We start from the raw sequence: 56,428 nt of genomic DNA on the forward strand, positions 1-56,428 counted from the left end.
CCCCGTAGACACCCAATTCGTCTACGGCATCTGACCACCACACCCACCACGGCGGGACCCGGACACCACCGGGTCCCGCCATCACGGCAGGTGCGGCCGGCGACCTCAGCCGCGCCGCAACCCCGCGACGGCCTCCCGCATGTCGTCCTGGCCGATCGGAGCCGGCGGCGCACCCTCCGCCGCCTCCCGGAGCGCCTTGGCGAGTTGCACCCGCCGCAGCGCCTCGCGTAGGTCCGCGCCGGTCAGCCCGGCCGTGTCGGCGGCGAGCGCGGCCGGGTCGAGGTCGTCGGCGAACATCGTGAAGCCCGGCCGCTCGTACCGCTCGATCAGCTCGCGGACCATCTTGGTGAGGATCTCGACGCGTCCGGCCTCGTCCGGCGCCGGAATGGCGATCTTCAGGTCGAAGCGGCCGGAGCGGATCAGCGAGGCGTCCACGCGCTGCGGGAAGTTGGTCGTGGCCACCACGATGACGTCGGGGTTCTCCTCGAACAGCGTGTTCATCTCCTGCTTGAAGATGCCCGCGACGGCGTTGACGGCCTGGCTGGCCGCGTCGCCGCCGGCACCGGCGTAGCTGATGATCGAGTCGAACTCGTCGAACAGCATCACGGTGGGCCGCCGGTAGCGGCGTGCCTCCCGGAAGATCCGCTTGATGTTGCGTTCCGAGCCGCCGAGGTACTTGTCCAGGATCTCCGGGGTGCGGATCTCCACGAAGTCCGCGCCGATCTCGTTCGCCAGCGCCCGGGCCAGCATGGTCTTGCCGGTACCGGGCGGCCCGTACATCAGGATGCCCTGCGGCCGGCGCGCGCCCCAGCGGGCCATCGCCGCCGGGTGCCGGAACGACACCGCGACCTCGCGGAACCGCGCGACCACGTCGGACAGTCCGCCGACCTGGTCGAGGGTCACCGCCGCGCTGCGCGGCCCGGCCGCGGTCACCGGCCGCCGCACCACGAGGTACGTCCGTCCGCGCAGCACCGTCGGCTCGTCGCTGTCGCCGGACAACTCGCGTACGGCCTGGAGCAGCAGGCCGAGCATCGCCCGCAGATGCGCCGGCGCCACCTCGGCGCTGGGCACGTCGGCGCGGATGCGTACGGTGCCGTTGTCCTGGTCGACGCGGGGCCGCAGCCCGGCTTCCCGGGCCGTGCGCAGCACCTCCCGGCCGGCCTCGTCGCCCGGCGGCGCGGCGAGCGTGGCGACCGGTCGCGGCCAGATCCGCCGCCCGGCCTCCGCCGCGATCCGGCCCACCGCGGCGGCCGGGCCGTCGCCGCCGCAGGCGGCCAGCCGCTCGGCGAGAAGCACGCCGACCGGCCCGGCCAGCCCGAGGGCGAGCAGGCCCGCCGGGGTGCTCTCCACCCGCAGGTACGCCTCGAAGCGGTGCACCGGCTGCCCAACTGCGACGTCGGCGCGCACGGAGCAGCGCATCTCCCGCACCGGGGCCGGGAAGTCGCCGTCGACCAGCAAATCCACCGGCCCGTCGACGGCGGCGGCGAGCAGCCCGGCCGCGTCGGCGATGCGCACCTCGGCGCCGAGCAGCGGCACCGTCTCCTCGTCCGGCCGTACCTCGGTCATCGGCTGCCCTCTCCTCGCGGCGGCGTCCGCTTCCCTCGCGTGGCGTCCGCCTCCGAGTCTGGCACCGGCCCGGCCGGGCGGCCACCGCTCAGCCGCCGCCGCTCACCCGGCCGCCGCTACCACGCCGCCGCTCAGCCGGCCTCGGCGAGCAGACCGTCGACCAGGTCACGGGGCAGCCCGTGGGTGTCGTGCAGCCAGTGGTAGTCGCGCTCGGTCAGCGGTCCACGCGCCCGTACCCGGTCGACGAGCGGCCGTCCGCGTCGCAGCAGCCCCCGGAAACGGCGTTCCTCGTCCACAAGTGTCGCCCGCAGCGAGCCGACGTCGACCGGCTGCCCGCCGGGCTGCGTGCCCGGTCCGAGCGTCTGGCGGAAGCGGTGCAGCGTGTCCGCGTACAGCTCGGGTGGCAGCTCGTCCAGGCTGCGCGCCGGGTCGTCGCGCCACAGCACGGTGAGCGCGCGGCGCAGCAGCCGCCGCAGCACGTACCCGCGGCCGGTGTTGCCGGGGCGTACCCCGTCACCGAGCACGACCACCGCGGACCGCAGGTGGTCGGAGACCACACGCAGGTCCGTGCCGTGCAGGTCCCAGTTGCCCACCTCGTCCACCCACCGGCGCAGCCCGTCGCCGGTGAACACGGACCGGTCGCCGCGCAGCACCATCTCCAGCCGTTCCAGGCCCATGCCGGTGTCGATGCTGGACAGCGGCAGCGGCGTGAGCCGGCCGTCGGGGTGCCGGTGGTAGCGCATCTGCACGTGGTTCCACACCTCCACCCACCGCGCGTCGGTGCTCGGCGTGCCGGTGGGCGGACCGTCGCCGGTCCACACGAAGATCTCCGAGTCCGGTCCGCAAGGGGCGGTCGGGCCGTTGGACCACCAGTTGTCCTCGCCCAGCGCCTCCACCGGCACGCCGAGCCCGGTCCAGGTGCCCCGCGCGGTGTCGTCCGGGCCCTCACCGTCGCCGCCGCCGAACACCGTGGCGTGCAGCCTCCCCACCGGGATGCCGAACCCGCCGGTGAGCAGGTCGAAGCCCCAGCGCAGGCTGGTCGCGATGTCGTAGTCGCCGAGCGACCAGGAGCCGAGCATCTGGAACACGGTCAGGTGGGTGTCGTCGCCGACCTCCTCCAGGTCCGTCGTGCGCAGGCACCGCTGCACGTTCGCCAGTCGCCGTCCGCCCGGGTGCGGGCGCCCCAGCAGGTACGGCGTGAGCGGGTGCATGCCCGACGTGGTGAACAGCACCGGGTCGCCGGGTGGCGGAACGAGTGAGCTCTCGGGCGCGAGCTGGTGGCCGTGCCGGTGGTAGTGGTCGAGGAACGTCTGGGTGATGTCGTCGGGTGTCATGGCGGGTGCCTTCCGGGTACGGGTGACCGGACGGCCCGCCGCGCGCGTTTCACGGCGTCGACACGACGACGCCGGCGGACCGTTTCCGGTCGCCGGCGTGGGTGTGGGGCAGGTTCAGGCGGCGGCAACCGGCGAGCGGGAAGCTCGCCCGGCCGCGGCGGTAAAGGTGCGCCTGCTCTGCATACCTTGGACGGTAGCCCGGCCCCCACCGTCCCGCCTACCCCTTTTCCGCGTGCCCCGCGCGCCCCGCACCCCGCACCCCGGCCCCGCGCAAGATCAACACCACTCCCCCGAAATGGCGGGGTCACGGGCACTCGGATGCCACCACCTCGCCGAGCTGGAGTTGACCATGGCCCTCCAAGGCGCGGGTGGAACGTCATGGGTGTCAAAACGGGTCCGAGACACCCATGGTGTTCCACCGGAGCGGGCGTCAGCGGGTGGGAGTGAGCAGGCGGCGGTAGAGGGCGTCCAGGTGTTCGGCCTGCGCCTCCCACGTCCACCCGGGCAGCGGCGAGTCCGGGCCCTCGTAGGCGGCGCGGTAACGGGCCGGGTCAGCGAGGACCGCCCGCACCGCGCGGGCCAGGTCGGCGGCGTCACGGGCGCGGAACACCTCACCCTGGCCGGTGGCGAGGACCGTCTCGGCCATGGTGCGTACGTCGCTGACCACGATCGGCAGCCGCGCGTGCGCGTACTCGAAGAACTTGGTGATCAACGCGATCTCGTGGTTGGGCCAGTGGTGCAGTGGGATCAGCCCGATGTCGGCGGTGGCGAGGAACGCGACGAGCTGGCGGTGCGGCACGTACGGCAGCACGTGCACCCGGTCGTCCACCCCGTGCCGGGCCGCGCGGGCGACGACCTGGCGGACGTCGGCGGCGTCCGGGTCGGCGACGACAAGCGCCAGGTGTACGCCGGGCAGCAGCGGCAACGCCTCGACCACCGTGTCCACGCCGCGCTGGACCGCCATCGCCCCGCTGTAGACGAGCAGCGGCGTGTCCGGGGGCAGACCGCACCGCTTCCGCAGGTCGGGGGCGTCCTCATCGAGGGCGGCGGTGACCGGGGCGTTGAGGACCACGGTCGGGCGTTCGGGCAGGGCGTGGTCGCGTACCAGCAGGTCGGCGAGGGTGTCGGAGACGGTGACCACCGCGTCGGCGTGGCCGACGTACTCGCGGACGTAGCCGAGGTGCGCGGGCAGCCAGCGGGCGTTGTCGTGACGCGGTCGCGCGCCGGGCAGCCACTCGTGCGCGTCCCAGACCAGCTTGACGTCGCGTCCGGCGGCACGGGCGCGGTCCACGGCACGGGCGGCCACGCCGAGCATCCGGAAGTCGTGCGCGTGGATCAGGTCGGGGCGCAGGTTGTCGACGACCGGCCCGGCGACCCGTTCGTAGTCCCAGAGCCCCGGCTCCAGTCGCCGCCAGGCCCCGTCGCGCAGCCGGGCGCGCCAGTAGCGGACCTCGGCGTGCTCGACGGGCCTGCGGGCGAGCCGCGCCGCGCGCAACGGCAGTCCGCCCCGGGCCAGCAGCCGAGCCCGCAGCCCGGACACGCAGCGCAGGCCGGAGCCGTCGCGCGAACCAGCGCCCCGGCCCGAAGCGGAGACGCCGCCGCCGAGACCGGAAACGCCGGCCGGTGCGGCGGCGAGCGGCAGGACGCGTACCTCGGCGTCGCCGAGCCGCCAGCGGCGTTCGGCGTCGACGTGGGCGCAGCCGATCAGCGTGACGTGCCAGCCGGCGTCGGCGGCCGAGCGGGCCGCCTTCTGCACCCGCGAGTCACAGTCGACCGCGTTGTCGACAAGCATGACCACCCGCCGGCCGAGCCGCATCGTCGAACACCCCTTCACCCGTACGCCCGGACGGGCGCGAGTGTACGGGGGCGCGGGGCTGTCACGACGGCCACGAAACCGGCTCTGAGCTGCGCGGATGCCGACTGTGCAGCGGATGGTCAGGTGCCGGCCGGTGGAAGTTCACCGGCCGTGCACCGAACGGGCGGGTCAGGCCGTGCCGGAGGAGGCGAGCTGGGCCGGGGCGACCGGCTGGCGGCTGTCGTTGCGGTTGGGCAGCGACAGGCGGATGACCTTCCACCAGGCGGAGGCGACCTGCTTGGGCAGCGGGCCCGTGGTGTAGTGCAGGCCGTACCTGTCGAACAGCGCCCGCACCTGCGGGGCGATCTCCTGGTAGCGGTTGCTGGGCAGGTCGGGGAAGAGGTGGTGCTCGATCTGGTACGACAGATTCCCGGTCATGATGTGCAGCAGCCGGCTGCCGCTGATGTTGGCCGAGCCGAGCATCTGCCGCAGGTACCACTCGCCGCGCGTCTCGCCCTCGATGGAGGTCTTCTCGAACGTCTCCACGCCGTTGGGGAAGTGTCCGCACATGATCACCGAGTGGCTCCACACGTTGCGCAGGAGGTTCGCGGTGAACGTGGCGGCGAGCGTGGTCAGGAACGACGGGCCGGACAGCAGCGGGTGCACCACGTAGTCCTTGAGCACCTGGCGGCGGATCTTGCGGCCGACCGCCTTGGCCTTGGCCCGGAACTTCGGGTCCTTGAGGTTGCGCTGCTTGAGGTGGTCGCCCAGCTCCATGTCGTACGCGGCGATGCCGTACTCGAAGAACGCGGCGTTGAGCAGGTTCCACAGCGGCTGCCCGAGGTGCATCGGGTGCCAGGGCTGGTCCTCGTCGACGCGCATGATGCCGTAGCCGAGGTCGTTGTCCTTGCCGACGACGTTTGTGTAGCGGTGGTGCAGCTCGTTGTGCGACTGCTTCCACTGGTCGGCCGGGGAGACGTGGTCCCACTCCCAGGTGGTGGAGTGGATCTTCGGGTCGCGCATCCAGTCCCACTGGCCGTGCAGGACGTTGTGCCCGATCTCCATGTTCTCCAGGATCTTGGCGACCGTGAGACCGGCCGTGCCGACGATCCAGGCCGGCGGGAACAGCGAGAACAGCAGCACCGCCCGACTGCTCATCTCCAGTGTCCGCTGGGTCTTGACCACCTTGCGGATGTAGCGGGCGTCCCGCTCCCCCCGGTCGGCGAGTACCCGGTCCCGGATCGCGTCCAGTTCCTTGCCGATGATCTCGATGTCCTCGGCGCTCAAGTGGGCGATCGGGTTGACGGCTTTCCTCTGGATGACGGTCACGTGGGTGGCTCCTGTCAGATATCGATGTCGCAGGTACCGGCGGCGGCGGACACGCACGTCTGCACGAGCACGCCGTCCCCCGGTACGGCAGTGGTGATGTCGCCGTTGCGCAGGTCGCGGACGGCGCCCTGGCGCAGCGGCACGACGCAGCCGAAGCAGATGCCCATCCGGCACCCGGAAGGCATCAGCACTCCGGCGTTCTCCCCCGCGTCGAGCAGGGTGGTGGACCCGTCGGACTCGACGGTCACGCCCGCTCCGGTGAAGGTCACGGTTCCTCCCTCGCCCGTCGTGATCACCGTCGGGCGGAACCGTTCGGTGTGCAACCGCTCGACGAGGCCGTTCGAGGACCAGTACCCCTCAACGGCGTCGAGCATGCCGATGGGTCCGCAGGCCCATGCCTCCCGGTCGAGGTGATCGGGCACCAGCCCGGTCAGTTCGGCGACGTCGAGCAGGCCGTCGGTGTCGGTGTGCCGCTCGATCAGCCGCAGCGCGCCGCGTTCGGCGAGCGCGCGCAGTTCCGCGCCGAAGATGACGTCGTCGCGGGTGGGCGCCGAGTGCACGAGCACCACGTCGGCCCGGTCGGCCAGCCCGGAGCGCAGCATCCCCATGACCGGGGTGATGCCGCTGCCGGCGGTCAGGAACAGGACGCGCTCGGGCGGCGCGGCGGGAAGGACGAACTCGCCCTGGGCCTGGTCGAGGTGCACGATGGTGCCGGGCCGGAGCCGGCGGACGAGATGGTTGCTGACCTTGCCGTCCGGGATGGCCTTCACGGTGACGGAGATCCGGCCGTCGGCGGCGTCCGGCGGCGAGGTGATCGAGTACGCGCGCCACTGGCGGACCCCGTCGACGTCCACGCCGAGGCGGATGTACTGGCCGGGCCGGTGGCCCTGCCAGGCACGACCGGGCTGGATCACCAGCGTGGCCGCGTCCCGGGTCTCCGGGCGGACGGCGACGATCCGGCCGCGCAGCGGGGCGCCGGCGCGAAGGGGGGCGATCAGGTCGAGGTAGTCCTCGGGCAGCACCGGCGTGGTGACCGTCTCGGCCAGCCGCAGCAGCCTGTCCCGGAAGGTGACCTTCTGAGCGCGGCGGGGGGCAGTTGTGGCCATATGACCAGCGTGACCGCCAGATCGCATAACATCTTGACCGACAAAGGTGAAAAAGTCGCGGGTTTTTGTTCGGAGGGAACAACATGACCTTGGAGGCCGGTGCGGGGCCGCGTGCCGCCCACCTCAATCTCGACGCCGGGATGGCCGAGACGCTACGCGCCCGGCTACCGACGGTCGCCGAGCGGACCGTCTCCGCGATCACCGCCGAGGTGCCGGACTACTCCGGCGCGCTCACCGGCGCCATGCGGGCGAAGATCGAAAACGCGGTACGCATCGCACTGGGAACGTTCCTCCAGCTCATCGAGGGTACCCAGGCGTTCGACCCGAGCACTCCCCTGGCCCCGGCACTGGAGGCCGCGTACGCGCTGGGCAGCGGCGAGGCCCGCTCGGGGCGCAGCATGGACGCGTTGCTGGCCGCGTACCGGGTGGGCGCCCGGGTGGCCTGGCGCGAGGTGTCCACCACGACGGTACGCAGCGGGCTGGCCGCCGCGACGGTGGCCGAGTTCGCCGAGTTGATGTTCGCCTACATCGACGAGTTGTCAGCCGCGAGCGTGGCCGGGCACACCGACGAGCTGGCCAGCGCGGGCCGGATGCGCCGCCGCAGCCTGGAACGGCTCACTCAGCAGTTGCTGGCCGGTGAGCCGGAGGAGTCGCTGCGGCGCAGCGCCGAACGCGCCGACTGGCCGCCACCGCAGACGCTCACAGTGGTGCTGCTGCCCCGCCGACACCTGCGCGCGGTGCTGGCGCTGCTCAGCCCGTACACGTTGGAGAGCGGCGAGGACCTGCCCGGCATGAACCCGGTCGAGGAGTTGGCCGTACTGCTGGTGCCGGACATGCACGGCGGCCGGCGCCGCCAGCTCACCCGGCTGCTGCGCGGGCACCGGGCGGTGCTCGGCCCGGCCCGGCCCTGGCACCGGGTCGCCGCGTCGTACCAGCGGGCCACCCGGGCGCTCGCGCTCGACCTCGGCGAGCCGGACGCCGGACCTGTCGACACCGAGCGCCACCTGGCTACGCTGCTGCTCAGCATGGATCCGGAGGCCCTGGCCGACCTGCGCGCGCAGGCCCTCGCGCCGCTGGCCGCGCTGCCGCCGGCCACCGCGCACCGGCTGGCGGAGACGCTGCGGTCGTGGCTGCTGCACCAGGGACGCCGCGAGGAGGTGGCCGCCGACCTGTTCGTGCACCCGCAGACCGTCCGGTACCGGATGGGCAAGCTCCGCGAGTTGTTCGGCGACCGGCTGCACGATCCCGCCACGGTCCTCGACCTCACCATCGCCCTGGCCGTACCCCCGGAGCCGGACGACGCCTGACGCGACGCCGGGGCGCACGGCCCGGCACGGCCGTGACCTCCGGCCCTGTCCGCCCGCGCCGGCGGCGGGCAGGGTCGGAAGGGGACGAGCAACCAGGAGGGCCGCCATGAACAGCTCATCGACCCGCATCGACCAGGACCCGAGGGTACGGGTGCTGGAGGCGGCCGCCCGGCAGTCCTTGCACGCCCCGTCGGTGTTCAACACCCAGCCCTGGTGCTGGCGGCTCACCGGTGACACGTTGGAGCTGCGCGTCGAGGCGGACCGGCAGCTCGCCCACACCGACCCGGACGGACGGCTGCTCATGCTGAGCTGCGGCGCCGCCCTGCACCACGCGCGTGTGTCGCTGACGGCGGTCGGCTGGGCGGCCACCGTCGAGCGGCTGCCCGATCCGGCCGACCCGTCGCTGCTGGCCCGGCTGCGTACCACCGGCCCGGCCGACCTGGACGTGCCGGCGGGTCGCCTGGTCGAGGCGATTCCGCGTCGCCGCACCGACCGCCGGGCGTACGGGGACCGGCCGGTGCCGGAGGCCGTGCTGGCCCGGCTCGGGGACGCCGTCGAGGCCGAGGGCGCGCACCTGCACGTGGTGCGGCCGGACCAGATGCCGATGCTGGCCGTGTCCACCGGACGCGCCGCCGACGCGGAGCTGGCCGACCCCGCGTACCGCCAGGAGCTGCACGACTGGACCCACCGCCCGGCGGGCAGCGGCGACGGGGTGCCCGCCGCCACCGCCGTGCGCCCGTCCCCGCGACGGGTGCCGCTGCGCGACTACGCCCCGGGCGGGGCGGCCGGGCTCAGCGCGGGCGCGGACTTCGACCGGGGCGCGGCGTACCTGATCCTGTTCGGCGACTCCGACGAGCCGTCCGCCTGGCTGCGGGGCGGCGAGGCGCTGTCGGCGCTGCTGCTCACCGCCACCGCCGAAGGGCTGGCGAGCGCGCCGCTCAGCGACGCCGTGGAGCTGGCGTGGCCGCGCCGGATGATGCGCGAGCTGCTGGCCGGCATCGGTGACCCGTACCTGGTGGTGCGTGTCGGATGGGGTCCGGACGCGGAGCTGCCGCCGGCGCCGCGCCGCGCGCCGGCCGACGTGATCGAGGTGGTGGACCAGCTGCGGTGACCCGGTGCGGCCGGTTGCGTCGTAGCCTCGACGGGTGTGGAAACCCGACCCGGCCGCGCGTGAGTCGCTGACCCGGGCGCTGGGCCTGCACGCCGTGGTCCGGCACCCCGCCGTGGTCCGGCCCGAGCTGGTACGCGAACGCCACCACCACCGGCGGCAGTGACCGGACCGGCCTGGCCCGCTTCCAGTTTCCTGGAGGAGCTGACCCGGGCGCTTCGATCGACGAGCGCACCACGGTCCATGCGCTGGGTCGTACGCTGCACCACTGTGGCCGATCTGGTCCGCGACTGGCGAGCCACGCACCGTCACGTCGCCCTCGATCCGGCAGTGAGTCACAGAGGGTGACTGCTGGCCGCCAGGCGGAATGGACCGATTTCGGAATCACACGCTCCCTACCAGCGGCGATGCTAGGCCGGGCGGCGGCCACACCCACACCCCTGCCCGCCCTTTGCTCTGCAGCCTCATACGCGGCGATGGCCGTGCGTCACCGCTGCGCCGACGGATGCAGAGCAAAGGGCGCGCGGTGCGCCATGCCGCGGGTAGCTTCGCCACTACAGGGGGTGACGGGTAGGGCCGGCAGAGGTCGGGGTGCCGGGCTTCGAGGGCGGCGACGGGGACGTCATGACGGCGTATCGAGTCCCACCGCTGAAGAGCCGGGCAGGTGAGTACGGCCGTCGGGCGGAAACGTGCTCCCGGCGCCCGTCCGGCACATAGCGTGGGACGAGGGGCGGCCTGCCCGGGGCGCCGGTGAGCGGAGGGAGAACGCGGTGACGGAGCCGGAGGAGGAGCAGGAGAAGACCAGCAAGACCGATCGGGTGCTGTTCTCACCCGACGGCGACCAGCAGTGAGCGCGCCGTCCCGCCCGGGCTCGTGAGGCCAAGTCAGACCGGCGGGATGCCGGAGCGGCCGATGTCCGACATGTCGTCGCCGATCTCGGTCCGGGTGCCGGCCACCGGGCCGGCGCCCGCCTCGGTGTGGTCCTCCACGCAGGCATCGCCCAGGCCGTGCATCAGCTCCCCGACGACGGCGAGCGCCGAGCCCTTGTCCGGGCTGGGCGTGCCGGTGGCGAGCACCTGCCCGTCGCCGCCGACCACGGTGAATCCCACGCTGCCGTCGGCCCCGCTCTCGATGACGAACTTCACAGTGCTCCTCCCGCCCCGCTCAGCTCACGCCGTGCGTCTGCAACCACAGCTCCAGCAGGCCCAACTGCCACAGCTTGTTGCTGCCGGCGGCGGCCTGGGCCCGGTCCGGCTCGGCCAGCAGTTCCTCGACGTACGCCCGGCGGAACAGCCCGCGCCGGCGCGCTTCGGGCGCACTCAGCGCCTCGACCACCAACTCTCGCACGGGCCCGTCGACGTTGCGCAGCGCCGGCACCGGGAAGTAGCCCTTCGGCCGGTCGATGACCTCGGCGGGGAGCACCTCCCGCGCCACCTCCTTGAGCACGCCCTTGCCGCCCTTGGCCAGCTTGTGCTCGGGCGGGCACGCGGCGGCGAGCGTGACGAGGTCCTGGTCGAGGAAGGGCGTGCGCACCTCCAGTCCCCACGCCATGCTCATGCTGTCCACCCGCTTGACCGGGTCGTCGGGCAGCATCAGGTGCGTGTCCAGGCGCAGCACCGCGTCCACGGCGGTCTGCGCGCCGGGCGCGGCCAGGTCGGCGGCGACCAGTTCGCCGCTGGCGTCGCCGTCGCAGGCGTACGCCGGTTCGACCACCTCGGTCAGCTCGGCGTGGTCACGGTCGAAGAACGCGGCGGTGAACTCGGCCGTCGCGTCCTCGCGCGCCGAGCCGGCCAGCCGGTGGTGGTAGCCGTATCCGGCGAACACCTCGTCGGCGCCCTGGCCGGACTGCGCCACCTTCACATGCTTGGCGACCTGCTCGGAGAGCAGGTGGAACGCCACCACGTCGTGGCTGCCCATCGGCTCGGTCATGGCCGTGACGGTGGCGCGTACGGCCGGGCCGAGGTCGCCGTCGGCGAGCCGGATGCGGTGGTGGTCGGTGCCGAACGTGCGGGCGACCAGGTCGGAGAAGTGGAACTCGTCGCCGGTCTCGTCGCCGCGGCTGTCGAAGCCGATGCTGAACGTCTGGAGGTGGTGCTGTCCGGCGTCGTCGAGCAGCGCCACGATCATGCTGGAGTCGAGGCCCCCGGAGAGCAGCACGCCGACCGGCACGTCGGCGACCAACCGGCGGCGTACGGCGGCGCGCAGCGCGTCCCCGACGGCGGCCCGCCAGTCGGCGGCGTCCATGCCAGCGTGGGCCGGGTCGCGCCGGTACTCGGGCCGCCAGTAGACGCGCTCGCGGCTGCGCCCGTCGGCCTCGATCACCCGGACCGTGGCCGGCGGCAGCTTGCGGATCCCGCGCAGGATCGTGCGCGGCGCCGGCACGATCGAGTGCCAGGACAGGTAGTGGTGCAGCGCGACAGGGTCGATGCCGGTGTCCACGTCGCCGCCGGCCAGCAGCGCCGGCAGCGTGGAGGCGAACCGGAGCCGGCCGGGCGACTCGGCGAGGTAGAGCGGTTTGATGCCCAGCCGGTCGCGGGCCAGCACGAGGCGGCGCCGCCGCCGGTCCACCAGCGCCACCGCGAACATGCCGACCAGGCGGTCGACGAACCGCTCCCCCCATTGCGCGTACGCGACCAGGATCACCTCGGTGTCGCTGGTGCTGTGGAACGTGTGCCCTGCCGCGCGCAGCTCGTCGCGCAGCTCCGGGTAGTTGTAGACGCAGCCGTTGAAGACCAGGGCCAGGGCGAGGTCGTCGCGGACCATCGGCTGGGCGCCGGCCTCGGAGAGGTCGATCACGGTGAGCCGGCGGTGCCCGAGGGTGATCCAGCCGTCGCTCCACGCACCCTCGCCGTCCGGGCCGCGTGAGCGCATGGCGGCGGTCATCCGGGCCACCGCGGCGGCGTCGGGGACGGCCCCGTCGAATCTCGCCTCACCGCTGATCCCGCACATCTCAGCGCCCGCCGGTCGGTCGAGGAGCACCCACCACGCCAACCTCCCGCCGCGTCGTCTCCCGGGCGGTCCGCCGGGTACGGCGACTACCCGGCCTGTGGCGTAGGAAACCCGGATGGGCGGTTGCCGAGCCGGGCCCGGCGAGGCGTCGTACGGTGGCGGTACGGGCCATGTCCCCGGGCGGTCCGGCCACGGGACGTGGCCAGGATCAACGACGCCTGCCAGGAGGACGTGTGTTCGCCAATTCCGAGGAACTCCTGCGATACCTCGCCAACGAGGACGTGAAGTTCGTCGACGTACGTTTCTGTGACCTGCCCGGCGTGATGCAGCACTTCAACCTGCCGGTCGAGTCGTTCGACGACAGCGTGTTCACCGACGGCCTCGCCTTCGACGGCTCGTCGATCCGCGGGTTCCAGTCGATTCACGAGTCGGACATGCTGCTGCTGCCGGACGTGGCCACCGCGTTCGTGGACCCGTTCCGGGCGCAGAAGACCCTCGCGCTGAACTTCTTCGTCCATGACCCGTTCACCCGGGAGGCCTACTCCCGGGACCCGCGCAACGTGGCGAAGAAGGCCGAGGCGTATCTGGCGGCGAGCGGCATCGCGGACACCGCGTACTTCGGCGCCGAGGCGGAGTTCTACATCTTCGACTCCATCCGCCACGAGACCTCCGCGCACCAGTCGTTCTACTACATCGACTCGATCGAGGGCGCCTGGAACACCGGCCGGATCGAAGAGGGCGGCAACCGCGGCTACAAGACCGCCTACAAGGGCGGCTACTTCCCCGTGCCGCCGGTCGACCACTACGCCGACCTGCGCGACAGCATGGTCCGCCGGATGGTGGACGCCGGTTTCACCGTCGAGCGTTCGCACCATGAGGTGGGCACAGGAGGGCAGTCGGAGATCAACTACAGGTTCTCGACGCTGCTGCACTCGGCCGACCAGCTCCAGCTCTTCAAGTATCTGATCAAGAACGAGGCGTGGGCGCACGGCAAGACCGCGACGTTCATGCCCAAGCCGCTGTTCGGCGACAACGGCTCCGGCATGCACACCCACCAGAGCCTCTGGCGCGGCGGCGAACCGCTGTTCTACGACGAGACCGGCTACGCCGGCCTGTCCGACACCGCCCGCTGGTACATCGGCGGCCTCCTGCACCACGCCCCGTCGCTGCTGGCCTTCACCAACCCCACCATCAACTCCTACCGCCGCCTCGTACCCGGCTTCGAGGCCCCGGTGAACCTGGTCTACTCGCAGCGCAACCGCTCCGCCTGCACCCGCATCCCGGTCACCGGCAGCAACCCCAAGGCCAAGCGCGTCGAGTTCCGCGTCCCCGACCCCTCGGCGAACGTCTACCTCGCCTTCTCCGCCATGCTCATGGCCGGCCTGGACGGCATCAAGAACAAGATCGAACCGCCGGCGCCGATCGACAAGGACCTCTACGACCTCCCGCCGGAGGAGTGGGGCGACGTCAAGCAGGTGCCCGGTTCCCTTACCGAGGCGCTGGCGGCGCTGGAGACCGACCACGACTACCTGCTCGACGGCGGGGTCTTCACCGACGACCTGATCTCCACCTGGATCGCGTGGAAGAACGCGAACGAGGTCGACCCGGTGCGCCTGCGGCCCACGCCGCACGAGTTCGCGCTCTACTTCGACTGCTGATCCGCACCGCCACCGCCCCCGCCACCCGTGGGGGCGGTGGTCGGCGGAAACGGCCTCGGGCCGGCCCCCGCCCTCGTACCGTCGAGACATGAGCCCGCCTCACGACGACCCGCCGACCGGTCCGTGCCGGTGGAGCCGTCGGTGAGGCCGCGGCCCACCGCCACCACCACCCCCGAGATCCCCGCCGTCCTGACCCTCGGGGTGGAGGAGGAGTTCCTGCTGCTGGACCCGGTCACCGGCGAGAGCATGCCGGTCGCCGACCGGGTACGCGGCGCGCTCTCCGGCACCGCCCGCGAGCAGAGCCGGCAGGAGTTCCGGCACAGCATGGTGGAGATGGTGACGCCGGTCAGCCCGGACCTCGAGGAGCTGCGGGAGCACCTGGTCACGCTGCGCCGGGCCGCCGCCCGGGCGGCCCACGCGGCCGGGGCGCGGCTGGTCGCCGTCGGCGCCACACCGGTCTGCGAGGCCCACCGCACGGTGCCCGACGAGCAGCGCTACCACGACATGTCCCGCCGGTTCGGCCCGGTCGCCCACGACCCGGCCGTCTGCGGCTGCCACATGCACGTCGGCGTGCCCGACCGGGAACTGGCCGTGCAGGTCTGCAACCACCTGCGCCCGTGGCTGCCGGTGGTGCAGGCGCTCACCACCAACTCGCCGCTGCACGACGGGCGGGACACCGGGCACGCGAGCTGGCGCTCGATGCAACTGGAACGGTGGCCGAGCATCGGACCCACGCCGCACTTCGACTCCGCCGCCGACTACGACGCCACGGTGGCGGACCTGATCACCGCCGGGATCATGCTCGACGCCGCGATGGTCTACTGGTACGCGCGTCCGTCCGCGTCGTACCCCACGGTGGAGGTCCGGGTCGGCGACGTGTGCCCCACGGTCGACGACACCGTGCTGGTCGCCGGGCTGGTCCGGGCGCTCGTGGCCACCCTGATCGACGACGTCCGCGCGGGCGTGCCCGCCCTCCGCATCCGGGACTGCCTGGTCGCCGCCGCGCACTGGCGGGCCGCCCACGACGGCGTCGACGGCCGGCTCGTCGACCTGCGCACCGGACGGCCCCGGCCCGCCTGGGACCTCGTCGACGACCTGTTCGTCACCGTCACACCCGCGCTCACCCGCCACGGCGACCTGGACCTGGTCCGGAGCGAGCTGGAGCGGGTACGCCGGGACGGCAGCGGCGCCACCCGGCAACGACGGATCATGGCCGAGACCGGCGGGGACGTGGGCGCCGTGCTGGCGCAGCTGGCCGCCCAGACCCTCTCGACGTGAGCCGATGACCGCCCCGGACCGGGCCGACGACCGGTCAGCGCAGCCCGGCGAACAGGTCGTCCTCGGGCGTCGCCGCGCCGGTGGTGTCCCGCACCCGCACGAACGTCTCCATGCCCATCAGCTCGGTGAACCGATCCTGCCCCAGCCGCAGGAAGAAGATGTTCTCCGCCTGGCTGGCGTGCGCGGCCAGCGAGGCGAACTTCTGCCCGCCGTGGGCACTGGTGTCGACCCAGGTGGTGATCTCGTCGTCCGGCAGGCCCAGCGCCGGCATCTCGTCGGTCGCCTCCGGCTCGGGGAACTCCACCCCGATCTCGCGCATGATCGTGCCGAACTGCTGGAACGCGCTGCGCGGCACGGTGGTCCAGTAGACCTTGGCCGGGATGCCGGTCTGCTCGACCGCGGCCATCGTGATCCGGTGCGCCTGGATGTGGTCCGGGTGGCCGTAGAAGCCGTTCTCGTCGTAGGTGACCACGACGTCCGGGCGGTAGCGGCGGATCAGCTCGGCCAGCCGGTCGGCCGCCTCGGCCACCGGCGTGTTCCAGAACGCGCCGGGCGCGTCGTTCGTCGCCCAGCCCATCATCCCGGAGTCGCCGTAGTCGAGCGTCTCCAGGTGGGTCACCTTCAGTGCCTCGCAGCTCGCGGCCAGCTCGGCGCGGCGCATGGCCACCACGGCCCGCGGGTCGTGGGCGTCCTCGCCCGGCTTGACCCCGCCGGGTCCGTCTCCGCAGGCACCGTCGGTGCACGTCACGAGCACAGTGGTGACGCCCTCGGCCGCGTAGCGGGCCAGGACGCCGCCGGTGCTCGTCGCCTCGTCGTCGGGGTGCGCGTGCACCGCCATCAGGGTCAGGGATCGATCGGTCACCCCGTCACCATACGAGCTCCGGCCGACGAACTAGCATTGCCCGGTCCGCAGACGGCGACGGAAGCGAGGCACGATGGGTTGGCTCCAGCGGTTGCTCGGTGGCGGACGGGTCGAACTGGACCCCACACGTCAGCAGGAACTGCTGCGGGACGTGCGGCAGTCCTACGGGGCGCACGCCCGCCTCCGGTTCCCGGAGCAGGCCGACGCGATCACCCGGCTGCTGTCCGATGACGACGGTCTCGTGGTGGCCGCCGGGATCGTCTGCGAGGCCGCCGACCAGGCGCACGCCGACCTCCAGGGGCAGGCGCAGGAGGTGTTCCGGCGTACCGGGCGGCGGCTGCTGGTGCACCGCCGCAACTACCGGCCCCTGTGGAAGGAGGCCGGACCGGCGCTACGCTGGCCGCTTGGCGCGCTGCCCAGCGGGCTGCACCCGTACGCGCAGGTCACCGCCGCCGTGGCGGTGGTCGGCGGGCGGGCCGACCGGCTGGAGCGGGTGACCGACCCGCAGCCGTTCGTGACGCGCCTGTTCGAGGTGCTCGACCTGACCACCGCCGGCTGGGAGTTCGGCCGGGTGCGTGTGGACACCGACGGCGCGACGCTCGTGGATCGGTTGATGGGCACCGGCGCGCGGGTGCTCGCGACGATGGACGACCCGCCCCGGCTGCCGCCGGCGGTACGGGAGATGATGCGCCGCAACCACCGCATCGCCGTGTACGACCCGGCCGGTCCCCGCGTGGTCGGCGAGCTGAATCTGGGTGCGCGGCTGCGCGAGACGCTGCTGGCCTGACCGGATGTGCGACGCGCCCCGCCCCGGCCCGGTGGTCACGGCGGGGCGCGTCGGCGGTCAGGTGGTGGTGCAGGTGAGATTCGTCGGCGGGTTGTTGGCGCCGTCGGCCGTGCCGATGAAGCCGAACGTGGTGGAGCCGCCGGCCGGCAGTGAGCCGTTGTAGTCGACGTTGCGCACCGTCACGTTCGCGCCGTTCTGGGTGTGCGTGCCGCTCCAGATCTGGTTGACGACCTGGCCGTTCGGGAACGTCCAGGACACCGTCCAGCTGCGGATCGCGGTGGCACCGGCGGTCACCGTGACCTCGGCCTGGAAGCCGCCGGACCAGGAGCCGGTGATCGCGTACGTGGCACGCGCGCCGGACGGCGCCGGGGAGCTGGTGGTGGGCGTCGGGGTGGGTGTCGGGGTCGGCGTCGTATCCGATGTGGGTGTGACGGTCGGTGTCGGTGACGGGGTCGCGCCGGGGCGGGCCGCGCGGTAGGTGTGGCCGGCGCGGACGGTGAGCGCGACGACGTCGGACTCCGGGCGGGTGGTGGCCGGTGTGCTGCCGTCGGTGACGTCGGCGAGGGTGAAGCTCCCGGTGAACAGCCGGGACCGCAGTCGCAGCGTGCCGTCGCGGTCCGCGCGGACGCTGATCTCGTCGGTCTGGCCGCCCGTCCAGGCCAGCGCCACCGTGTAGCCGCCCCGGCCGCGCAGGCCCGCGACCCGCCCGGCGGCCCAGGCGCTCGGCAGCGCGGGCAGCAGGTGCAGCTCGCCGGTGTGGCTGTGCAGCAGCATCTCGGCGATGCCCGAGGTGGCGCCGAAGTTGCCGTCGATCTGGAACGGCGGGTGCAGGTCGAACATGTTCGGCGCGAGCCGGTCGGTGCGTACCAGGTCGCGCAGGAGCTTGTGGGCGCGGGCGCCGTCCTCCAGCCGGGCCCAGAAATTGATCTTCCAGGCGAGGGACCAGCCGGTCCCGTCGTCGCCGCGCAGCTCCAGCGTCTTGCGGGCGGCCTCGTACAGCGCCGGTGTGCCCCGCTTGGTGATCTGGTTGCTGGGATGCAGCCCGTAGAGGTGGGAGACGTGCCGGTGGTTGCGCTCGGTCTCGACCCAGTCGGCCAGCCACTCCTGCACGTTCCCCCGGGAGCCGACGCGGCTCGGCGGCAGCCGGTCCCTGGCCGTACGCGCCTGGGACCGGAAGGTGGTGTCGACGCCGAGCACCTCGCTGGCCCGCGCCGCGGCGTCGAACAGGTCGCGCAGGATCTGGTTGTCCATCGTGGGGCCGGCGCAGACGCTGGCGTTCGCGTGGTGCGGCAGCTCCGGCGAGTTCGACGGGTTCGTCACCAGGTAGCCGAGCGTCGGGTGGGCGACCAGGGTGTCGAGGAAGAACTGGGCGGCGCCCTTGAGGGCCGGATAGTTGGCCTGCAGGAAACCGAGGTCGCCGGTGAACAGGTAGTGGTCCCAGATGAGCGTGCTCAGCCAGGCCCCGCCGGTCTGCCACATGCCCCAGAGCGCGCCGTCCACGACCGACGCGCCCCGCCAGGCGTCGGTGTTGTGGTGGGTGACCCAGCCACCGGCGCCGTACTGCGCCTGGGCGACCCGCGCGCCGGTCACAGTGAGGTCCTTGACCATGTCGAAGACCGGCAGGAAACACTCGGACAGGTTCGTGGTGTCGGCCGGCCAGTAGTTCATCGGCAGGTTGGCGTTGATCGTGTACTTCGAGTCCCAGGACGGCGTCAGCGAGTCGTTCCAGATGCCCTGGAGGTTCGCCGGCTGGGTGCCCGGCCGCGACGAGGAGATCAGCAGGTACCGCCCGAACTGGAACAGCAGCGCGGCGAACTGCGGGTCGTCGGTGCTCGCGTGCTGCGCGATCCGTACGTCGGTCGGCTGGTCGGCGGCGGCCGTGCGGCCGAGGTCGATGGTGACCCGGTTGAACAGCGCCTGGTAGTCGGCGCGGTGGCGGGCGCGGAGCTGGTCGACGTCGACGCTCTTGGCCGCGTTCAGCCGGTTGCGCGCGATGCCCTGGTAGTCGCCGTTGACGGTGCGGTAGTTGACGTAGCTGGACCCGATCGAGACCAGCACCGTCACGCTGGTGGCGCCGGAGACCCGCAGCGTGCCGCCGGAGCTGCTGACAGTGCCCCCGGTGACGGCGGCGTTGGCCAGGGCGAGGAAGCGCACCGATCCGTTCACCCCCTCCATCGAGCCGGAGATGCCGTCGAGGGCGATGGTCGCGCCGTCCGGGCTGGACACCGAGGTCCGCTGCGGGCTGCCGAAGGTGGCGGAGAACGTGATCGAGTTCGCCCGGTCGGCGGTCAGCCGGAGCACGATCACCTGGTCGGGCGCGCTGGCGAACACCTCCCGCTGATACCGGAGGCCGTTCAGCAGGTACGTGGTGGTCACGGTGGCGGTGGTGAGGTCGAGCGTCCGGTTGTACTGCGTCGCGCTCGCCGAGCCGAAGGCGAGCCGGAGGTCGCCGACGGTCTGGTAGGCGAGCTGGCCGCCGGGACTGCCCATCATGGTCTGGTTGATCAGATCCTGGGCCGAGGTCCACTGGTCGGCGAAGACGCGGCGCCGGATCTCGGCCAGGTTGGCCGCGCCCCGGGCGTTCGCCGAGTCGTACGGGCCGCCGGCCCAAACGGTGTCCTCGTTGAGCTGGAGCCGTTCGGTGTCGACATTGCCGAACACCATCGCGCCGAGCCGCCCGTTGCCGATCGGCAGGGCGCGCAGCCAGTCGGTGCCGGCCGGTTCGTCGTACCAGAGCGCCAGGTCGTTCGCGGCCAGCACCTGTGGTGGCGCCGCCGAGCCGGCGCGCGCGGCGGCGCTCCAGGCGACCGGCACCAGTGCGGCGCCGACCCCGGCCGCACCGGCCTTGATGACGTTTCGTCGTGTCACTTCGGACATGGTTTCTCCCAACCGCGCAGATCAGAGGCGGGCCCGGGTGCGCGACGCTGGCCTGTTATCGCTAACAGACCGCGTCCCACACCCGGACGCCGCATTCCTGCCACTACGCGCCCAGGGCTCCCGGCCGGGCGACACATCAGCCCACATGGACTCTCATGGATGAAGCGACACCGCGTCAAGGGGTGTTATCGCTAACAGCCCCGATCCGTGGCGCACTCGCCGGGCCGAGCGGGGCGCGGGAGCGGCCGGCCGGCCCACCCGGGCCACGTGCACGATCCGCTCCGGCGCCACGTCCAGCAGCGCCCCGAGCGCCTCACGGGTGGCGGCCACGTCGACGAGCTGACTGAGCGGGTGCGCGGCCAGCCCGGCGGTGTGCAGCGTCAGCCACACGCGCATCAGCGCGCGTCCGAACTCGACCTGCCCGGCCGCGTCCAGACCGGGCGGCGCGACGAGCGCCAGCACCCCGCCGCCCTGCGCCAGCGGATCACCGCCCGCGGCGGCGAGCAGCCGGGGCAGCCCCAGCGGGCGCAACGCCGGGTACGCCGCGAGCGCCGCCCGCAGCCCGGTGGCCGCCGCCCGGCCCAGGCCGAGGCAGCGGTCGCTGAGCCCGTCCGCCCGGTAGCGCGGGGCCGCGCGGTCCAGGCGCAGCCAGCGGCGCAGCTCCGCGACCACCGCCGGGTCGGCGTACACCTCGTGGTCGGCCGCGCGCAGCAGCGCGCGCAGCCGCTCCGCCGCCGGCACGACGCGGACCGCGCCGCCGGCCCGCGCGGCGACCGCGTCCACCGCCGCGACCACGTCGGCGTCCGGCCCGCCGGTGAACCGGCCCCGGTGGGTACGCCGGTCCCACACGTCGGCGGCGCGGAACGGCGTCCGGTACGGCTGCCGCCCCGGCCGCAGCCGCCCCACCCGCCGGTCCGACTCGTCGTGGTCGGCGGCCCACTCCAGTCGCAGTCCCGCATCGGCGGCGACGATGAGGCAGGTTTCCACGAACGCGCCCAGCGACAGCCGCAGGTCCCGGCCGGCCGGGTCGCCGGCGGGCAGCGCGTCGGCCGGGTCCCAGCCGACGGTGATCGCCCAGTGCTCGTAGCGCAGCCGCCACGGCTGGGTGTTGTGGGCGCTCGGCGCCCGCCAGCACAGCGGCTCCAGCGCGCGGAACGCGGCGAGGTCCATGGTCACCGCTCCTTGGCGTAGAACGTGTAGCCGTGCAGGGGGCGTCCGCCGAGGCGCCGGTACTGGGCGGCCGACGCCGGGTTGTCCCGCCCGACGTACGTGCTGCGCAGCGCCGTGTAGCCACCGGCGTGCAGGTTGCGGTGCAGGTGCTCGGACAGCATCCGCTGGTAGCCGCGCCCCTGGAACTCCGGCACCACGCCCTTGACGATCAGCACCGCCTCCCGCCGGTGGCGGCGCCGGGTCGCCAGCAGCCGGAGTTGGTTGACCGGGTGCAGGTCGCCGCGGACCGCTACCAGGAAGTCGCTGATGTCCGGCACGCAGAGCACGAACGCCACCGGCCGCCCGTCACGGGTCAGGTAGAGCAGCAGCGACTCGTCCAGCAGGTACGCCAGCCCGTCGGTCTGCCGCCGCAGTTGGTCCGCCGAGATCGGCGTGTAGTAGCCGAGCTGGGCGAAGGAGTCGTTGAGCATCCCGCGCAGCAGGTCGAGCTGCTCGTCGAGCCGCCGGGTGCTCCCCTGGTGCAGGTCCAGCCGCGCACCGTCCGGCTGCGCGCCGAGCGTGGGGGCCGGTCCGGCCGGCGGCGGCACCGGGCAGATCCAGGTGTCGGAGACGAACCGCCCGGTGAACCCGTACGCCTCGTACGCGTCCGGATAGTGCGGCGGGTTCCAGGCGCTGTCCACGAAACCCCGGTCGGCGTACCCGGAGGTGATCACGCCGCCGGCCTGGTTGGGCAGCAGCGCCACCGGCCCGAACAGCAGGTCCCGGCCCGGTGTGGCGTGCGCGGTGATCGCGTCGAACAGCGGCCGGGCGGCGGGCGCGGTGAACTCGGTGAGCCCGAACAGCTGGCATTTCCGGCCGAGCTTGGCGTCGAAGCCGGCGTCGGTGTGCAGCGTGGTCCGCCCGGCCACGGCGCCGGTGGCGTCGCGCAGCACGTACATCGGCACGCCGTCGCGCCACCACCGGCGGATCTGCTGCCGGGGCGTCGGCACGTAGCGGGGCTCGTCCGCGTACAGCCGGTCGGTGAGGGCGAGGAAGTCGCGCAGGCCACGCCGGCCGGTGACGCGCTCGAGCCGGTGGCCGGTCACCGGCGCACCGCCGGACCGGTCGTCTCCTCGCCCAGCGGCGTGAACCGTTCGATGTGGCCCATCGCGCCGTCCTCGGCCCGCCACACGCCGTTGGAATAGCCGTCCGGGGACGCGGTGTAGAGCCGGATGAACCCGGCGGTGGCGTTACGGGTGCCGTCGGTCAGCCACATCATCAGCTCGCGGTGGTTGCGGGTCCGGGCGAAGCGCAGCAACGCCTCCCGGTCGGTGAAGAACGCGATGGTGCCGAGCGTGAGCGGGAACTGCCAGTAGACGGTGTGCCAGCAGTAGCCGGACATCCGGCGCATGTCCCGCACCATCCGGATCCACCCGGGGGCCAGGCGCAGCAGCACCAGCGGGTTCGCGTACCGGGTGGCGCCGATGAACATGGCGCCGGCGCGGGCCTGCGCCGGTGCGCGGGAGAAGTCACGGGTACGCATCGTTCACCTCACCAGGTAGACGTTCTTGAGTTTCTGCATGTCGGCGAACGGGCCGCCGTCCGGTTCGTGCAGCTCCACGCGCAGGTCACCGGCGGTCGGGTCCTCCACCAGGGACTGCGCGAAGTCCCGCGAGACCGAGGTCAGGTGCGCGCGTATCCCGTCGCGGCAGGCGTCGGCGAGCGCCGCGCGTGCCGCGGCGTCCAGCGGGCGGCGCAGCTCGACGTGGATCACCGGCCGGGTCTCCAGCGCGGCGTCCTCGTGCAGCGTCAGGCAGAACCTGTTGATCTCGGCGGCGTGCGGGTTGCCGGCGTACAGGCCGTACTCGACGTCCTGCGGGTAGAGGTTCGCGCCCAGGTAGGACACCGTGGAGTCGCTACGGCCGAACAACAGCAGCAGTGGCAGGGTCATCCGCTCCTCGGACACCGCGGTACGGAACTCGGCGCGGCGCACGGGGTCGGTGTGGGCCAGCTCGACGATCCGCTGGTACGGCACGAGCAGCGCCTCGTCGCCGACGTTGTAGCGCAGCCGGGGCTGGAGCACGTGCGGGCTGGTGACCGTGCAGAGCAGTTCCCGCCGCTCGTTGGTCTCCAGGTAGGTGGCGAACGGGTTGTACTGGAAGATCATCGGCAGCCGCTGCTCGCCGCGCCCGAGCAGTTCCGCGCGCAGCCCCGCGTCGGTGCGCAGCCGCCGCCGCAGCCACACCGTGAGCCGGGTCTCCGCGCCGATGCCGATGGTCAGGTCCGACGCCCCGTACGCCGACCGGACCCGCACGAAGCGCTGCTCCAGGTAGTCGCGCAGCGCCTCGGTCATGCCCTCGCCGCCGCAACTGGCGAAGATCCGGTACTTCGACCAGGGGAAGTCCTCGGCGTCGAGCCGGTCCCGCAGATGCTTGAGGAACGGCGGGTACGCGGTCACCAGGTAGTCGTGGCCGGGACCGAACTCGCGCAGCGTGTCGACGATCTTCCCGAGGTCCGGGCCGGTGTTCTTCACTGTCGCGATCCGGGCCATCGCCGCGCCGGTGGTGGTGCCGGTCGCCCAGGCGCCCATCGAGTACGCGTTGATCACGAACGGCCGGCGCATCGGGAACGCCAGTCCGCTGTAGCCGGCGATGTCCCGGTGCACCCCCCGCAGTTCCCGCTCGCCGCGCGGCCAGTTGAACGGCCGCCCGGACGAGCCGGCCGACTCGTCCACCACCACGCCGCGCTCCGGCAGCCGCCCGTCCCGGCACCGGGCGGAGGCGTCGTACGCCATGACGTACTCGCGCTTGTCGGTCTCCGGGAAGTCCCGCAGCCGTCGGCGCAGGCCACCCGGGCGGGCCCGCAGGAACGCCTGGTAGGCGGGCACCCGCCGGGCCGCCCGCACGCAGGTCGACCGTGCGTTCGCGGCGGCCAGGCGGTCGAGGACCGGGTGGTGGCGCCGGGCCATCCAGCGCCAGCCGGCGGGGTGGTGGGCGACGAGCCGGGCCAGCGCGGCGACCGCGCGGCCGGCGGGGGCCAGCGCGGCCTCGGCGGGCAGCGGCGTGTCGACGGTACGTGCAGCGGCGTGTCGGTGCAGCGTCTCGGCCATGACAAGAATCCTGTCGGGGCTGGGACGCCCGCACATGAGCGACGGAACGGTGGTGCGCTGAGTACCCGTACCCAGTGGCGACGCAACCCGGGTCGGACACGCTCAGTCACCATGGCGACACTCGTCTGGCGCGTCGTCGCTGGTCCGATGACACTTCGCCCATGACAGACGGCGAGCGTGAGCGCACAAACGAGCGCTTCGAGAAGGTGGCCGAGGAGACCTCGGAGACCGTGAGCCACGCGGCCACGGTGCTGGAGGAGGAGATCGCGGCGGGGCTGGCCGGCGCCCGGCGGCTCGAGGAGAAGCTGACCGAGAGCCGGCGGGTGGACCCGGAGGCGTTCGACGAACTCGTCGCCCGGGTCCGCACCGACGGGCACTCCCTCATCGACACCGTGGTCGGGCAGCTGAAGATGGCCGACGACCAGCGCGGCGAGGTGGTCCGCCGGTACGTCTCGGACGCGCACGACGCGCTGGACACCGTACTCAATCTGGCGCGGCTGGCCCCCGAGGTGGCCAACGGGCTCGCGGACCGGCTGGCGTCGCCGGCCCCGAATCGGCCGACGGACCGGTAGCGGCGCGATGGCGCCGACCGCGGGGGTGGCCGGCGGGCACGTGGAACGGATGCTGGAGCGCTATCGCGGGCTCGCCCTCGGCGCGCTGCTCGACGACGTGCCCGACGGCGGCCCGCGCTACCTCTACGACCTGGTCGCGGAGTATCCGCGCCGGTGGGGCAAGGGGCTGCGCGCCGCGTTGTGCCTGGCGACGTGCCGGGCGTTCGGCGGCGGCGACGCGGTGGGCCTCAACGCCGCGGTGACGGTGGAGCTGTTCCACAACGCCTTCCTCATCCACGACGACATCCAGGATGAGAGCGAACAGCGGCGCGGCGGGCGGACGCTGCACGCCGAGTACGGCGTCGGCGTGGCGCTGAACGTCGGCAACATGACGAACCTGCTGGCGTTGCAGCGGCTGGCCGCGAACCGGGCGGCGCTCGGCTCCGGGATCGCCTGGCGGCTGTTCACCGAGACCGAGCTGATGATGCGCCACTCGCTGGAGGGCCAGGCGATCGAGATCGGCTGGATCCGCGACAACGTGTGCGACCTGGACGCGGACGACTACTACCGGATGTGCCTGAAGAAGACGTCCTGGTACACGTGCATCTACCCGTGCCGCACCGGCATCCTCGTGGCGACCGGCCGGGAGAACGCGGTCGACGTGCTGGACCGCTACGGCTGGTACCTGGGCGCGGCGTTCCAGATCCAGGACGACGCGCTGAACCTCACCGGCGACTACGCCCGGTACGGCAAGGAGATCGCCGGTGACCTGTGGGAGGGCAAACGCACGCTGATCCTGATCGACTTCATGCGGCGCTGCACGCCGGAGGAACGCGAGCGGCTCGTGCGGTTGCTGAGCCGGACCCGGGCGCAGCGCACCGACGCCGAGGTGCGCTGGCTGCACGGGCGGCTGCTCGCGTACGACTGCGTGGAGTCGGCGCGGCGCGGCGCGCGGGATCTCGCGCTGGCCGCCCGCCGCGAGGGTGAGCGGGCGCTGGGCGCCGCCGCCGACACCGAGGACGGCCGTTTCCTGCTGGAGCTGACCGACTACGTGGTGGAACGCGCCAGTTAGGCGCCCAGGATCCCGCGCAGCCAGGTGAGCTGTTCGCGCTGGTGTTCCGCCTCGCCGCACTCGTGGTCGTTGAACTCGTACACCCGCACGTCCTTGGCGCCGCCGTAGCGGTGGTAGGCGGCGAAGCAGGTGGACGGCGGGCAGACCTGGTCGCGCAGGGCGATCGAGATCAGCGCCGGCGCGGTCGCGCGCGGCGCGAGCACGGCGGCGTCCAGGTAGGACAGGTTGCGGACGCCGGGACCTGTCGTTCGAGCCTGATCGAAGCCCTCTGTCCCGGCGCTCCCCCGGTGCCGAAGCTGTCTTGTGACGGGCGCATCGGGCGCCCCGGGCGGCCGAGGTGGGTGTCATGGCGGTGGTGTCGCGCCGGTCACGGTCCTGGTGGTACGCGGCAGCGGTGCCGGCCGTGCTCGCGGCGGCGGTGGCCGGGGCGCTGGGCGCGAGCCGGGACGCCGCGCCGCCGCCCGGTGACCACGGCGCGGCCGCACTGCCGCCGGGCCCGAGCGCACCGGCCCTCTCCGCCCCGCCCGCTGACCTGTTGTACGCCGCCGAGCAGGTACTGATCCGCGACTGCATGCAGCGGCGCGGGTTCCGCTACTGGCCGGTCCCCCGGCAGCCGGTGCCGGAGCTGCGCGAGTTCCCGTACGTCCTGGACGACGTGCCCTACGCGCGCCGGCACGGATACGGCGGCGCCCTGGAACGCCGCCTCCAAGAGGCGATGGCGGCCGACCCGAACGCGCGGTACGTCCGGGACCTGCCCCCGGAACGCGGCGCCGCCGCCGTGCGCGCGGTCAACGGTGACCCCGGCGAGCCCGACGCCCTGCGCGCGACGCTGCCGGCCGGCGGGGTGGTACGCCGCAGCAGTCACAGCTGCACGTCCGAGGCGGAGCGGCAGCTCTATCGCGACCTGCCCGGCTGGTATCGCGTCACCAGGATCACTGACAACCTCGCGGGACTGCGCGTCGGCCGGGTGCTGGCCGACCCCCGCTACGCCGACGGCGTGCGGGCGTGGCGGCGGTGCATGCGCGCCGCCGGACACGACGTCGCCGACCCGGCATCGGCCCGCGCGTCGGCGCCGGAGCCGACGTCCGGCTCCGGCACATCCGGCTCCGTCACGCCCGGCGAGATCAGGCTGGCGGTGGCGGAGGCCACCTGCGCCACGCGCACCGGGCTCGGCCGGCTCGCCCGGCGACTCGACGCCGAGCACCGGCGGGCCATCGACGGGCGGTTCCACACCGAGGTCGCCGAACGGCTCCGTCTGGAGGCCGCCGCGCTGCCGCTGGCCCGTGCCGTGCTGGCCGCCGGCTGACCCACCCCACGACGTCCGTGGCGGCCCGCCACGGAAGGACCCAACCGGAGGGAAACACCATGAGAGCAGTACGGTCCGTGCTGGCCACAGTGGTCGCGGCGGCAGTCGCGCTGGCCTTCACCGCCACCGCCGCCCAGGCCGCGCCCCGGCCGACCCCGCACGCGGACACGGCGCAGCGCGCCGCCGCGGGCAGCGGGTACCTGTACGTCAGCCAGGACGCCGGCTGGGCGGGCCGGTGGTGCTGGTGGTACAACGCCGACAACAACTGGGACACCATCAACACGGCGGAGAACGCCAACTGCGACAACAACAACCGGGCCAGCATGCGCAACCTGGCGTCGTCGGCGTGGAACGACTCGAACAGCGGCCGGCCGGTCGCCCTCTACATCCACACCGACTACACCGGCGCGTACGCCTGTCTCGGTGCCGGCGACGCGTGGGACAACCTCACCGGGGTCTGGTTCACCTGGGGCTCCAACCGCGACGGCTACATGGCGAACGCCAACGACAACATCGCGTCCCACCGGTGGCGGTCGACCTGCAGCGCGGGCTGAGACACCCGGGGGCGGCAGCCGCACGGCTGCCGCCCCACCGCCGTCATTCAGTGACTTATGTCAATGTCAGGGACAAGACTGAGCGCGGTGGCGGGCGCGGGAACACTGTGCGTCATGGGGACGCTACGCATCCACTTCACGGCCGGGGACCTCAGCCGCACCCGGCTGGCGGCCCGGCCGGATCCACTGTGGGAGATCATCTGCAGCCTGCACCGCCTCCAGACCCGGGCCGGTTACGCGGGTTACGCCCACTGGCACCGGCAGGTGCGCCCCGACCTGGAACGAACCGGCCTCGTCCCGGTCGTCCGGGAGCGGTTGCTACCGATCGCGCCGCTCAAGCGGTACTTCCCGGACTTCCTCACCCCCGGCCCGGTCACCGACCCCGACGAGGCAATCGACCGGGTGCTCGACACCCCGACCCGGCGGATCCGCACCGAACTGGGGCGGATGGTGACACCCGTCGACAGCCCCTGGCTGGTCGACCTGGCCGCCGGCCGGCCCGCCGCCCGGCACGGCCTCGGTGACGCGCTGCGCGCCTACTTCCGGGTCGCTCTCGCTCCGCACTGGGCGCAGATCACCTCCGCCGTCTCCGGCGACCGGGCCCTGCGCGGGGCCTGGATCCTCGACGACGGCGCCGGCCGGATCCTCGACGACCTGAGCCCAGAGACCTCCTGGGACCCGCCCGTGCTGTCCGTGCACGGCTACCCGGAGGACCGGGACATGCGTCTCGACGGCCGGGGGATCACGCTGATCCCGTCGTACTTCTGCTGGCACGCGCCGATCACGCTGGCCGATCCGGAGCTGCCGCCGACGCTTGTCTATCCGGCATGCCGGCAACGAGCGGAACCGACGCCGCCAACCGGCCCGCAACGCCGGCTCGGCCCGCTGCTCGGCCACACCCGGGTGGCGGTCCTGCGCGCCGCCGCCGGCGGCGCCACCACCGGCGAGCTGGCCCGGCGTGCCCGCATCTCGCCGGCCACCACCAGCCATCACACCACCATCCTGCGCGAGGCCGGCCTGATCGTCAGCCAGCGGCACGGCAACCTGGTGCTGCACCGGCTCACCGCGATGGGCGAGGCACTGCTCGGCGAGGCGCCCGGGCGCGACCACTGACGCCCCGAGCCGCACCGGGACGTCGACCGGAACCGATCCTTGACGGGCCGGGACGGATCCGCCTGACGTGCAGACATCGGACGTCAGGTGGGCGACACCGGCGGCATCTACTTCGCCCGGTTCAGCCTCGACTGGGTCAAGGGCGCCTGAGCGCCGGGTCCCGCCCGGACAGCGGCGTCCGGGCGGGACCCGGTCAGCGCTGCCAGCGGACCACGCCGCCGACCACTGTCAGCACCACTGTGAGGTCCCGCAGCCGCTCCGCCTCCACCCGGTACGGGTCGGTGGGCAGCACGATGAAGTCGGCGAGCATGCCCGGACGCAGCCGGCCCTTCAGGTGCTCCTCGTAGGAGGCGTACGCGCCGGCCCCGGTGAAGCAGCGCAGCGCGGCGTCCAGGTCGAGCCGCTCGTGCGGGTCGACGCCGCCGGGCGGGGTGCCGTCGGGCTGCTGCCGGGTCACCGCCGCGTGGATGCCGAAGAACGGGTCGGGGTCCTCCACCGGGGCGTCCGACCCGAACGCCACAGTGGCGCCGGCGTCGAGCAGGCTGCGCCAGGCGTACGAGGCCAGGCCCCGGCCGGCGAGCATCCGGGTGGTGAGCGGGATGTCGCTGGTGCAGTGGGTGGGCTGCATCGAGGCGATCACCCGGTGACGGGCGAGCAGCGGCACGTCCTCGGGCAGCAGGTGCTGGGTGTGCTCGATCCGGTGCCGCAGCCGGGCCACCGCGGGTTCCGCCGACTCGCGCCAGCGCGCGTACGCCCGCAGCACCATCCGGTTCGCCGCGTCGCCGATCGCGTGCGCCGCCACCGCGATCCCGGCCCCGGCGGCGGTCGCCACCAGGCGCGCGAACTCCTCGGCCGGGGTGACCGCGATGCCGTGGTTGCCGGGCTCGCCGTCGTACGGCTCGGTCATCAGGCAGGTGTGCGAGCCGAGCGCGCCGTCGGTGAAGATCTTCACCGGGCCGGTGCTCAGCCACCGGTCCCCGTCCCCGGTGGCCCAGCCGCGCTCGATCGCCTCGTCCAGCGCCGTGGCCGGGATCGTCTTGTGCACCCGCAGCGGCAGCTCACCCCGCGCGTACAGCGTCTCGTAGGCGGCGCGGGCGTCCTGCCCGTCCAGGTCGTGGATGCTGGTCAGCCCGGCGGCGAGCAGCCGGGGCAGGTAGGTCCGCAACTGCGTGACCAGGTCACCGGCGTGCGGGGAGCGCACCACCGCGTACGCCGCGTCCGCCGCCGCCTCGCGCAGGATGCCGGTCGGCTCGCCGTGCTCGTCGCGCGCGATCTGCCCGCCCGGCGGGTCGGGGACGGCGGCGTCGATGCCGAGCCGGGCCAGGGCCGTGCTGTTCACCCAGATGGTGTGGCCGTCGATGCTGGGCAGCGCCGCCGGGCGGTCCGGGCAGACCCGGTCCAGGTCGGTACGGTCCGGCTGCACCGGCCGGGTCCATCTGTTGCTGTCCCACCCGCCGCCGAGCAGCCAGGCGTCCGGCGGCAGCGTGGCGCCGTGTCCCGCGATCCGGGTCAGCGCCTCGTCGAGGCTCGCCGTGCCCCGCAGGTCCACCTGGTCCAGCCCGCGCACGTAGGACGCCGCGTGGATGTGGCTGTCGATCAGGCCGGGCAGCACGGCCATCCCGCCGAGGTCGACCCGCCGCGCCGCCCCGCCGGCCCGGTCCCGGCACTCCGCGAGGTCGCCGACGGCGACGATCCGCTCGCCGCGGACCAGCATCGCCTCGGCGTACGGGCGGGCCGGGTCGAGGGTGTGGATGCGGGCGTTCTCGTAGACCGTGCCGCTCATGGGCTCCCCTGTTCCGGCGCTCGCGATCGTCAGGACGTACGGGCCGGCGACGTGTCCTGCGGCTCACCGGCCCGGTCGGCGCGGATGCGTTCGATGTGGTCGGCCAGCTCGTCGGTGATCAGCAGGTCCCGCCGGATGTCGTCGTGCGGGTACGCGGCCCGCCCGACCATGTGCGCGGCGACCGGGGCGGTGGCGAGCTGGAACAGGCCGACCAGCACCAGCGTGGTGATGTCCACCCCGGTACGCAGCCGCAGCGCGCAGCCGAGCAGCACCAGCAGCAGTCCGAGCACCTGCGGCTTGGCCGCGGCGTGCATCCGCGACAGCACGTCCGGGAAGCGGACCAGCGCGATGCCGGCGGCGAGGCAGAGCAGCGCGCCCGCGATCAGGCAGACACCGGCGACGGTGTCCAGGACCGTGTCGAGGCTCATTTCGGGTTCCTCCGCGCGGCGAAGCGGGCGACGCTCACCGAGCCGACGAAACCGACCAGGGCCAGGACCACGAGCACCGGCAGCGCGGTGGCGTCCCGGCTGTAGGCCGCCTCGGTCGCGATGGCCGCGACCGCGACGGCGAGCAGCACGTCGGTGGCGACGGCCCGGTCGAGGATCGACGGGCCGCGGATGATGCGGACCAGGGTGAGCCCACCGGCCGCGACGAGCAACAGGGTGACGATCACGGCGACGACTGTCACGTCGGCGCTCCTTCCAGGTCGACCGACCCGAGGGGGGCGGTGGGTGCGGATCGACGGACCAGCTCCAGCTCCTCGGGCGAGCCGACGGCCGCCACGATGCGCTGCTCCAGTTCCAGCACGCTCTGGCGGAAGCGCTCCACCTCGTCGCGGCTGCGGATGCCGATGACGTGCACGTAGAGCGTGCCCGTGCTCCGGTCGGCCTCCACGATCAGGCTGCCCGGCACCAGCGACAGGGCTTCAGCGTTGAGGGTCAGGTTGAGGTCGGTGTTCACCCGCAGCGGCACCCCGATGATCGCCGACTGGGGGTGGTTGGACCGGACGGCCAGCCACGCGATCTGCGCGGACGCCACGACCAGGTCGCGCAGGAAGCGCGCCAGGAACCTCAGCAGCGGCACCGGCCGGATCCGGCCGGCGAACGTCACCGGTGGCAGCGGGAACACCACGAGCAGCACTGCGGCGACGACCAGTCCGCTTATCACGTTCGCCCAGCTGAAGGTGCCCCACAGCAGCACCCAGACGGTGACCAGACCGGTCACGGCGATCGCCCGGTTGCGCCAGCGGTCACGGGCGGTCAGCGGCGCTTTCGGCTGACGGATCACGGCGGTCCCTCCGGGAACACGGCCTCCACGTACGGGGCACGGCGCAACAGGTCGTCGGCGGCGTCGGTGCTGATGTCGAACAGCGGCCCGGCCACCACGGTCAGCGCCAGACCGAGCACCACCAGGGCGGCGGTCGACACGGTCATCAACCGGGGCAGCACGGCGCCGGCCGGGGAGCCGCCCTCGTGTGGCTGCTCGGCGCCCTCGGTCCGGGCCGCCCGGTCGGCGTCGTCGGGCCCCGGCATGTCCGGGTGCGGGGCCCGCCAGAACGCCAGGTTCCACACCCGGGCGATGGCGTAGAGGGTGAGCAGGCTGGTCAACAGCCCACCGGCGACGAGCGCCCAGGCCAGGACCCCGCCGTCGTCCACGCCGGCCTGCACGAGACCGAGCTTGCCGAGGAACCCGGAGAACGGTGGGATGCCGGCCAGGTTGAGGGCGGGCACGAAGAACAGCAGCGCCAGCATCGGCGACAACCGGGCCAGCCCGCCGAGGCGGTCCAGCGCGGTGCTGCCCCCGCGCCGTTCGACCAGGCCGGCGGCGAGGAACAGCGTGGTCTGGATGGTGATGTGGTGCACCACGTAGAAGATCGCCGCGGACAGGCCGAGCGGGGTGGTCAGGCCGACCCCGAACAGCATGTAGCCGATGTGGCTGACCAGCGTGAACGACAGCAGCCGTTTGATGTCGGACTGGGCCACCGCGCCCAGGATGCCGACCACCATGGTCAACGCCGCTATCACCATGAGCAGGTCGGCGGTGCGGCCGCCGGGGAACAGCAGCGTCTCGGTACGGATGATCGCGTACACGCCGACCTTGGTGAGCAGACCGGCGAAGACCGCGGTGACCGGAGCGGGCGCGGTCGGGTAGCTGTCCGGCAGCCACGCCGACAGCGGGAACACCGCCGCCTTGATCCCGAACGCGAGCAACAGCATGCCCTGCAGGACCAGGCGCAGGTCGTCGGGGAGCGCGTCCAGGCGGTCGGCGAGCTGGGCCAGGTTCAGCGTGCCGGTGGCGGAGTAGACCAGGCCGATCGCCACCAGGAAGATCAGCGACGACAGCAGGCTGACCACGACGTACGTGGTGCCGGCCCGGATCCGCGTCTCCGTGCTGCCCAGCGTCAGCAGCACGTAGCTGGCCACCAGCAGGATCTCGAAGCCGACGTAGAGGTTGAACAGGTCGCCGGAGAGGAACGCGTTGCACACGCCGGCGGTCAGCACGAGGTAGGTCGGGTGGTAGACCGACAGCGGCGTCTCCTCGTTGCCGTCGGCCATGCCCTGCCCGATGGAGTAGACGAGCACGCACAACGTCACCGAGGCGGAGACCACGAGCATCAGCGCGGCGAGCTGGTCGGCGACGAGCACGATGCCCATCGGCGCGGCCCAGCCGCCCACCTCCACCACGAGCGGGCCGTCCAGCGACGAGCGGACCAGCAGCAGCGCCGCGACCGCGACGGTGGCGGCGAGCACCACGATGCTGACCCACCGCTGGATGCGGGCCCGGCGGGCGAGCAGCAGGGTGAGGGCCGCGCCGAGCAGCGGCATCACCACCGGCAGCGGGACGAGCCAGGTCATCGGCCCCCCTCCGCCTCGGCGGCGGCCAGGACCCGCGCCTCGGGACTGCCGTCGGCGATGTCGGCGTCCGCGGTGCCGGGGCCCTCGTCCCGGTCGGCCAGCTCCATGATGCGGCGGTCCTCGACGTCGTCCTGCACCTCGTCGTGGCCGTTGAGGTGCCAGCTGCGGTAGGCCAGGGCGAGCAGGAAGGCGGTCATGCCGAGCGTGATGACGATCGCGGTCAGCACCATCGCCTGGGGCAGCGGGTCGGACATGTCCTCCTCGGCGGAGGTGCCGACGATCGGCGGGCCGCCCGCCCGGCCGCCGGTGAGCAGCAGCAGGTTCGCGCCGTTGCCGAGCAGGATGACCCCCATGAGGACGCGGGTGAGGCTGCGTTCCAGCAGCAGCGTGACCCCGGTGGCGAACAGGACGCCGATCACCAGGATGTAGACCAGGTTGGGGATGTTCGGGCTCACACCAGCTCCTCTTCCCGTACGCCGGCCGGTTCGTTCTCCTGCTCGTCGTCCTCCTCCTGGCGGTCCATCTCGGCGCCCAGGCTGCGCAGGATGTCCAGCACCAGGCCGACCACGATGAGGAAGACGCCGACGTCGAAGAACACGGACGTGACGAAGTGGACGTGGCCCAGCAGCGGCAGGTGGAAGTCGAGCGTCGCGCTCTGCAGGAACTCGCCGCCCAGCAGCATCGCGGCGACGCCGGTGCCGACCGCGACGAACAGTCCCGCGCCGAGCACGAACCCGGCGTCCACCGGCGCGGCGCCGTTGAGTTCGGTACGCCCGCCCGCCAGGTATCGCACCGCGAGACCGAGGCCGGCGACCAGCCCGGCGGCGAACCCGCCACCCGGTGCGTTGTGGCCGGAGAAGAGCAGGTAGATGGCGAACAGCAGGATGGCGTGGAAGAGCAGCCGGGTGACGACCTGGAGGATCACCGACTGCTGCCGGGAGGTCGCGCCGGTGGTGAGCCAGCGCGGACGCGACGACTGCTGCCGGCCGGCGCCGGGGATGCCGCTGCGCAGGTCCAGCGCGCGGGTGCCGCGGAAGATCAGGCTGGCCACGCCGGTGGCGGCCACCACCAGCACCGCGATCTCGCCCATCGTGTCCCAGGCGCGGATGTCGACGAGCGTCACGTTCACCACGTTCTTGCCGCCGCCGTAGGACACCGCCTCGTCCGGGAAGTCGGCCGAGATCGGCGTGGCCGTCCGGCTGCCCGCCGCGACGTACGCCATGCCGGCGGTGACCAGGCCGACGGCCACGCCGAGCGCGACGCGGAACCGCCGGGTGGCGCGGATCGGGCGGGCCGAGAACCGGCGCGGCAGGCGGCGCAGCACCAGCACGAACATCACGATCGTGACGGTCTCCACCAGGAACTGGGTGAGCGCCAGGTCCGGCGCGCCGTGCAGGATGAACAGCAGCGCCGTGCCGTAGCCGGTCACCCCGACCAGGATCATCGCGGTGAGCCGGCGGCGAGCGCGGGCGGCCACCAGCGCGGCGACGACGACCACTGCGCCCGCGACGGCCTGCAACGGCGTGTCCCACAGCTGGAACTTCTGCACCCAGGGCACGCCGGCCAGCAGCGCGCCGCCCGGCATGATCACCAGCACCAGCAGGATCACGCCGAGGTAGAACGGCAGGGAGCCGCGCTGGGTGGCGCCGGTCAGCTCCACCGCCGCGCGGTCGACGGCGCTCGCCAGCCGGTCGTAGCCGGTGGCGCCGTCGAAGGGCAGCCGGGCCAGGTACGGACGGCGGCGGTGCAGCAGCAGGAACAGCGCGACGCCGCCGGTGACGGCGAGCGCCGACAGGCCGAGGGCGGGCGTCAGCCCGTGCCAGAGCGCCAGGTGGTAGCCGGGGTCGGCGGTCGGGAACTGGTCGGCGTACGGGGCGAGCACCCGGTCCACCGCCGGGGCGCCGATGCCGACCGCGAGGCCGGCCAGGGCGAGCACCGCCGCCGGGCCGATGAAGGCGGGCTCGATCCGGTGCGGCCGGGTCTCCGCCACGCCGGGCTTGGCGGCGAACGCGCCCCAGAGGAAGCGCAGCGTGTACGCCACGGTCAGCGCCGAGCCGACGACCACCCCGGCGAGCACCAGCAGCTCGACGGTACCGCCGTGCAGGAACGCCTCCAGCGCGGCCTCCTTGGCCACGAAGCCGAACAGCGGCGGCAGACCGGCCATGGAGGCGGCGGCGAGACCGGCGACGGCCGCCAGCACCGGCGCCCGACGGCCCAGGCCGCTCAGTTCGCGCAGGTCACGGGTGCCGGTGACGTGGTCGACGACGCCGACGACGAGGAAGAGGGTGGCTTTGAACAGGGCGTGCGCCAGCAGCATCGCGGCGCCGGCCAGCGCGGTGTCGCGGGTGCCCGCGCCGAGGATCACCATGAGCAGGCCGAGCTGGCTCACGGTGCCGTACGCCAGCAGCAGCTTGAGGTCGACCTGCCGCAGCGCCGTCCACCCGCCGAGGAACAACGTGATCAGGCCGCCGCCGAGCAGCACCGCGCGCCACACGGTGGCCTGGCCGACCGCCGGGCCCATCAGCGCGGCCAGGAACACACCCGCTTTGACCATGGCGGCGGCGTGCAGGTAGGCGCTGACCGGCGTGGGCGCGGCCATCGCGCGCGGCAGCCAGAAGCTGAACGGGAAGATCGCCGACTTGCTGGTCACGCCCAGCAGGACGAGCACCAGCGCGACGGTGAGGTAACCGCCCTCGGGCAGGTTCCCGGAGATCTCGGACCACCGGTACGAGCCGGCGTGCTGGCCCAGCATCACGAACCCGGCGAGCATCGCCAGGCCGCCGAGCGTGGTCACGAGCAGCGCCTGCATCGCGGCCCGCCGGCTCTCCCGCTTGGTCGGATCGCTGCCGATCAGCAGGTACGAGAAGACGGTGGTCAGTTCCCAGAACACGTAGAGCAGCAGCAGGTCGTCGGAGACCACCAGGCCGAGCATCGCGCCGGCGAACGCGACGAACACCGCGGCGAAGCGGCCGAGGGTGGGATCGTCCGGGTCGAAGTAGCGCGCGCTGTAGACCAGCACGAGCGCGCCGACGCCGCCGACGAGCAGCACCAGCAGCCAGGACAGCGTGCCCATCCGCAGCGCGAGGTCCAGCCCGAGCTGCGGCACCCAGGTGACCGTCTCGACCACCGGCCGGCCCGAGCGGACCGCCTCGGTCCGGGTCAGCGCCCAGACCAGCGCCGCCGCCGGGACGGCGGCCAGCAGGTAGAGCGCACGTCTACCGAGGAGGCGTACCAGCACGGGGGCGGTCACGGCTGCGAACGCATGGACCGCCACCAGAACCAGCACACACACTCCTCAAGATCGACCTGCGGTACGTCAACCCTAACTGGCCAGGCCGGAAGACGGTATGTCGAGAGAATCACGCGAACGTGTCGTGTCAGCTCCGCTCTGCTTCGGGTAAGGAGTGGAATTTGGTCTGCCCGGTACGCCGGTCGGCGTCCGGCGGACACCCCGATAGGGTGGTCGGCGTGCTGCCGATCCGAGCCGCCCTGGCGGGCACCACCGGGAACGCGATGCTGATGGGCGTCGCCGAGGTCAGCACGCCGCTGGGCTGGGTGCTCCTACCGGGCCTGCTCGGCGTCTCGGCCCGGCCCCGGGTGGCGGCGCTGGTGTCGGCGTGGGCGGGAGTGCTGGTCGTGCTTTCGGTCGTCGTACCGGTGATCCCCGGCCACCGCAGCGATCCGCAGGCTCTGCTCGCCTCGGCGGTCAGCCTGGCCGCGGTGCCGGCCCTGGCCTGGGCCCGCCGCCGGACGCGGACCGCGACCGTGGCGCGCGCCGCCGGGCCGCCGGACGTCGCGGTGTTCACCGTGCCGGCCGGTCCGGGAAGAGCCGCGCTGGCGATCTGCGGCACACCGGGGGAGATCGGCGCCGCCGTTCCGCTGCGCGGCGGCGGCCTGCTCGCCCTGATCGGCACGATCACCGGCGCGGCACTGGACACCCCCGCCGGGCGCCGTGCCGTCGAGCAGACCTTCCGCCGCCACGCCCGGCCGGGACGCCCGCTGCCGGACCTCGCCGGCGTGCTCGACCGGGCGGTACGCGATCTCGCCCCGGCGGGCCACCTGCGCGCCACGATCGTGCGGGTGGACCGGTCCGGCGCGGTGGAGGCGGTGCGCTGCGGCTCCCCCGACCTGATCACCGTCGCCGGTGACCGGGGCGCATTCGTTGCGGTGCCGGCCGGTCCGGCGCTCGGCGCCACCGCCCCCGGCGGGGACCCGATGCCGGCGCCGGTCGAGGGCCACCGGATCGCTGTCCTCGGCGCCGCGTACGCCGACGCGCACCGCCAGCACTGGGTGCGCGTACCTGATCAGGTGGCCGCCGCCGACGACGACCCGGCGGTCGCGGCGCGGCGGCTGACCCGGGGTCCCCGGGGTGAGCGGCGGATCGGCCCGGCGCTGGTGATCGACCCCGGCCCGCAGTCGCGGTCATGACGGCGGGCGCGCCCGCCCTCGAACGGGCCGGTCACGCCCGCCGCCGCCGGACCCGCGGCCTACGCTGGGCGCGGTGGGCCGGCCTCCGGCGCGGGCCCCGCACGGAGGAATCGCGATGACCGACAGCGTCCGCCGGCCGGGTCCGGTCGCGGCCGGCGAGGACGAGCAGTGGCTGGCCGCGGTGGCCCGCGAGGCGGGCGCCGACGCCGGTGGCGTGCCGGTGGAGCTGCTCGGTGACTACCTGCGGCTGCTGACCGACGCGGCGGTGACCGGCCGCCGTCCGCGCCGCGCCGAACTCGACGCGGTCGGCGCGCTGGGCCGGCGCGCGGCCGAGCAGGGGATCTCGGCCGGCCGCGCGGTCCGCCTCTACCTGTCCGCGGCGCGGCGCGTCTGGCGGCAGCTGCCGCACCTGGACCGGTCCGACGACAGCGAGGCGGTCCGCGCCGCCGCCGACGCCGTCCTGCACGTGGTCGACACGGCGGTGGCCACGCTCGCCGAGGGGTACGCGGTGGCCCGCCGGGAACTCGTCCGGCGCGAGGAGTCGCTGCGCCGGGAACTCGTCGACGACCTGCTGCGCGGCGACTCCGACCTGGGCGGGCTGGTGGAGCGGGCCGAGCCGTTCGGCCTGGACCTGGCCCGGGTGCACCAGGTCGCGCTCGCCGCGCCCGGCCGCCGGCTGCCGGACACGGAGGAGGCGATCAGCGCGCTGGAGCGGGTCATCTTCGACCGGCTCGGTGACCGGGACGTGCTGGTGGCGACCAAGGAGGGTCTGCTCGTGGTGATCGCCCCGGCGGACCCGGTGACCGCCGACCGGGGCCGCGACGCCGGCCCGACCGCGAACCTGGGCACGTTGATGCACGGCGAGCTGGACCGCCTGGTGCGGGGCCGGCCGTGGCAGGTGGCGGTGGGCCGCCCGCACCCCGGCGTCTACGGCATCGCCCGCTCGTACGAGGAGGCCCGGGAGGCGCTGACCACGGCACGCCGCCTGCACAGCGAGGCGTCCGTGATCGACGCGCACGACCTGCTGATCTACCGGGTGCTGCTGCGTGACCAGCCCGCCATGGTCGACCTGGTCCGGGCGGTGCTGACGCCGCTGGCCCAGGCGCGCGGCGGCGCCGAGCCGCTGCTGGACACGCTCAACGAGTACTTCGCGTGCGGCGAGGTCGCCACCGAGGCCGCCCGCCGGCTGCACGTGTCGGTGCGCACCGTCACCTACCGGCTGGCCCGGATCCGGGCGTTGAGCGGCTACGACCCCGCCGACGGGCGGGACCGGTTCACGCTGCACGCCGCCGTGCTCGGGGCGCGAGGGCTGGACTGGCCCCGCCGGCCGCTGCCGGCATAGGGCCGGGTCATACCGGTACGGCGACCAGCTCCGGGAAGCCCAGCAGGTTGGCCAGGGCCGACGCCTCGTCGCGGGTGAGGGTCAGCGTGACCATGCGGTCCGGGTCGTCCGGGTCGTCGTGGACGACGTCGCGCCGGCCGCCCACCTGGTAGTCGATCACCCCGATGCGACGGCCCTCCTCGGTGACCAGCGTGTGCCGGACCCCGATGCCGGGAAGGGTCATACGTTCGATGATCACGGGACCTCCTTCGGACACGGTCGCCGCGCCCGCCGGAACCGGTCGGCGCTAGGGCGGCGCGGAAGACGTTCGAGCTGAGCTCGCGTTCTCCATGTGTCAACCATAGCCAGGGGGACGGGGGATCCGGGTTCCGGCGACCGGCAATCATCGCGCTTGTTGTTGGCCGGTGGCGTGCAGTGCCGCGCGTGGCGTTCCCGGCGACGCTGGAGGTCCGATGCGGTACCCGAGCAGCGAGGAGGTGGTGAGCATGACCCGCACGTCGATGGGGGCTCCACCACCGGCGTTCGCCGTTCTCGTCGCGTCCCGACCTGCGAGGGGCGACCAGAAGCGCGTCTGAGCCCTCGGCCACCGGCGTCGTCGAGTGGATCCGACGCCCGCGGCCCCGGCCCCGCCCCTTCCCCGCACCGTCCACCGCCCGGTTGGGCACCCTGATCCGAGAGAGGTCGGTATGCCGCACCCTGTCACAGCCATTCGCCCGCCGGCCCGTACCGGCATGCTGATCGGCCGTTCCCACGGCAGCCGCCCGCCGCTGACCGTCGACGCGGCGCCGATCGCCGTCGACCTCGGCAGCAGCCTGCTGCGGATCTGGCTCGGTCCGGGCCGGACGCTGAGCGTCCCGGTCGGGCACGGCCTGCGCAGCCCGGTCGTCCGGCGCGGCCGGATCGTCGACGGTCCGGCCTGCGTCACCGAGCTGCGCCGGATCCTGCGCGACCACCGCACCCCGGTCCCGGTCGGCGCGCTGGTCGTGGCCTGCCGGCCGGTGCTCGCTGTGCCGGCCGAGCAGGAGGCGACGCGCCGGGTGCTGACCGCCGTGCTGGCCCCGTCCCGGCTGCTGTTCCTCGACAGCGTCCGGGCGGGCGCCATCGGCGCCGGCGCCGCCGCCGGCAGGCTGCTGGTCGCCGACATCGGCGCCCAGCTCACCGAGGTGGCGCTGCTGGAGGACGGGCGGGTGGTCGCCGCCCGGCGGGCCGACGTCGGCACCCGGGACCTGAACCACGCGACGACCGCCGTCATGCTCGCCGACACCACCGCCCGGCTGGTACGCGAGCTGCGTCAGGACGCCGCCCTGCGGCCCCTGGTCCGCGCCGCGCTGGCCCGTGGCCCGGTCGTCATCGGCGACGGCGCCACCCGGCCCGACGTGACCGCCCGCCTGGTGGCCACGCTCGACGCGACGGTCCACCGCGCCGCGTCACCCCGTACCGCGGCGCTGACCGGCGCCGGCATGGCCGCCATCTCGGCCCTGCGCCACCCGCACAACACCGAGCGCCGCCCGGAAAGGAGCGCCACATCATGACGCACGCCCTGAACGACCGCACCGACACGCTGCGCGAACTGCTCGACCGGCAGTTCGGCGAGTACACCGACCAGCTCACCGAGCTGACGCTGCACACGCGGCAGCCCGACCACGGTGGCCACGACCCGGACACGCTACGCCGGCTGATCGAGGTCGCACGCCAGGGCGTCGCGGACAGCGCACAGGCGCTCAAGCGGATGTCCGAGGGCACGTACGGCATCTGCGAGCGCTGCGGGCAGGACATCCCGACCGCCCGCCTGGAGATCCTGCCCTCGGCCCGCTTCTGCGTGCCGTGCCAGCAACGGCGCTGAGCACCGCACGGGGCTGTCCGAGCGGGCGCCGGCCGGTAGCGTCGTCGCCATGGATGTCGACGACGTCGCCGGCCGGCTCGGCGTGCTCGCCGAGGAGATCGACCGGGTGCGCCGGCTCGCCGGTGACCTGCCCTCCGCACCGCTGCCCGCCCGGGTGGACGCGCCCGCGCTGCTGGACCGGCTCGCGGTCCGTCCCGACGACGCCGCCGAGATCCTGGCGGGCTGGCCGGAGCCCGGATCGCCACTGTGGACGCCGGAGCTGCGCTGGCTGCTCGACCGCTCGACCGCACTGGTCCGCGCCGACCTCGGCGGCTTCGCCTGGCTGCCACCGGGCCCGGCGCTGCCGCGCGAGCGGGGCCCGGCCTGGCGGCACCTGTACGCCTACGCGTACCTCGCACTGGTCGACGTCGTCCGGGCCTACCACAGCGACCACGGCGTTTCCGACGAGGTGTCCTGGACGACGCTCGCCGACCTGGGCAGGAACCTCGCCGTCGACCGGCGGATGAACGGTGAGGGCTGGCCGGTCATGCAGTGCTGGCTGACGCTGCACGCGCGCGGCGGCCTCTACGAGATGGGCCGGCTCCAGCACCAGCGCGGCGACGCCGAGGCGATCGACCTGCACATCCCGGACTCGGGACCGCTGACCCCGGAGGCGGTCGACGCGTCGCTTTCGCGGGCCCGGGGGTTCTTTCCGCGCCACTTCCCCGACGAGCGCTACACCGCCTTCGCCTGCGGCTCCTGGCTGCTCGACCCGCAACTGCGCGAATATCTGCCGGAGGACTCCAACATCGTCCGCTTCCAGCAGCGGTTCACCCTGGAGCCCTACCAGGAGCAGCCCGGGCTGGACGGCGACGTCGAGGTGCTGCGGTTCGTGTTCCGCACCCTGAACACGCCACTGGACCGGCTGCCGCGCCGCACCGCGCTGCAACGCGCGGTGATCGACCACCTGCGGGCCGGCCGCCACTGGCAGTGGCGCCGGGGCCGCTTCCCGATGTCTCCCCGGCACTAGGCGCCGGCCCGCGGCGCGTGCGGTCCTGTCGGCGCTCCCCGGGCCAGCCAGCCGTCGAGGGCGCCCGGGTCGTCGAACAGCAGCACCGGCGGCCCGGACGGGTCGGCCTGCCAGGCCCGCATCCGCCGCCGCGCCCGGCCGAACCCGGTCAGGTGCCACACCAGCACCGAGTCCCGGGACAGCACGCTGCGCAGCGTCTCCCGGTTGCCGTTGCAGATCAGTTCACCGCCGGCCAGCCGCCGCAGCGTCCGCCGCACCAGCCGCCGGAACGAGACCCCACGCGGATAGTCCAGGCCGATCACCAGGTCGGCGCGACCGAGGACCACGTCCCGCCACCCGTGGTACGCGCCGTCGAGAATCCACCTGTCGCCCCGGCAGATCGCCTCGATCCGGCGTCGCTGCTCGGCCACCGGCACCTCGACCCAGCCGGGCTCCCACAGCAGGTCGTCGACCGGAAACCAGGGCAGGCCGAACCGCTGCGCCAGATGCGCGGCGAGCGTCGACTTGCCGGAGCCGTGGATCCCCTCGACCAGGATGCGGGCCGGGGCGCTCATGGCAGCAGCGTAGGCACTACGCGCACCCGGCGCGATCCGGGCGGCCCGGTCAGTGCGCGACAGCCACCGTCGGCGCCGCCTCCAGTCCGGCGAGCCGGGACGGCCGGACGACGACCAGCAGCACCACCAACGCCGCCACCATTCCGCCGGCCACCACCAGGGCCATCGCCACCGCGCCGGTGCCGAGCACACCCACCAGCGGTGCCGCCACCGCGCCCACGCCGAACTGCACGGCACCGAGCAGGGCGGACGCCGTGCCGGCCGCCTCGCCGTGGCGGGACAGGGCCAGCGCCGGGGCGTTCGGCATGGCCAGGCCCGCCGCCGCCAGCACCAGCCACAGCGACCCCAGCAGGGCGGGCAGCCCGCCGAAGCCGGTCGCGGCGAACACCACCAGGGCGAGCCCGGCCACCGTGCCCGCCACCAGTGAGGTCAGCAGGATCCACTGCGACGGATAGCGGCGCAGCAGCCGCACGTTGTACTGGGTGGCGCCGATCAGGCCCACCGCGCCCGCGCCGAACGCCAGGCCGAACTGCTGCTCGTCGAGCCCGTACCCGTCCTGCAGCACGAACGACGACCCCGCGACGTACGCGAACAGCGCCGCCATGGCCAGCCCGGCGACCAGCACCAGACCGACGAAGACCCGGTCCCGCAGCAGCCCACCGTACGTCATCACGGTCGCGACGACTCCACCGCGTTGGCGGCGCTCGGGCGGCAGCGTCTCGGGCAGGGCGGTCGTGGCCAGCACCACGAGCAGCACCCCGAAGACGGCCAGGACCACGAAGACGCCACGCCAGTCCGTCCACCGCAGCACGCCGCCGCCGAGCGTCGGGGCGAGGACCGGCGCGGCGCCCATCACCAGCAGCAGCCGGGACAGCATGGTGGCGAACGCCGTCCCGCTGAACAGGTCACGCACCACCGCCATCGCCACCACGGCCGTCGCGGCCACACCGAGACCCTGTACGACGCGCAGGACGCCGAGGACGGCGATGTTCGGGGCGACGACGCACAGCGCCGACGCCACGATGTGCAGCAGGAGGCCGGCGATCAGCGGGCGGCGCCGCCCGACCGCGTCCGACAGCGGGCCGATCAGCAACTGCCCGACGGCCAGCCCGGCGAGCGTGCCGGTGAGCGTCAACTGGACCGCCGCCGACGTGGTCGCGAAGTCCGTGACGATGGCGGGCAGCGCGGGCAGGTACATGTCGATCGTCAGCGGACCCACAGCGATCAGCGAGCCGAGGACCAGCACGAGCTTGAGCCGCTGGCGGCGGCTCATCAGGTCGCCCGGTGTGGACGTCGGGGTGGCATCGGTCGTCTGGGGGATCTCCGCCCGGTCGGCTTGCGCCCGGGCGGAAGAGGGTGCGGCACTCACATCCTGATTCAAATGCGCCTCCGGTGATCACATTCCCGCCTCGACGATAGGTAACGCAGGTCACGCCGTCGCCGGCACCGCCGGACGACGGGCCGTACCCGCCTGCGGGCACGGCCGGTGCTACCGTGAACCCGGCCGATCCGAGCGCAGACCGCACAGCGGAGACGCAGACCGCACAGCGGAGCCACAGACCGCAGCGGAGACGCAGACCGCAGCGGAGACGCGCAGACCGCACAGGGAGAGCAGACATGGCGGGTGACGACGACATCTCCGGGTGAGCCCGGAGACGTGACCGACCGCAGGCGAGCGCCGTGGTCGTCCCGTCGTTCCCTCGTGACCATGTCCCCCGCCGGGCGGATCCGGTCCGCCCGCCCGTACGTCGAGGTCGTCTCCCGATGTCCGACTCCTTTGTCGTCTGCTCGAACCTGACCTTCTCCTGGCCGGACGACACACCGGTCTTCCAGAACCTCTCCTTCACCCTCGGCGGCGGCCGGACCGGCCTGGTCGCGCCGAACGGCGCCGGCAAGAGCACGCTGCTCCGGCTGATCGCCGGCGAGTACCGCCCGGCAGCCGGGTCGGTGACCGTCGACGGCGTCCTGGGCTACCTCCCGCAGAGCCTGCCGCTGGCCGCCGACCTCACCGTGGCCGAGGTGCTGGAGATCGCCCCGCTGATCGCGGCGCTGCACGCCATCGAGGCCGGCGACGCCGACGAGAGGCACTTCACCACGATCGGCGCCGACTGGGACATCGAGGAGCGCACCCGCGCGCAACTCGACCGGCTCGGCCTCGGCGGCCTGGCCCTCGACCGGCCCCTGGGCACGCTCAGCGGTGGTCAGGTGGTCTCCCTCGGCCTGGCGGCGCAACTGCTCAAGCAGCCCGACGTGCTGCTGCTGGACGAACCCACAAACAACCTCGACCTCGACGCCCGGCACCGGCTGCACGACGTGCTGGAGCAGTGGCACGGCTGCCTGCTGCTGGTCAGCCACGACCGGGCGCTGCTCGACCGGATGGACCGCATCGCCGAACTCGACCGCGGTGAGCTGCGCCTCCACGGCGGGAACTTCACCTCGTACGAGGCGGCCGTGCGGGCCGCGCAGGAGGTGGCGGAGAAGAACGTCCGCAGCGCCGAGCAGGAGCTCAAGCGCGAGAAGCGGGAGTTGCAGGAGGCCCGCGAGCGGGCTGCCCGGCGGGCCGGGAACGCGGCCCGCAACCTGAAGAACGCGGGCCTGCCGAGGATCGTCGCCGGTGGCATGAAGCGGGACGCGCAGGTGGCCGCGGGCAAGGCGAACGAGATGCACTCCGGCCGGGTCGACGACGCCCGGGCGCGGCTGGACGAGGCCGAGCGGGCGCTGCGCAACGAGCGGACGATAACCGTGGAGTTGCCCGCCACCACCGTGCCGGCCGGGCGCACGCTGCTCACCGTCGAGGGTGTGCGGGTGCGGCACGGCGACCGCCCGCTGTTCGCCGCCGACGGTGTCGACCTGACGATCCGGGGCCCGGAGCGGATCGCCCTGCTCGGCGCCAACGGCGCGGGCAAGTCCACGCTGCTGCGCCTGATCGACGGCGACCTGGAACCGGAGGACGGCCGGATCACGCGCGCCGAGGGCCGGATCGCGTACCTGTCGCAGCGCCTGGACCTACTCGACCTGGACCGGACCGTGGCGGAGAACCTCGCCGCGTTCGCGCCGCAGGCACCGGACGCGCAGCGGATGAACCTGCTCGCCCGCTTCCTGTTCCGCGGCCCGCGAGCGCACCTTCCGGTCGGGGTGCTCTCCGGCGGTGAGCGGCTGCGCGCCACCCTGGCGTGCGTGCTGGGCGCCGAACCGGCGCCGCAGCTCCTCCTGCTCGACGAGCCGACGAACAACCTCGACCTGGTCAGCGTCGGCCAGTTGGAGAGCGCGCTCCACGCCTACCGGGGCGCGCTGCTGGTGGTCAGCCACGACGCGCGGTTCCTCGCCGCGATCGACGTCGGCCGCTGGCTGCGCCTGGCCGGCGGGCGCCTGACGGAGACCGGTCCCCCGGCCGCCGTCTGACCCGCCCGGCCCGGTCAGGCGGCCGGAAGGCGGACGACGAACCGGCACCCGCCGGTGACGTTGTGCGCGTGCACCCGCCCACCGTGCGCCTCGACCAGGCCACGCACGATCGCCAGGCCCAGCCCGCCACCGGCCGGCGCCGCCTCGTCGTCGCCGGCCGGCGCCGGGGTACGGGCCCGGGTTCCCCGGAACGCCACGTCGAACACCCGCGGCAGGTCCGCCTCGGGGATGCCGCCGCAGGTGTCGGAGACGGCGAGCCACGCGTCGTCGGCCTCCCGGCCGGCGTCGACACGCACCGTGCCGTCCGGCGGCGTGTACCGCACCGAGTTGACCAGCAGGTTCGTCACGACGCGGGCGAGTTCGGCCTCGGCGGCCCGGACCGTCGGCCAGCCGGTCTCCGGGGCGAGCACCCGGACCCGCCGGTCGGCGGCCAGCGGCGCGGTGGCGGCGATCGCGTCGGAGACCACATCGCCGAGCGGCACCGGGGACAGCGCGGGCCGCAGCGCTCCGGCGTTGATCCGGGACAGCTCGAACAGGTCGTCCACCAGGCGCGTCATCCGGTCCGTCTCGACCCGGATCCGGTGGTGGTACTCGGCCACCGCCGCCGGCTCGTCGACCACCCGGTCCTCCAGCGCCTCCGCCATCGCCCGCAGTCCCGCCAGCGGCGTACGCAGATCGTGCGAGACCCAGGCGACGAGCTCGCGGCGGCCGGCCTCCAGCTGCCGCTCCCGCTGCCGGGCCTGGTCGGCCCAGACCGCGGCCTGCGCCAGCCGGCGGGCGAATGCCACCCCGACGGCCAGGCTGACCGCCGCCGACGCCGCGACCGTCACGAGGACGACCTGGAGGTCGTGCGCGGACAGGAACATGGCCTGGGCGACGGCGGTGACGCCCGCGGTCACCGAGGCGATGGTGACCGCGAGCAGCACCGCGATGTGCGCGAGGATCGACCGGTGGCGCACCAGCCGCAGCGCGCCGGCGCCGAGCGCGCCGACGAGCGCTCCGGCGAGGAGGGCGTAGAACCCGATGATCAGCAGCTCGTTCACCGGAGGGCGTCCTGCGGCTCGTACCGGTAGCCGACGCCCCACACGGTGACGATGCGGCGGGGCTGCGCGGCCCGGTCCTCGATCTTCTCCCGCAGCCGCCGGACGTGGACTGTGACAGTGGACTGGTCACCGAACCGCCAGCCCCACACGCGGTCCAGCAACTCGGCCCGCGACCAGGCCCGTCCCGGGTTCGCCAGCAGGAAGGCGAGCAGGTCGAACTCCCGTACGGTGAGCGCCAGCGGCTGCCCGCCGCGCTCGGCGACCCGCCGGTCGGTGTCCGCGGTGAGGTCGCCGTCGCGCAGCACCCCCGACCGCTCCCGTTCCTGCGGGGCCGCGCGCCGGAGCACCGACCTGATGCGCAGCACCAGCTCGCGCGGCGAGAACGGCTTGGTCACGTAGTCGTCCGCGCCGACCTCCAGCCCGGCGACCCGGTCGGCCTCGTCCCCGAGCGCGGTGAGCATGACGACGGGCAGGCCGGGAAGCCGGCGGCGCAACCGCCGGCACACCTCGATGCCGTCGAGGCCCGGCATCATCAGGTCGAGGACCACCAGGTCGGGCGGCTCCTCCTCGGCCGCGGCGAGCGCGTCCGGCCCGTCGAAGGACAGCCGGACCCGGCAGCCGTCCTGTTCCAGGTAGCGCCGGACGACGTCGCTGACCGTCCGGTCGTCGTCGACGACGAGCACGTAGCGACCCATGGGCCAGACGCTACCCATCGGCGTCCAGGTGCGGCGGCCCGGCGCCGAGCCGTAAGCGGACGGAAAGATCTTTCCCCCGGGTACGCGCCTAGCGTCACGGCATGGGCAGAAGACGTGTGGTGCTGTCGGTGCTGGCCGTCGTGGCCGTCACCGGTCTCGGGGTGAGCCTGTACCTGTTCCAGCCGTGGCGGCTGGCGACCGACCGCGAGGTACGCGAGACGCTGCCCACTGTGGCGGAGCCGCAGCCGGCCGGCACCACCGGCCCGCCGGCTTCCGGCACGGCCGGCCCGTCGCCGACCGGCGCCGCGCCCGCCGACGTGGTGCTCGCCGCCGGTGACTTCGTCACCCACGAGCACGACACGTCCGGCCGGGCGCAGTTCGTCCGCCTCGCCGACGGCCGCCGTCAGCTGCTCCTGCGCGGACTGGACACCTCGGACGGACCCGACCTGCGGGTCTGGCTCACCGACCGGAAGGTGCAGTCCGGCCGGGCGGGCTGGCGGGTGTTCGACGACGGCCGCTGGGTCGAACTGGGCCGGCTCAAGGGCAACATCGGCGACCAGGCGTACGACATCCCCGCGTCGGTGGACCTGGACGGTTTGCGCAGCGTGTCGATCTGGTGCAAGCGGTTCGCGGTGTCGTTCGGGGCGGCGCCGCTGACCGCCGCAGCGACCGGAGCGACGACGTCCTGACCTGCGCCTCAGCCGCGGCCCAGCAGCCGCAACGCGTTGCCGCCCGCGACCGGCCGGTGGGGTGACAGCCGCTGGTCACCGCGCGTCGACCGGCTCTGCGCGGTCGCCTTCGTCGCACTCGGCGTCCGGCTGGCCGCCGGCTGACGGGCGGGCCATGCGTCCCGGCTCAGCCGGGGTGCGCCGCGGGCTCCCGGGGTGCCGACGCGGCCGGCGTCCCGGATGCGGCCGGCCGCTCGCGGTCCAGGTGCAGGCGCAGCAGCACCCAGCCCAGTGACACGCCACCGATGAACACGTACGCGGGCTGGGTGCCGAACGTGTCCCAGCAGGTGTGCAGCGTGACGGCGGCGGCGAAGGTGAGCAGGAACGCCGCCAGCTTCCGGCCACCGGGCGCGGCGGCGAACGGGAACAGCGCGGCGGCGGTCAGCCCCGTCCAGGCCAGGTGCGCGGCGGGCGCGGTGAGGCCGCGTACGAGCAGCGTCTGCTCGACCGCGCCGAGGCTGCCCTGCGACCCGACGAACGCGGTGAACGCGTAGCCCATGGTCTCCAGCGCGGCGAACCCGGCGCCGGAGGCCACGCCGATCACCAGCCCTTGCGCCGGGGCCGGGTGTCGCCGCCACAGCAGCAGGAGGCCGGCCGGCACGATCAGCTTGGCGGTCTCCTCGGCCAGCGCGACGAGCGCCATCGGCAGGACGCCGAGGCGGTGCAGCGTGCCGTACTCCAGCCAGCCGGCGGCGACCACGCCGATCACGCCGCCGAGGAGCGCGGCGACGCCGACGACGGAGCCGGGGACCGGGCGGCGAGCCGGCCGCCCCTGGGCGAAGGCCAGGAACGTGGCGGGCGCGACGGACGCGCCCAGCACGATCAGCGCCGGCACGAACGTGACGGCTCCGGTGCCGGCGAGCGTCTCCAGCACCAGCAGGTGGAGCCCGACGCCGACGAGCAGGACCGCCACCCACGCCCAGCGGCGTCCGGTTTTCCCCATACCGCCGAGTATCGCGCCCGCCGCGTGGGGCCGGAATCGGGGGTGGACACTGTGGACGGTCAGATCGATCCGACACGCCGACACGACATCTGGTGTTGCAAAGAAGCCCTCACCGCCATATATGGTGTTCCTCGCAGCTGGTTCGGCCGGGCCTTCAACTGGTCCGTCCGAGGCAAGAGGGAACCCGGTGGAAGTCCGGGACTGCCCCGCAGCGGTGAGTGGGAACGACAGCCGTCAACAGCACTGGGCCACCGGCCTGGGAAGCGACGGCCAGTAGGCGACCGGCGACCCGGTCGGGCCCGCGAGTCCGAAGACCTGCCAGCGCGCCGTGCGCCTTCGCGTACGGCGGTCGGAGGTCGCGCGGGACGACCGACGCCAGCAGCCGGGCCGGCCGTGCCGCGCCCGTTGGCGTCTCCCGCCGTCTCCAGACGGTGACAGCGAGGAGAGGTCATGACTGTCGTACAGGAGAGTCCCCCGTCCGGGACCGGCGGATCCGAGGCCCGCCGGCCGGCGATGCGGGTACGCAAGCGGGACGGCGACACCGAGCCGGTGGACGTCAACAAGATCGTCCGGGCGGTCGAGCGCTGGGTCGCCGACCTGGACGAGGTGGACCCGCTGCGGGTGGCCACGAAGACGATGAGCGGGCTCTACGACGGGGCGACCACCGCCGAGCTGGACCGGTTGTCGATCCAGACCGCGGCGGAGCTGGTCGGCGAGGAGCCGCAGTACTCGAAGCTGGCGGCGCGGCTGCTGGCCGCGTACGTGGACAAGGAGGTTCGCGGTCAGGGCGTGGCGAGCTTCAGCCAGTCGATCGCGTACGCGCACGGGCTGGGGCTGATCGGCGACGAGACGGCCGCGTTCGTGGCCCGGCACGCCCGCAAGCTGGACGACGCCGCGGACCCGGACGGCGACCTGCGGTTCGAGTACTTCGGACTGCGCACTGTCGCGGACCGCTACCTGCTGCGGCACCCGCAGTCGCGGCTGGTGGTGGAGACGCCGCAGTACTGGCTGCTGCGGGTGGCCTGCGGGCTGTCCCGCACCCCGGGCGAGGCGGCCGGCTTCTACCGGCTGATGTCCAGCCTCGCCTACCTGCCCAGCTCCCCCACGCTGTTCAACTCCGGCACCCGGCACACCCAGATGTCGTCGTGCTTCCTGGTCGACTCGCCGCGCGACGAGCTGGACTCCATCTACGAGCGGTACCACCAGGTGGCGAAGCTGTCGAAGTTCTCCGGCGGCATCGGCATCTCCTGGTCACGGGTGCGTGGCCGGGGCGCGCTCATCCGGGGCACCAACGGCCGGTCCAACGGCATCGTGCCGTTCCTCAAGACGCTCGACGCCGGGGTGGCGGCGGTCAACCAGGGCGGCCGGCGCAAGGGCGCGGCCTGCGTCTACCTGGAGCCGTGGCACCCGGACGTGGAGGAGTTCCTGGAGCTGCGGGACAACACCGGCGAGGAGTCCCGGCGTACGCACAACCTCAACCTGGCCAACTGGATCCCGGACGAGTTCATGCGCCGGGTCGAGGCCGACGGCGAGTGGTCGCTGGTCGACCCGTCGGACGCCCCGGAGCTGCCCGACCTGTACGGCGAGGCGTTCGACGCCGCGTACCGGGCAGCCGAGAAGAACGCGGTGCGCACGGTGAAGGCCCGGGACCTGTACGGGCGGATGATGCGCACGCTCGCGCAGACCGGAAACGGCTGGATGACGTTCAAGGACGCCGCCAACCGGCTGTCCAACCAGACCGGCGAGCCGGGCAACGTCATCCACCTGTCCAACCTGTGCACCGAGATCCTGGAGGTGAACGACGACGCCGAGACCGCCGTGTGCAACCTCGGCTCGGTGAACCTCGGTGCCCACGTCACCGCCGACGGCGTGGACTGGGAGCGGCTGCGCGCCACCGTACGCACGGCTGTGGTCTTCCTCGACCGGGTGATCGACATCAACTACTACCCGGCCGAGCAGGCGGCGGCGTCGAACCCGCGCTGGCGGCCGGTCGGGCTCGGCCTGATGGGGTTGCAGGACGCGTTCTTCACGCTGCGCCTGCCGTTCGACTCGGCGCAGGCCAAGGAGCTGTCCACCCGGGTGCAGGAGGAGATCCTGCTGACCGCGCTGGAGACCTCCGCCGAGCTGGCCGAGCGGTTCGGTCCGCATCCGGCGTACCCGCAGACCCGGGCCGCCAAGGGTGACCTGCACCCGGACCTGTGGGGCGCGGAGCCGGCGCAGACGCAGCGGTGGGCGGCGCTGCGCGAGCGGATCGCCGCGCACGGGCTGCGCAACTCGCTGCTGGTGGCGATCGCGCCGACCGCCACCATCGCCTCCATCGCCGGCTGCTACGAGTGCGTCGAGCCGCAGGTGTCCAACCTGTTCAAGCGCGAGACCATGTCCGGGGAATTCCTCCAGGTCAACACGTACCTGGTGCGGGAGCTGAAGGCCCGCGGGCTGTGGACGCCGCAGGTCCGCGACCGGATCAAGCGGGCCGAGGGCTCGGTGCAGGACATCACCGAGCTGCCCGCGCCGGTGCGGGAGCTGTTCCGCACCGCCTGGGAGCTGCCGCAGCGGGCGCTGATCGACCTGGCCGCCGCGCGGGCGCCCTTCGTCGACCAGTCCCAGTCGCTGAACCTGTTCCTGAGCGCGCCGACCATCGGCAAGCTCTCCTCGATGTACCTGTACGCCTGGAAGGCCGGGCTGAAGACCACCTACTACCTGCGTTCCCGTCCCGCCACCCGCATCCAGCAGGCCACCGTCGCGCCGGTGCTCGCCCCGGTCTCCGGCATGGTGTCCGCCGTGAGCGACGACGAGGCGCTGGCCTGTTCCCTGGAGAACCCCGAGAGCTGCGAGGCATGCCAGTGACCACCACCGCGCCGACCCGGCACATGCTGCTCGACCCCGGCATGGACCTGACCCTGCGGCCGATGCGCTACCCGCGCTTCTTCGACCGGTTCAAGGACGCCATCAAGAACACCTGGACGGTCGAGGAGGTCGACCTGCACGGAGACCTCGCCGACCTGGCGAAGCTGTCCCCCGCCGAACGGCACCTGGTGTCGCGGCTGGTGGCGTTCTTCGCCACCGGCGACACCATCGTCGCCAACAACCTCGTGCTCAACCTCTACCAGCACGTCAACTCCCCCGAGGGCCGGCTCTACCTGTCCCGGCAGCTGTTCGAGGAGGCGGTGCACGTCCAGTTCTACCTGAACCTGCTGGACACGTACGTGCCGGACGAGAAGGAACGGTTCGCCGCGTTCGCCGCCGTGGAGAACATCCCGTCGATCGCCCGCAAGGCCGAATTCTGCTTCAAGTGGATCGACTCGATCTTCGAGCTGCGGGAACTCCGGAGCCGCGACGACCGGCGGGCGTTCCTGCTCAACCTGATCTGCTTCGCCGCCTGCATCGAGGGCCTGTTCTTCTACGGCGCGTTCGCCTACGTCTACTTCCTACGGTCCCGGGGCCTGCTCAACGGGCTGGCCTCCGGCACCAACTGGGTGTTCCGGGACGAGTCGATGCACATGGCGTTCGCGTTCGACGTGGTGGAGACCGTACGCGCCGAGGAGCCGGACCTGTTCGACGGCGAGATGGAGCGGCAGGTGAAGGAGATGCTGGCCGAGGCGGTGGAGTGCGAGGTGAGCTTCGCCGCGGACCTGCTGGGGCAGGGCGTGCCCGGGATGTCGCTCGCGGACATGCGCGAGTACCTCCAGCACGTGGCCGACCGGCGGCTCGCAGTGCTCGGCATCGCCCCGATGTACGGCAGCGCGAACCCGTTCGCGTTCATGGAGTTGCAGGACGTGCAGGAGCTGTCCAACTTCTTCGAGCGCCGGGTGTCGGCGTACCAGGTCGGGGTGACCGGCAGCGTCACCTTCGACGACGACTTCTGACCGGGCCGCGACACGACGAAGCCGGCAGGCCGGGAACTCCCGGCCTGCCGGCTCCACACACCGGCGTCGGTTACCGCAGGAAGCGGTCGAGCGCGGCCTCGATGGTGCCGCTGTCCGGCGACGCGTACGACTTCATCGTCGACTTGTTGTAGGAGATGAAGCTCGGGCAGCGGGCGGCCGGCGCCGCCACCGTGCCACCGTCACCGACCTTCTCACCGGTCTTGGCGGCGTGGAAGGTCAGGGTGTACCGCGAGGAGACGTAGTCGATGGTGACGACCTTGTCCTCGCTGTTCTTGTACTGGCACTTCTTCGGCGTGCCCTCGCTGCCCTCGACCATCTTGAGGCAGCCGATGACGGACACCGTGGCGAAGTCCGCCGACTTGGCGTAGTAGGGCTTGTCCGAGCTGACCGTCTTCTGCGACCAGACCGACGGCCGGTCCGGGGAGTTGGAGAAGACGTACGCCTTCGCGCCCGCGGGCGCGGTGTACGGCGCGGCGTTGAGGATCGCTCCCCCGTCGCAGACCGCCGACATCTCGCTGGAGTACCGCGCGGTGATCGAGTTGTTGTTGGAGGGGCCGTCCGGTCCGCTCGACTCCGGCGCGTCCGCGCTGGGGGTCGCGGACGGGCTGCTGTCCGGCCCGGGGGTGGCGCTGCCCGAGGCGGCCGGCTTCGGGTCGTCGTCGTCGCCGTTGAAGGCGACGTAGGCGAGGCCACCGCCGCAGCACAGCAGCGTCAGGGTGACCGCGCCGGCCGCGAGGCCGACGATGAGGCCCTTGCTCTTGCCGCCGCTCGGGGGCGGCGTGGGCGCGTACGGCTGCCCGGCGTAGCCCGGCTGACCCGGGTAGGGCGCCGCGGGCTGCGCGCCGTAGGGGGCGCCCGACGCCGGCTGCGCGCCGTACGGTGCGCCCGAGGCGGGCTGCGCGCCGTACGGGGCGCCCGACGCGGGCTGGGCACCGTAGGGCGCACCCGAAGCCGGTGGCGATCCGTAGGGCGCGCCGGAGGCCGGCTGGGCGCCGTACGGGGCGTTCGGGTCGGGCTGGTTGCCCCACGCTCCGGCGTTCGGGTCCGGATAGCCTCCGTAGGGAGGGTGATTGTCACTCATCTGAGGTTCTTCCACCTGTCGTCCGTGGTTCCGGCGATCAACCACTTCGCAGCGTAATGACGCCCGCAAATCCAGGATCGCCGACATTCGATCGGTCCTTCACCACCCGTACCGGGGTCGCTCCGGTGCGTGCGTACGCGAATCCGGCACCGGGCCGCCCACCAGGGGCGACCGGGCCTGGGAACCTTGCGACACAACGAAACGAGCGCTCGGCACGCGCCCCCTACCCGATGCCGGCGTCATCGAAGAGTGTGACGTACGCAACATCACGACGGGGCAACAAGCCCTCGGCCGGGCGGCGACGGACCACATCCCGGGACAACAGACAGTGAGTCCCGCCGATATTGACGTACATCACAGGCGCGGACAGAATCCCAGCACCACCACCAGGACCCCTCCGGGAGGGCCCCATGAACCGTCCCCGCCTGCCGCTCCTGCGGACCGCCGGCCGTATGACCGCGCTCGTCGCGGCCGTCACCGGCGTGCTGCTCACCGCCGCCGCGCCCGCCGTCGCCGCCGCGCCCACCGGGCGCTACGTCGCGCTCGGCGACTCCTACACCTCCGCCCCGCTCGTGCCCACCCAGATCGACCTGAACTGCCTGCGTTCCAGCCGCAACTACCCGTCCCTGGTCGCGGCGTCCGCCGGTTCCTCGTCGTTCGCCGACGTGAGCTGCTCCGGGGCCACCACCGAGGACATCCTGTCCGGCGGCGACGGCGCGCTGGGCACCGCGCTGCCGCCGCAGGTCAGCGCCGTCACCTCGAACACCGCGCTGGTGACGGTGCAGATCGGCGGCAACGACATCGGATTCGCCTCCATCATCGGCGACTGCGCCGAGGCGAGCGTCAGCAGCCCGCTCGGGTCGCCCTGCAAGAACCGGTTCACCGCCGGCGGCACGGACCAGTTGCGGGCCCGGATCGCCGCCACCGCGCCCAAGGTGGCAGCCGTGCTGCGGGCGGTCCGTCAGGCCGCGCCGAACGCGCGCGTGGTGGTGCTCGGGTATCCGGCGATCCTGCCCGACAGCGGGTACGGCTGCTGGCCGGTCGTGCCGATCGCCTACCAGGACGTGCCGTACCTGCGCGGCGTCCAGAAGGCGCTCAACACGATGCTCGCCGACACCGCGGCGGCGGGGGGCGCGAGCTACGCCGACGTCTACACGCCCTCGATCGGCCGCGACACGTGCAAGAGCAGCGGCACCCGCTGGGTGGAGGGGCTGGTGCCGCAGAACCCGGCCGCGCCGTTCCACCCGAACGCCCGCGGTGAGCAGGGCATGGCCACCGCGCTGCTGGCGCACCTGAGCTGAGCCGGGACGCCGTGGGCCGGTCCCGCCGAGGCGGGACCGGCCCACGGACCGGCGCGCTCAGACCCGGGTGAGGCGTACCGCGTCGGCGACCACGTAGCCGGTGCCGGCGCTCCAGCGGCTCACCCCGACCTTGTCCCCGGTGCCGCCGGCGAGCGTGAACACACCGAGGGACACCCAGCGTCCACCGCCGGTGCGCTGGTCGACCACCACCGACCGGTTGCCGGTCGTGGTGGCCACCAGGTACGGGGTGCGGTCGTTGTAGCCGGGATCGGCCGGGTACCAGACCGAGACCTCGTAGGCGCCGGTCGCCGGCAGGGTGGCCTGGAACCAGGCCACATCGCTCGACGCCACCGGAGCGGCGAAGCGGTAGTCGGCGCCGTAGCGCTGCCCGGAGTACGCGGAGGTGCCCCAGGCCGCGCCGGCGGTGAACCCGCCCGCCGTGGTGTTGTCGACCGTCACGCTCCAGGAGGCGGGCGGCGTGCCGGCCCGTACGTCCAGGTAGTTGCGGTCGATCTTCATGGTCACGCCGCCCCACGTCTCGGTGACGTCCCCCGCGTACTGGTGCAGGCGCTGCTGGTCGGCGTAGCGGTCGTCGGCGCAGTACGTGCCCCCGTCGGTGTCCGCGACGCCGTTCCACCAGGCGATCCAGATCTGGTCCAGGCGCAGGTACCGGGTGTCGTGGTAGGCGTCGCAGACGTCCCTGATCCCGGACGAGCCGCTGGAG

51 protein-coding genes and 1 riboswitch (1 of these 52 cut by a window edge) are annotated in these 56,428 nt (G+C 73.3%); of the genes, 22 read left to right on the forward strand and 29 right to left on the reverse strand.

What is annotated here, in order from left to right; translation table 11 throughout:
* Positions 1-105: 105 nt before the first annotated feature.
* From ACFYON_RS25640 to ACFYON_RS25660, 5 genes are all read right to left on the reverse strand, one after another.
* On the reverse strand, positions 106-1,566 hold the full coding sequence (locus tag ACFYON_RS25640; RefSeq protein WP_387189188.1) for an ATP-binding protein: 1,461 nt from the start codon (positions 1,564-1,566) through the stop codon (positions 106-108).
* A gap of 131 nt (positions 1,567-1,697) precedes the next feature.
* Complete coding sequence (locus tag ACFYON_RS25645) at positions 1,698-2,900, reverse strand: alanine--tRNA ligase-related protein (protein WP_357710251.1); 1,203 nt, start codon at positions 2,898-2,900, stop codon at positions 1,698-1,700.
* A gap of 430 nt (positions 2,901-3,330) precedes the next feature.
* Entirely contained in the window at positions 3,331-4,692 is a 1,362-nt protein-coding gene (locus tag ACFYON_RS25650; RefSeq protein WP_387189208.1) for a glycosyltransferase family 4 protein, read from the reverse strand.
* Positions 4,693-4,884: 192 nt separating this feature from the next.
* Positions 4,885-6,024 carry an acyl-CoA desaturase gene (locus ACFYON_RS25655; RefSeq protein WP_355095742.1) on the reverse strand — a complete coding sequence of 380 codons (1,140 nt, stop codon included), beginning with the start codon at positions 6,022-6,024 and terminating at the stop codon, positions 4,885-4,887.
* A gap of 14 nt (positions 6,025-6,038) precedes the next feature.
* Positions 6,039-7,130 (reverse strand): ferredoxin reductase, encoded by a 1,092-nt coding sequence (locus tag ACFYON_RS25660; RefSeq protein ID WP_354873106.1) that lies wholly within the window; start codon positions 7,128-7,130, stop codon positions 6,039-6,041.
* Between the two features lie 83 nt (positions 7,131-7,213).
* On the opposite strand from ACFYON_RS25660, the gene ACFYON_RS25665 reads away from it, so the two are divergent.
* From ACFYON_RS25665 to ACFYON_RS25680, 4 genes are all read left to right on the forward strand, one after another.
* Positions 7,214-8,437, forward strand: coding sequence for a PucR family transcriptional regulator (locus ACFYON_RS25665; RefSeq protein ID WP_387189187.1), 1,224 nt, complete (start codon positions 7,214-7,216; stop codon positions 8,435-8,437).
* A gap of 106 nt (positions 8,438-8,543) precedes the next feature.
* Positions 8,544-9,548 carry an Acg family FMN-binding oxidoreductase gene (locus ACFYON_RS25670; protein WP_387189186.1) on the forward strand — a complete coding sequence of 335 codons (1,005 nt, stop codon included), beginning with the start codon at positions 8,544-8,546 and terminating at the stop codon, positions 9,546-9,548.
* Between the two features lie 34 nt (positions 9,549-9,582).
* The gene (locus tag ACFYON_RS25675) at positions 9,583-9,711 is read left to right on the forward strand and encodes a hypothetical protein (protein WP_354873100.1); all 129 of its coding nucleotides are present in this window, start codon (positions 9,583-9,585) and stop codon (positions 9,709-9,711) included.
* A 523-nt stretch (positions 9,712-10,234) separates the two neighbouring features.
* On the forward strand, positions 10,235-10,396 hold the full coding sequence (locus tag ACFYON_RS25680; protein ID WP_357710257.1) for a hypothetical protein: 162 nt from the start codon (positions 10,235-10,237) through the stop codon (positions 10,394-10,396).
* A 33-nt stretch (positions 10,397-10,429) separates the two neighbouring features.
* On the opposite strand, the gene ACFYON_RS25685 is transcribed toward ACFYON_RS25680, so the two are convergent.
* A complete protein-coding gene (locus ACFYON_RS25685; protein ID WP_354873098.1) occupies positions 10,430-10,690 on the reverse strand; it encodes a hypothetical protein in 261 nt (86 codons plus the stop codon).
* A gap of 19 nt (positions 10,691-10,709) precedes the next feature.
* Positions 10,710-12,494 (reverse strand): N-acetylglutaminylglutamine amidotransferase, encoded by a 1,785-nt coding sequence (locus tag ACFYON_RS25690; RefSeq protein WP_354873131.1) that lies wholly within the window; start codon positions 12,492-12,494, stop codon positions 10,710-10,712.
* Between the two features lie 233 nt (positions 12,495-12,727).
* Here ACFYON_RS25690 and glnA point away from each other — a divergent pair, with 233 nt between their 5' ends.
* Positions 12,728-14,152: a type I glutamate--ammonia ligase gene (gene glnA, locus ACFYON_RS25695; RefSeq protein WP_357710261.1), complete on the forward strand. Its 1,425-nt coding sequence runs from the start codon at positions 12,728-12,730 to the stop codon at positions 14,150-14,152.
* Between the two features lie 141 nt (positions 14,153-14,293).
* A complete protein-coding gene (locus ACFYON_RS25700) occupies positions 14,294-15,430 on the forward strand; it encodes a glutamate--cysteine ligase (RefSeq protein WP_357710263.1) in 1,137 nt (378 codons plus the stop codon).
* A 34-nt stretch (positions 15,431-15,464) separates the two neighbouring features.
* Here the strand turns inward: ACFYON_RS25700 and ACFYON_RS25705 are convergent, their stop codons facing one another.
* Positions 15,465-16,292: a PIG-L family deacetylase gene (locus ACFYON_RS25705; RefSeq protein ID WP_357710266.1), complete on the reverse strand. Its 828-nt coding sequence runs from the start codon at positions 16,290-16,292 to the stop codon at positions 15,465-15,467.
* 73 nt (positions 16,293-16,365) lie between these two features.
* Between ACFYON_RS25705 and ACFYON_RS25710 the strand changes: the two genes are divergently transcribed.
* Positions 16,366-17,079, forward strand: a complete 714-nt coding sequence (locus ACFYON_RS25710) for a hypothetical protein (protein ID WP_354873090.1) — start codon at positions 16,366-16,368, stop codon at positions 17,077-17,079.
* A gap of 57 nt (positions 17,080-17,136) precedes the next feature.
* Here the strand turns inward: ACFYON_RS25710 and ACFYON_RS25715 are convergent, their stop codons facing one another.
* The 5 genes from ACFYON_RS25715 to ACFYON_RS25735 form a co-directional block, all read right to left on the reverse strand.
* Positions 17,137-19,956: a glycoside hydrolase N-terminal domain-containing protein gene (locus ACFYON_RS25715; protein ID WP_387189185.1), complete on the reverse strand. Its 2,820-nt coding sequence runs from the start codon at positions 19,954-19,956 to the stop codon at positions 17,137-17,139.
* A 153-nt stretch (positions 19,957-20,109) separates the two neighbouring features.
* Positions 20,110-21,126 carry a nitroreductase gene (locus ACFYON_RS25720; RefSeq protein ID WP_354873087.1) on the reverse strand — a complete coding sequence of 339 codons (1,017 nt, stop codon included), beginning with the start codon at positions 21,124-21,126 and terminating at the stop codon, positions 20,110-20,112.
* Positions 21,127-21,128: 2 nt separating this feature from the next.
* Positions 21,129-22,211, reverse strand: coding sequence for a hypothetical protein (locus ACFYON_RS25725; RefSeq protein ID WP_354873085.1), 1,083 nt, complete (start codon positions 22,209-22,211; stop codon positions 21,129-21,131).
* Positions 22,208-22,648 carry a DUF4188 domain-containing protein gene (locus ACFYON_RS25730; protein WP_354873083.1) on the reverse strand — a complete coding sequence of 147 codons (441 nt, stop codon included), beginning with the start codon at positions 22,646-22,648 and terminating at the stop codon, positions 22,208-22,210. The genes ACFYON_RS25725 and ACFYON_RS25730 overlap by 4 nt, the downstream gene beginning before the upstream one ends.
* 3 nt (positions 22,649-22,651) lie before the next feature.
* Entirely contained in the window at positions 22,652-24,214 is a 1,563-nt protein-coding gene (locus ACFYON_RS25735) for a phenylacetate--CoA ligase family protein (protein ID WP_357710273.1), read from the reverse strand.
* 161 nt (positions 24,215-24,375) lie between these two features.
* Between ACFYON_RS25735 and ACFYON_RS25740 the strand changes: the two genes are divergently transcribed.
* Both ACFYON_RS25740 and ACFYON_RS25745 read left to right on the forward strand, forming a co-directional pair.
* On the forward strand, positions 24,376-24,786 hold the full coding sequence (locus tag ACFYON_RS25740) for a hypothetical protein (protein WP_357710276.1): 411 nt from the start codon (positions 24,376-24,378) through the stop codon (positions 24,784-24,786).
* A 7-nt stretch (positions 24,787-24,793) separates the two neighbouring features.
* Complete coding sequence (locus tag ACFYON_RS25745) at positions 24,794-25,837, forward strand: polyprenyl synthetase family protein (RefSeq protein ID WP_357710279.1); 1,044 nt, start codon at positions 24,794-24,796, stop codon at positions 25,835-25,837.
* Here ACFYON_RS25745 and ACFYON_RS25750 read toward each other — a convergent pair.
* Positions 25,834-26,061 (reverse strand): acetylxylan esterase, encoded by a 228-nt coding sequence (locus tag ACFYON_RS25750; RefSeq protein WP_355096189.1) that lies wholly within the window; start codon positions 26,059-26,061, stop codon positions 25,834-25,836. The genes ACFYON_RS25745 and ACFYON_RS25750 overlap by 4 nt on opposite strands.
* 122 nt (positions 26,062-26,183) lie before the next feature.
* Here ACFYON_RS25750 and ACFYON_RS25755 point away from each other — a divergent pair, with 122 nt between their 5' ends.
* The 3 genes from ACFYON_RS25755 (at position 26,184) to ACFYON_RS25765 (ending at position 28,810) form a co-directional block, all read left to right on the forward strand.
* On the forward strand, positions 26,184-27,143 hold the full coding sequence (locus tag ACFYON_RS25755) for a hypothetical protein (protein ID WP_357710282.1): 960 nt from the start codon (positions 26,184-26,186) through the stop codon (positions 27,141-27,143).
* A gap of 59 nt (positions 27,144-27,202) precedes the next feature.
* The gene (locus tag ACFYON_RS25760; protein WP_354873051.1) at positions 27,203-27,697 is read left to right on the forward strand and encodes a hypothetical protein; all 495 of its coding nucleotides are present in this window, start codon (positions 27,203-27,205) and stop codon (positions 27,695-27,697) included.
* Positions 27,698-27,811: 114 nt separating this feature from the next.
* Positions 27,812-28,810, forward strand: a complete 999-nt coding sequence (locus tag ACFYON_RS25765) for a winged helix-turn-helix domain-containing protein (protein WP_354873048.1) — start codon at positions 27,812-27,814, stop codon at positions 28,808-28,810.
* A gap of 193 nt (positions 28,811-29,003) precedes the next feature.
* On the opposite strand, the gene ACFYON_RS25770 is transcribed toward ACFYON_RS25765, so the two are convergent.
* From ACFYON_RS25770 to ACFYON_RS25800, 7 genes are read right to left on the reverse strand one after another with little or no spacing between them, the layout of a single operon-like run.
* Positions 29,004-30,593 (reverse strand): amidohydrolase, encoded by a 1,590-nt coding sequence (locus ACFYON_RS25770; RefSeq protein ID WP_354873045.1) that lies wholly within the window; start codon positions 30,591-30,593, stop codon positions 29,004-29,006.
* Positions 30,594-30,622: 29 nt separating this feature from the next.
* Positions 30,623-31,021: a monovalent cation/H(+) antiporter subunit G gene (gene mnhG, locus ACFYON_RS25775; RefSeq protein ID WP_354873042.1), complete on the reverse strand. Its 399-nt coding sequence runs from the start codon at positions 31,019-31,021 to the stop codon at positions 30,623-30,625.
* A complete protein-coding gene (locus ACFYON_RS25780; protein WP_354873039.1) occupies positions 31,018-31,281 on the reverse strand; it encodes a monovalent cation/H+ antiporter complex subunit F in 264 nt (87 codons plus the stop codon). Before ACFYON_RS25780 ends, mnhG begins: the two co-directional genes overlap by 4 nt.
* Positions 31,278-31,880, reverse strand: a complete 603-nt coding sequence (locus ACFYON_RS25785) for a Na+/H+ antiporter subunit E (protein ID WP_354873036.1) — start codon at positions 31,878-31,880, stop codon at positions 31,278-31,280. Before ACFYON_RS25785 ends, ACFYON_RS25780 begins: the two co-directional genes overlap by 4 nt.
* Positions 31,877-33,448, reverse strand: a complete 1,572-nt coding sequence (locus ACFYON_RS25790; protein ID WP_354873033.1) for a Na+/H+ antiporter subunit D — start codon at positions 33,446-33,448, stop codon at positions 31,877-31,879. Before ACFYON_RS25790 ends, ACFYON_RS25785 begins: the two co-directional genes overlap by 4 nt.
* Positions 33,445-33,903 (reverse strand): Na(+)/H(+) antiporter subunit C, encoded by a 459-nt coding sequence (locus ACFYON_RS25795; RefSeq protein ID WP_354873030.1) that lies wholly within the window; start codon positions 33,901-33,903, stop codon positions 33,445-33,447. The genes ACFYON_RS25790 and ACFYON_RS25795 overlap by 4 nt, the downstream gene beginning before the upstream one ends.
* Positions 33,900-36,734: a Na+/H+ antiporter subunit A gene (locus ACFYON_RS25800; RefSeq protein WP_387321114.1), complete on the reverse strand. Its 2,835-nt coding sequence runs from the start codon at positions 36,732-36,734 to the stop codon at positions 33,900-33,902. The genes ACFYON_RS25795 and ACFYON_RS25800 overlap by 4 nt, the downstream gene beginning before the upstream one ends.
* Positions 36,735-36,916: 182 nt before the next feature.
* Between ACFYON_RS25800 and ACFYON_RS25805 the strand changes: the two genes are divergently transcribed.
* On the forward strand, positions 36,917-37,876 hold the full coding sequence (locus tag ACFYON_RS25805; protein ID WP_357710298.1) for a hypothetical protein: 960 nt from the start codon (positions 36,917-36,919) through the stop codon (positions 37,874-37,876).
* Between the two features lie 115 nt (positions 37,877-37,991).
* Positions 37,992-39,218 carry a helix-turn-helix domain-containing protein gene (locus ACFYON_RS25810; RefSeq protein WP_357710301.1) on the forward strand — a complete coding sequence of 409 codons (1,227 nt, stop codon included), beginning with the start codon at positions 37,992-37,994 and terminating at the stop codon, positions 39,216-39,218.
* A gap of 7 nt (positions 39,219-39,225) precedes the next feature.
* Here ACFYON_RS25810 and ACFYON_RS25815 read toward each other — a convergent pair whose 3' ends face one another.
* Complete coding sequence (locus tag ACFYON_RS25815; protein ID WP_354873019.1) at positions 39,226-39,456, reverse strand: potassium transporter TrkA; 231 nt, start codon at positions 39,454-39,456, stop codon at positions 39,226-39,228.
* Positions 39,457-39,904: 448 nt separating this feature from the next.
* Between ACFYON_RS25815 and ACFYON_RS25820 the strand changes: the two genes are divergently transcribed.
* The 3 genes from ACFYON_RS25820 to ACFYON_RS25830 are packed head-to-tail and all read left to right on the forward strand — an operon-like array spanning position 39,905 to position 42,070.
* Positions 39,905-40,750: a cell shape-determining protein MreB gene (locus ACFYON_RS25820; RefSeq protein ID WP_354873016.1), complete on the forward strand. Its 846-nt coding sequence runs from the start codon at positions 39,905-39,907 to the stop codon at positions 40,748-40,750.
* The gene (locus ACFYON_RS25825) at positions 40,747-41,061 is read left to right on the forward strand and encodes a TraR/DksA family transcriptional regulator (RefSeq protein WP_357710306.1); all 315 of its coding nucleotides are present in this window, start codon (positions 40,747-40,749) and stop codon (positions 41,059-41,061) included. The genes ACFYON_RS25820 and ACFYON_RS25825 overlap by 4 nt, the downstream gene beginning before the upstream one ends.
* Before the next feature lie 49 nt (positions 41,062-41,110).
* Positions 41,111-42,070: an acyltransferase domain-containing protein gene (locus tag ACFYON_RS25830; RefSeq protein WP_387321116.1), complete on the forward strand. Its 960-nt coding sequence runs from the start codon at positions 41,111-41,113 to the stop codon at positions 42,068-42,070.
* Here ACFYON_RS25830 and ACFYON_RS25835 read toward each other — a convergent pair.
* Both ACFYON_RS25835 and ACFYON_RS25840 read right to left on the reverse strand, forming a co-directional pair.
* A complete protein-coding gene (locus tag ACFYON_RS25835) occupies positions 42,067-42,624 on the reverse strand; it encodes an adenylate kinase (protein ID WP_354873009.1) in 558 nt (185 codons plus the stop codon). The genes ACFYON_RS25830 and ACFYON_RS25835 overlap by 4 nt on opposite strands.
* A gap of 49 nt (positions 42,625-42,673) precedes the next feature.
* On the reverse strand, positions 42,674-43,897 hold the full coding sequence (locus ACFYON_RS25840; RefSeq protein ID WP_354873006.1) for a multidrug effflux MFS transporter: 1,224 nt from the start codon (positions 43,895-43,897) through the stop codon (positions 42,674-42,676).
* 491 nt (positions 43,898-44,388) lie between these two features.
* On the opposite strand from ACFYON_RS25840, the gene ACFYON_RS25845 reads away from it, so the two are divergent.
* Positions 44,389-46,026, forward strand: a complete 1,638-nt coding sequence (locus ACFYON_RS25845) for an ABC-F family ATP-binding cassette domain-containing protein (RefSeq protein ID WP_387321118.1) — start codon at positions 44,389-44,391, stop codon at positions 46,024-46,026.
* Between the two features lie 14 nt (positions 46,027-46,040).
* Here ACFYON_RS25845 and ACFYON_RS25850 read toward each other — a convergent pair whose 3' ends face one another.
* Both ACFYON_RS25850 and ACFYON_RS25855 read right to left on the reverse strand, forming a co-directional pair.
* Entirely contained in the window at positions 46,041-47,069 is a 1,029-nt protein-coding gene (locus ACFYON_RS25850; protein ID WP_387321120.1) for a sensor histidine kinase, read from the reverse strand.
* The gene (locus ACFYON_RS25855) at positions 47,066-47,764 is read right to left on the reverse strand and encodes a response regulator transcription factor (RefSeq protein WP_354872998.1); all 699 of its coding nucleotides are present in this window, start codon (positions 47,762-47,764) and stop codon (positions 47,066-47,068) included. The genes ACFYON_RS25850 and ACFYON_RS25855 overlap by 4 nt, the downstream gene beginning before the upstream one ends.
* Positions 47,765-47,865: 101 nt before the next feature.
* Between ACFYON_RS25855 and ACFYON_RS25860 the strand changes: the two genes are divergently transcribed.
* Positions 47,866-48,453 carry a DM13 domain-containing protein gene (locus tag ACFYON_RS25860; RefSeq protein WP_354872995.1) on the forward strand — a complete coding sequence of 196 codons (588 nt, stop codon included), beginning with the start codon at positions 47,866-47,868 and terminating at the stop codon, positions 48,451-48,453.
* A 166-nt stretch (positions 48,454-48,619) separates the two neighbouring features.
* Here the strand turns inward: ACFYON_RS25860 and ACFYON_RS25865 are convergent, their stop codons facing one another.
* The gene (locus tag ACFYON_RS25865; RefSeq protein ID WP_354872992.1) at positions 48,620-49,435 is read right to left on the reverse strand and encodes a PrsW family glutamic-type intramembrane protease; all 816 of its coding nucleotides are present in this window, start codon (positions 49,433-49,435) and stop codon (positions 48,620-48,622) included.
* Between the two features lie 121 nt (positions 49,436-49,556).
* Positions 49,557-49,773: riboswitch (cobalamin riboswitch) on the forward strand.
* 112 nt (positions 49,774-49,885) lie between these two features.
* Here ACFYON_RS25865 and ACFYON_RS25870 point away from each other — a divergent pair.
* Positions 49,886-52,282, forward strand: coding sequence for a ribonucleoside-diphosphate reductase subunit alpha (locus ACFYON_RS25870; RefSeq protein WP_387321122.1), 2,397 nt, complete (start codon positions 49,886-49,888; stop codon positions 52,280-52,282).
* The gene (locus ACFYON_RS25875) at positions 52,273-53,301 is read left to right on the forward strand and encodes a ribonucleotide-diphosphate reductase subunit beta (protein WP_354872990.1); all 1,029 of its coding nucleotides are present in this window, start codon (positions 52,273-52,275) and stop codon (positions 53,299-53,301) included. The genes ACFYON_RS25870 and ACFYON_RS25875 overlap by 10 nt, the downstream gene beginning before the upstream one ends.
* Before the next feature lie 70 nt (positions 53,302-53,371).
* Here ACFYON_RS25875 and ACFYON_RS25880 read toward each other — a convergent pair whose 3' ends face one another.
* Positions 53,372-54,403, reverse strand: coding sequence for a hypothetical protein (locus tag ACFYON_RS25880; RefSeq protein ID WP_354872988.1), 1,032 nt, complete (start codon positions 54,401-54,403; stop codon positions 53,372-53,374).
* 410 nt (positions 54,404-54,813) lie between these two features.
* On the opposite strand from ACFYON_RS25880, the gene ACFYON_RS25885 reads away from it, so the two are divergent.
* Positions 54,814-55,704: an SGNH/GDSL hydrolase family protein gene (locus tag ACFYON_RS25885; RefSeq protein ID WP_354872986.1), complete on the forward strand. Its 891-nt coding sequence runs from the start codon at positions 54,814-54,816 to the stop codon at positions 55,702-55,704.
* Positions 55,705-55,761: 57 nt separating this feature from the next.
* On the opposite strand, the gene ACFYON_RS25890 is transcribed toward ACFYON_RS25885, so the two are convergent.
* Positions 55,762-56,428: the 3' portion of a glycoside hydrolase domain-containing protein gene (locus ACFYON_RS25890; RefSeq protein WP_354872983.1), read on the reverse strand. 593 nt of this gene lie beyond the right edge of the window; the window shows 667 of its 1,260 coding nt (coding positions 594-1,260); its start codon lies off the right edge, out of view; the stop codon is at positions 55,762-55,764.

The sequence above is a fragment of the Micromonospora sp. NPDC005686 genome (genome assembly GCF_042871665.1).
In the GTDB taxonomy this organism is placed as follows: Bacteria; Actinomycetota; Actinomycetes; order Mycobacteriales; family Micromonosporaceae; genus Micromonospora.

Coding starts and splice junctions, on each gene's coding strand:
- ACFYON_RS25640 (WP_387189188.1), bottom strand. CDS start 1,566: ATGACCGAGGTACGGCCGGACGAGGAGACGGTGCCGCTGCTCGGCGCC.
- ACFYON_RS25645 (WP_357710251.1), bottom strand. CDS start 2,900: ATGACACCCGACGACATCACCCAGACGTTCCTCGACCACTACCACCGG.
- ACFYON_RS25650 (WP_387189208.1), bottom strand. CDS start 4,692: ATGCTTGTCGACAACGCGGTCGACTGTGACTCGCGGGTGCAGAAGGCG.
- ACFYON_RS25660 (WP_354873106.1), bottom strand. CDS start 7,130: ATGGCCACAACTGCCCCCCGCCGCGCTCAGAAGGTCACCTTCCGGGAC.
- ACFYON_RS25665 (WP_387189187.1), top strand. CDS start 7,214: ATGACCTTGGAGGCCGGTGCGGGGCCGCGTGCCGCCCACCTCAATCTC.
- ACFYON_RS25670 (WP_387189186.1), top strand. CDS start 8,544: ATGAACAGCTCATCGACCCGCATCGACCAGGACCCGAGGGTACGGGTG.
- ACFYON_RS25690 (WP_354873131.1), bottom strand. CDS start 12,494: ATGTGCGGGATCAGCGGTGAGGCGAGATTCGACGGGGCCGTCCCCGAC.
- ACFYON_RS25710 (WP_354873090.1), top strand. CDS start 16,366: ATGGGTTGGCTCCAGCGGTTGCTCGGTGGCGGACGGGTCGAACTGGAC.
- ACFYON_RS25715 (WP_387189185.1), bottom strand. CDS start 19,956: ATGTCCGAAGTGACACGACGAAACGTCATCAAGGCCGGTGCGGCCGGG.
- ACFYON_RS25720 (WP_354873087.1), bottom strand. CDS start 21,126: ATGGACCTCGCCGCGTTCCGCGCGCTGGAGCCGCTGTGCTGGCGGGCG.
- ACFYON_RS25730 (WP_354873083.1), bottom strand. CDS start 22,648: ATGCGTACCCGTGACTTCTCCCGCGCACCGGCGCAGGCCCGCGCCGGC.
- ACFYON_RS25735 (WP_357710273.1), bottom strand. CDS start 24,214: ATGGCCGAGACGCTGCACCGACACGCCGCTGCACGTACCGTCGACACG.
- ACFYON_RS25740 (WP_357710276.1), top strand. CDS start 24,376: ATGACAGACGGCGAGCGTGAGCGCACAAACGAGCGCTTCGAGAAGGTG.
- ACFYON_RS25745 (WP_357710279.1), top strand. CDS start 24,794: ATGGCGCCGACCGCGGGGGTGGCCGGCGGGCACGTGGAACGGATGCTG.
- ACFYON_RS25755 (WP_357710282.1), top strand. CDS start 26,184: ATGGCGGTGGTGTCGCGCCGGTCACGGTCCTGGTGGTACGCGGCAGCG.
- ACFYON_RS25760 (WP_354873051.1), top strand. CDS start 27,203: ATGAGAGCAGTACGGTCCGTGCTGGCCACAGTGGTCGCGGCGGCAGTC.
- ACFYON_RS25765 (WP_354873048.1), top strand. CDS start 27,812: ATGGGGACGCTACGCATCCACTTCACGGCCGGGGACCTCAGCCGCACC.
- ACFYON_RS25770 (WP_354873045.1), bottom strand. CDS start 30,593: ATGAGCGGCACGGTCTACGAGAACGCCCGCATCCACACCCTCGACCCG.
- mnhG (WP_354873042.1), bottom strand. CDS start 31,021: ATGAGCCTCGACACGGTCCTGGACACCGTCGCCGGTGTCTGCCTGATC.
- ACFYON_RS25790 (WP_354873033.1), bottom strand. CDS start 33,448: ATGACCTGGCTCGTCCCGCTGCCGGTGGTGATGCCGCTGCTCGGCGCG.
- ACFYON_RS25810 (WP_357710301.1), top strand. CDS start 37,992: ATGACCGACAGCGTCCGCCGGCCGGGTCCGGTCGCGGCCGGCGAGGAC.
- ACFYON_RS25820 (WP_354873016.1), top strand. CDS start 39,905: ATGCCGCACCCTGTCACAGCCATTCGCCCGCCGGCCCGTACCGGCATG.
- ACFYON_RS25825 (WP_357710306.1), top strand. CDS start 40,747: ATGACGCACGCCCTGAACGACCGCACCGACACGCTGCGCGAACTGCTC.
- ACFYON_RS25830 (WP_387321116.1), top strand. CDS start 41,111: ATGGATGTCGACGACGTCGCCGGCCGGCTCGGCGTGCTCGCCGAGGAG.
- ACFYON_RS25835 (WP_354873009.1), bottom strand. CDS start 42,624: ATGAGCGCCCCGGCCCGCATCCTGGTCGAGGGGATCCACGGCTCCGGC.
- ACFYON_RS25840 (WP_354873006.1), bottom strand. CDS start 43,897: ATGAGCCGCCGCCAGCGGCTCAAGCTCGTGCTGGTCCTCGGCTCGCTG.
- ACFYON_RS25845 (WP_387321118.1), top strand. CDS start 44,389: ATGTCCGACTCCTTTGTCGTCTGCTCGAACCTGACCTTCTCCTGGCCG.
- ACFYON_RS25855 (WP_354872998.1), bottom strand. CDS start 47,764: ATGGGTCGCTACGTGCTCGTCGTCGACGACGACCGGACGGTCAGCGAC.
- ACFYON_RS25860 (WP_354872995.1), top strand. CDS start 47,866: ATGGGCAGAAGACGTGTGGTGCTGTCGGTGCTGGCCGTCGTGGCCGTC.
- ACFYON_RS25865 (WP_354872992.1), bottom strand. CDS start 49,435: ATGGGGAAAACCGGACGCCGCTGGGCGTGGGTGGCGGTCCTGCTCGTC.
- ACFYON_RS25870 (WP_387321122.1), top strand. CDS start 49,886: ATGACTGTCGTACAGGAGAGTCCCCCGTCCGGGACCGGCGGATCCGAG.
- ACFYON_RS25875 (WP_354872990.1), top strand. CDS start 52,273: ATGCCAGTGACCACCACCGCGCCGACCCGGCACATGCTGCTCGACCCC.
- ACFYON_RS25880 (WP_354872988.1), bottom strand. CDS start 54,403: ATGAGTGACAATCACCCTCCCTACGGAGGCTATCCGGACCCGAACGCC.
- ACFYON_RS25885 (WP_354872986.1), top strand. CDS start 54,814: ATGAACCGTCCCCGCCTGCCGCTCCTGCGGACCGCCGGCCGTATGACC.